General features: G+C 72.7%; 38 protein-coding genes and 1 pseudogene. 20 read left to right on the forward strand and 19 right to left on the reverse strand.

The genetic code is table 11. The features are described 5' to 3' along the window. Nucleotides 1-353 precede the first annotated feature (353 nt). The 3 genes from D0D15_RS19125 to D0D15_RS19135 all read right to left on the reverse strand — a co-directional run bounded on the left by D0D15_RS19125 (nucleotide 354) and on the right by D0D15_RS19135 (nucleotide 5,610). Entirely contained in the window at nucleotides 354-2,669 is a 2,316-nt protein-coding gene (locus D0D15_RS19125) for a hypothetical protein (protein WP_244214972.1), read from the reverse strand. A 150-nt stretch (nucleotides 2,670-2,819) separates the two neighbouring features. Beyond that, nucleotides 2,820-5,168 (reverse strand): acetyl-CoA acetyltransferase, encoded by a 2,349-nt coding sequence (locus D0D15_RS19130; RefSeq protein ID WP_094006671.1) that lies wholly within the window; start codon nucleotides 5,166-5,168, stop codon nucleotides 2,820-2,822. A 34-nt stretch (nucleotides 5,169-5,202) separates the two neighbouring features. Continuing rightward, on the reverse strand, nucleotides 5,203-5,610 hold the full coding sequence (locus D0D15_RS19135) for a VOC family protein (RefSeq protein WP_094006733.1): 408 nt from the start codon (nucleotides 5,608-5,610) through the stop codon (nucleotides 5,203-5,205). Nucleotides 5,611-5,710: 100 nt separating this feature from the next. Here D0D15_RS19135 and D0D15_RS19140 point away from each other — a divergent pair, with 100 nt between their 5' ends. The 3 genes from D0D15_RS19140 to D0D15_RS35985 all read left to right on the forward strand — a co-directional run bounded on the left by D0D15_RS19140 (nucleotide 5,711) and on the right by D0D15_RS35985 (nucleotide 7,409). Beyond that, a complete protein-coding gene (locus D0D15_RS19140; protein WP_233157361.1) occupies nucleotides 5,711-6,424 on the forward strand; it encodes a histone deacetylase in 714 nt (237 codons plus the stop codon). A gap of 178 nt (nucleotides 6,425-6,602) precedes the next feature. Beyond that, on the forward strand, nucleotides 6,603-6,806 hold the full coding sequence (locus D0D15_RS19145) for a hypothetical protein (RefSeq protein ID WP_094006670.1): 204 nt from the start codon (nucleotides 6,603-6,605) through the stop codon (nucleotides 6,804-6,806). A 348-nt stretch (nucleotides 6,807-7,154) separates the two neighbouring features. Continuing rightward, entirely contained in the window at nucleotides 7,155-7,409 is a 255-nt protein-coding gene (locus D0D15_RS35985) for a hypothetical protein (protein WP_143266217.1), read from the forward strand. Between the two features lie 57 nt (nucleotides 7,410-7,466). On the opposite strand, the gene D0D15_RS19150 is transcribed toward D0D15_RS35985, so the two are convergent. Next, the gene (locus tag D0D15_RS19150; protein WP_094006669.1) at nucleotides 7,467-8,339 is read right to left on the reverse strand and encodes a sigma-70 family RNA polymerase sigma factor; all 873 of its coding nucleotides are present in this window, start codon (nucleotides 8,337-8,339) and stop codon (nucleotides 7,467-7,469) included. 19 nt (nucleotides 8,340-8,358) lie between these two features. Beyond that, nucleotides 8,359-10,629, reverse strand: a complete 2,271-nt coding sequence (locus D0D15_RS19155; RefSeq protein WP_115944624.1) for a GAF domain-containing SpoIIE family protein phosphatase — start codon at nucleotides 10,627-10,629, stop codon at nucleotides 8,359-8,361. 143 nt (nucleotides 10,630-10,772) lie between these two features. Here D0D15_RS19155 and D0D15_RS19160 point away from each other — a divergent pair, with 143 nt between their 5' ends. Together D0D15_RS19160 and D0D15_RS19165 are read left to right on the forward strand one after the other, a co-directional pair. Further along, a complete protein-coding gene (locus D0D15_RS19160) occupies nucleotides 10,773-15,293 on the forward strand; it encodes a HAMP domain-containing protein (RefSeq protein ID WP_115944625.1) in 4,521 nt (1,506 codons plus the stop codon). Nucleotides 15,294-15,358: 65 nt separating this feature from the next. Further along, nucleotides 15,359-15,742 (forward strand): STAS domain-containing protein, encoded by a 384-nt coding sequence (locus tag D0D15_RS19165; RefSeq protein WP_094006666.1) that lies wholly within the window; start codon nucleotides 15,359-15,361, stop codon nucleotides 15,740-15,742. A 26-nt stretch (nucleotides 15,743-15,768) separates the two neighbouring features. Here the strand turns inward: D0D15_RS19165 and D0D15_RS19170 are convergent, their stop codons facing one another. Further along, on the reverse strand, nucleotides 15,769-16,689 hold the full coding sequence (locus tag D0D15_RS19170; protein WP_094006665.1) for a LysR family transcriptional regulator: 921 nt from the start codon (nucleotides 16,687-16,689) through the stop codon (nucleotides 15,769-15,771). A 223-nt stretch (nucleotides 16,690-16,912) separates the two neighbouring features. On the opposite strand from D0D15_RS19170, the gene D0D15_RS19175 reads away from it, so the two are divergent. Together D0D15_RS19175 and D0D15_RS19180 are read left to right on the forward strand one after the other, a co-directional pair. Continuing rightward, nucleotides 16,913-18,130, forward strand: coding sequence for a Glu/Leu/Phe/Val dehydrogenase dimerization domain-containing protein (locus tag D0D15_RS19175; protein ID WP_094006664.1), 1,218 nt, complete (start codon nucleotides 16,913-16,915; stop codon nucleotides 18,128-18,130). A gap of 268 nt (nucleotides 18,131-18,398) precedes the next feature. Then, nucleotides 18,399-18,911 carry a nitroreductase family protein gene (locus tag D0D15_RS19180; RefSeq protein ID WP_094006663.1) on the forward strand — a complete coding sequence of 171 codons (513 nt, stop codon included), beginning with the start codon at nucleotides 18,399-18,401 and terminating at the stop codon, nucleotides 18,909-18,911. Here D0D15_RS19180 and D0D15_RS19185 read toward each other — a convergent pair. Next, complete coding sequence (locus D0D15_RS19185) at nucleotides 18,839-19,741, reverse strand: LysR family transcriptional regulator (protein WP_115944626.1); 903 nt, start codon at nucleotides 19,739-19,741, stop codon at nucleotides 18,839-18,841. The two genes, D0D15_RS19180 and D0D15_RS19185, sit on opposite strands and share 73 nt — an antisense overlap. Nucleotides 19,742-19,803: 62 nt before the next feature. Here D0D15_RS19185 and D0D15_RS19190 point away from each other — a divergent pair, with 62 nt between their 5' ends. Next, on the forward strand, nucleotides 19,804-20,592 hold the full coding sequence (locus D0D15_RS19190; RefSeq protein ID WP_094006661.1) for an ABC transporter ATP-binding protein: 789 nt from the start codon (nucleotides 19,804-19,806) through the stop codon (nucleotides 20,590-20,592). A gap of 156 nt (nucleotides 20,593-20,748) precedes the next feature. Here D0D15_RS19190 and D0D15_RS19195 read toward each other — a convergent pair whose 3' ends face one another. From D0D15_RS19195 to trxA, 3 genes are read right to left on the reverse strand one after another with little or no spacing between them, the layout of a single operon-like run. Then, nucleotides 20,749-21,534, reverse strand: a complete 786-nt coding sequence (locus D0D15_RS19195; protein WP_094006660.1) for an SAM-dependent methyltransferase — start codon at nucleotides 21,532-21,534, stop codon at nucleotides 20,749-20,751. A gap of 55 nt (nucleotides 21,535-21,589) precedes the next feature. Beyond that, complete coding sequence (locus D0D15_RS19200) at nucleotides 21,590-22,447, reverse strand: hypothetical protein (RefSeq protein ID WP_094006659.1); 858 nt, start codon at nucleotides 22,445-22,447, stop codon at nucleotides 21,590-21,592. 39 nt (nucleotides 22,448-22,486) lie between these two features. Continuing rightward, a complete protein-coding gene (gene trxA / locus D0D15_RS19205; protein ID WP_094006658.1) occupies nucleotides 22,487-22,855 on the reverse strand; it encodes a thioredoxin in 369 nt (122 codons plus the stop codon). A 123-nt stretch (nucleotides 22,856-22,978) separates the two neighbouring features. On the opposite strand from trxA, the gene D0D15_RS19210 reads away from it, so the two are divergent. From D0D15_RS19210 to D0D15_RS19225, 4 genes are read left to right on the forward strand one after another with little or no spacing between them, the layout of a single operon-like run. Next, nucleotides 22,979-23,728: a 3-hydroxybutyrate dehydrogenase gene (locus tag D0D15_RS19210; protein WP_094006657.1), complete on the forward strand. Its 750-nt coding sequence runs from the start codon at nucleotides 22,979-22,981 to the stop codon at nucleotides 23,726-23,728. 32 nt (nucleotides 23,729-23,760) lie between these two features. Then, nucleotides 23,761-25,092, forward strand: a complete 1,332-nt coding sequence (locus D0D15_RS19215; RefSeq protein ID WP_094006656.1) for an MFS transporter — start codon at nucleotides 23,761-23,763, stop codon at nucleotides 25,090-25,092. Between the two features lie 4 nt (nucleotides 25,093-25,096). After that, a complete protein-coding gene (locus tag D0D15_RS19220; RefSeq protein WP_094006655.1) occupies nucleotides 25,097-26,914 on the forward strand; it encodes a helix-turn-helix domain-containing protein in 1,818 nt (605 codons plus the stop codon). Beyond that, nucleotides 26,914-27,153, forward strand: coding sequence for a hypothetical protein (locus tag D0D15_RS19225; protein WP_094006654.1), 240 nt, complete (start codon nucleotides 26,914-26,916; stop codon nucleotides 27,151-27,153). Before D0D15_RS19220 ends, D0D15_RS19225 begins: the two co-directional genes overlap by 1 nt. A gap of 7 nt (nucleotides 27,154-27,160) precedes the next feature. Here D0D15_RS19225 and D0D15_RS19230 read toward each other — a convergent pair. Beyond that, nucleotides 27,161-27,977, reverse strand: a pseudogene (locus tag D0D15_RS19230) (SCO6745 family protein). 25 nt (nucleotides 27,978-28,002) lie between these two features. Continuing rightward, a complete protein-coding gene (locus D0D15_RS19235) occupies nucleotides 28,003-28,968 on the reverse strand; it encodes an esterase/lipase family protein (protein ID WP_115944627.1) in 966 nt (321 codons plus the stop codon). A gap of 80 nt (nucleotides 28,969-29,048) precedes the next feature. On the opposite strand from D0D15_RS19235, the gene D0D15_RS19240 reads away from it, so the two are divergent. Beyond that, complete coding sequence (locus D0D15_RS19240; RefSeq protein ID WP_233157360.1) at nucleotides 29,049-30,206, forward strand: metal-dependent hydrolase family protein; 1,158 nt, start codon at nucleotides 29,049-29,051, stop codon at nucleotides 30,204-30,206. Nucleotides 30,207-30,230: 24 nt separating this feature from the next. On the opposite strand, the gene sigJ is transcribed toward D0D15_RS19240, so the two are convergent. Then, complete coding sequence (sigJ, locus tag D0D15_RS19245) at nucleotides 30,231-31,115, reverse strand: RNA polymerase sigma factor SigJ (RefSeq protein ID WP_094006651.1); 885 nt, start codon at nucleotides 31,113-31,115, stop codon at nucleotides 30,231-30,233. Nucleotides 31,116-31,203: 88 nt separating this feature from the next. Between sigJ and D0D15_RS19250 the strand changes: the two genes are divergently transcribed. Then, nucleotides 31,204-32,349 carry an NAD(P)/FAD-dependent oxidoreductase gene (locus D0D15_RS19250; protein ID WP_233157359.1) on the forward strand — a complete coding sequence of 382 codons (1,146 nt, stop codon included), beginning with the start codon at nucleotides 31,204-31,206 and terminating at the stop codon, nucleotides 32,347-32,349. Here the strand turns inward: D0D15_RS19250 and D0D15_RS19255 are convergent. Further along, complete coding sequence (locus D0D15_RS19255; RefSeq protein WP_094006650.1) at nucleotides 32,267-32,980, reverse strand: TetR/AcrR family transcriptional regulator; 714 nt, start codon at nucleotides 32,978-32,980, stop codon at nucleotides 32,267-32,269. The genes D0D15_RS19250 and D0D15_RS19255 overlap by 83 nt on opposite strands. Nucleotides 32,981-33,057: 77 nt before the next feature. Between D0D15_RS19255 and D0D15_RS19260 the strand changes: the two genes are divergently transcribed. Further along, a complete protein-coding gene (locus tag D0D15_RS19260) occupies nucleotides 33,058-34,041 on the forward strand; it encodes a zinc-dependent alcohol dehydrogenase family protein (RefSeq protein ID WP_094006649.1) in 984 nt (327 codons plus the stop codon). 56 nt (nucleotides 34,042-34,097) lie between these two features. After that, nucleotides 34,098-34,649 carry a hemerythrin domain-containing protein gene (locus D0D15_RS19265; RefSeq protein ID WP_094006648.1) on the forward strand — a complete coding sequence of 184 codons (552 nt, stop codon included), beginning with the start codon at nucleotides 34,098-34,100 and terminating at the stop codon, nucleotides 34,647-34,649. Nucleotides 34,650-34,693: 44 nt separating this feature from the next. Here D0D15_RS19265 and D0D15_RS19270 read toward each other — a convergent pair whose 3' ends face one another. Genes D0D15_RS19270 through D0D15_RS19280 form a run of 3 tightly spaced genes read right to left on the reverse strand, consistent with a single transcriptional unit; the run spans nucleotide 34,694 to nucleotide 39,790 of the window. Further along, a complete protein-coding gene (locus D0D15_RS19270; RefSeq protein WP_094006647.1) occupies nucleotides 34,694-35,791 on the reverse strand; it encodes a ScyD/ScyE family protein in 1,098 nt (365 codons plus the stop codon). Continuing rightward, a complete protein-coding gene (locus D0D15_RS19275) occupies nucleotides 35,788-36,969 on the reverse strand; it encodes an acyltransferase family protein (RefSeq protein WP_094006731.1) in 1,182 nt (393 codons plus the stop codon). Before D0D15_RS19275 ends, D0D15_RS19270 begins: the two co-directional genes overlap by 4 nt. A gap of 4 nt (nucleotides 36,970-36,973) precedes the next feature. Further along, nucleotides 36,974-39,790, reverse strand: a complete 2,817-nt coding sequence (locus D0D15_RS19280; protein ID WP_233157358.1) for a glycosyltransferase — start codon at nucleotides 39,788-39,790, stop codon at nucleotides 36,974-36,976. A 79-nt stretch (nucleotides 39,791-39,869) separates the two neighbouring features. Here D0D15_RS19280 and D0D15_RS19285 point away from each other — a divergent pair, with 79 nt between their 5' ends. Further along, on the forward strand, nucleotides 39,870-40,481 hold the full coding sequence (locus D0D15_RS19285) for a hypothetical protein (protein WP_094006646.1): 612 nt from the start codon (nucleotides 39,870-39,872) through the stop codon (nucleotides 40,479-40,481). Nucleotides 40,482-40,749: 268 nt separating this feature from the next. Here D0D15_RS19285 and D0D15_RS19295 read toward each other — a convergent pair whose 3' ends face one another. After that, a complete protein-coding gene (locus D0D15_RS19295; protein WP_094006645.1) occupies nucleotides 40,750-41,661 on the reverse strand; it encodes a pseudouridine synthase in 912 nt (303 codons plus the stop codon). Further along, complete coding sequence (locus tag D0D15_RS19300; protein ID WP_162830609.1) at nucleotides 41,658-42,950, reverse strand: MFS transporter; 1,293 nt, start codon at nucleotides 42,948-42,950, stop codon at nucleotides 41,658-41,660. The genes D0D15_RS19295 and D0D15_RS19300 overlap by 4 nt, the downstream gene beginning before the upstream one ends. Nucleotides 42,951-44,061: 1,111 nt before the next feature. Here D0D15_RS19300 and D0D15_RS35990 point away from each other — a divergent pair. From D0D15_RS35990 to D0D15_RS19315, 3 genes are all read left to right on the forward strand, one after another. Beyond that, a complete protein-coding gene (locus D0D15_RS35990; protein WP_244214973.1) occupies nucleotides 44,062-44,709 on the forward strand; it encodes a TetR/AcrR family transcriptional regulator in 648 nt (215 codons plus the stop codon). A gap of 98 nt (nucleotides 44,710-44,807) precedes the next feature. Continuing rightward, nucleotides 44,808-46,865 (forward strand): DNA gyrase/topoisomerase IV subunit B, encoded by a 2,058-nt coding sequence (locus D0D15_RS19310; RefSeq protein ID WP_094006642.1) that lies wholly within the window; start codon nucleotides 44,808-44,810, stop codon nucleotides 46,863-46,865. 23 nt (nucleotides 46,866-46,888) lie between these two features. Then, a partial coding sequence (locus D0D15_RS19315) for a DNA gyrase/topoisomerase IV subunit A (RefSeq protein WP_162830611.1) occupies nucleotides 46,889-49,312 on the forward strand: 2,424 nt, incomplete at its 3' end.

The following is a 49,312-nucleotide window of genomic DNA, read 5'->3' on the forward strand; positions in this document are numbered from 1 at the left end:
GCCACGACCCGTGTTGCGCGGGCCGGCGGGGGGATGGGGGGCGCTGGTTTGTCCGGGCGGCGTGGTGGGCTGTGCCGCCCGGAAGGGGCGGGCTCGGGTGAGTGGGTGCCGCTGCGCGTGTCGCCTGCCCTGCCGGCCGCGGCGCGGGCTCCCGGGCCGAGGCTCCACACCGGGTGCCCGTGCCACACGGCACCGGCGCCGGGCAGGGCGGCCTCGATCAGGCCGATCAGCCGTTCGGCGATCTCGCGCTGGACGGTCCAGCCAGGCCAACTTCGGCATTCGGCAACGCGTCAGGGTGCTGCCTTCCTCTACCGTCAACAACGCCCAATGCTCCCTACAGCTCGCTGTCGGGATCACCCACCGACCGTGGTGGTCTCGCGCCGGGTGCGTCGCGTGGTGATTCGCTGCCAGGCCGTGGTGACCTCCTCGGCCAGGCGGCACGGTGAGGTGTCCATCGGCAGCCGCACCAGGGCCTGCGCCGCGTAGCATTGTCCGTCCACATCGGACACCGTCAGGTCCTCGGGCGCGGGCAGCATCTCCTCCAGCACCAGGCCGTCGACGGCCGGATCCGCCAGCAGGCGGTCGAACACCCGCAGCGTGGCGACGCTGTCCAGGTCGACCGGCCGGGACCGGTGCCCGTGCCGGGCGAACACCCACCGCGGCGCGCCGGTCGCCAGCCGCAGGTTCGCCAGCGCCCGGAGCCGTGCGAACCGGTCCCCGCCCGGCTCCGGCAGCAGGTCGCGGCCGGCGAACACGGTCGCCGGCGCGATCACCAGGTCCGGGTCCAGCAGCAGGCGCGGGGTGCGGGTGCGGCCGGGGAAGGCCGCGCGCGGATCGCCGAACGCGCGCGGCACCGTGAGCCGCCGGACCGGGGACGCGGCGGTGAGCAGCGAGACCACCACGTCCCACGGCGGCGGTGGCCGTCGCGTCGCGTGGTGGACCGGCCACAGCACCCGGCCCGCGCGGTCCTCGGCGATCACCCCGCGCGCGTCGCGGCGCAGCGTGATCTCGCCCAGCGGCAGGTAGCGGCGCATCCCGGCGGGATCGTCCACATAGGTCGCCGGATCGGCGTCGCCGGTCCAGCTCCGCGTGTAGCGTGGGCGGCGCACCGCGTTGGCGTCCCGGCTGCCCTGCGGCGGCACGAGGATCTCGACGGGCTCGGCGCCGCACCGGGCCGCCGTCTCGGTCAGGAACGCGCGGTAGGCGCTCACCTGGGGCACCGCGCCGTGCAGGCCCTGCAACGCGGCGGCGAACCGCGCGTCCACCACGCCCGCCGGGGTGACGCCCTCCAGCACGGCCCGGCCCGCCGGCAGCGGGCGGAGCAGGCAGTCCACCGGCCACGGCGCGGGCCGCGCCGGTGGTGCGCCCAGGTAGTCCAGCACGGCGGGGCCGAGTTCGATCTCGCTTTCGTCGGCGTGCCGGGCCATCCACTCGCACAGCCGCTGGTAGATCGTGCGCGGCCGCGGTTCCGGCCACGCCGAGCCGGGCCGGAACGGCTCGGCGGAGTCCAGCGCCCGCGCGACGATCTCGGACACCGGCCGCGGCTCGGGCCCGACGAGCCCGAGCGCGGGGTGCGACCGGCGGTCACCGAGCACCGCGGCGAGGCGTCCCGCGTGCGCGATCAGCTCGGGCAGCCGCGACGGCACCGGGACGCCGCCGTGCGCGCGGCGGTAGACGTCGGTGGCCCCGGGCCCGGGCTCGGCCGTGACCCGCCAGCGGTGCAGCTGTCCGGTGGGCGCGGACGACACCTGTACGAGCCCCAGCTGCGCCAGGTGCCGCAAGAACTCGCGCAGCACCGGCTTGCGCCGCGCGTCCGGGGAGAGCAGCGTGACCACCTCCCGGGTGCGCATCGCCCGCGAGCCCAGCACCCGGCACAACGCGTCCACCACCGGGGTCCGCCGGACCTCGCCCGGCCCGTCGCGGCCGGCGACGTGCCAGCACAGCCGGTCGCCTTCGGTCCACCGCAGCGGGGTCAGGCTCAGCCACGCCTCCGGCAGCACCGGGGCGGCGGTCAGCCTGCGGCGGTCCTGGTGGATGTTGGTGAGCCGGTGCACCGCGTGGTCGCCGACGGTCAGCGGTCCGGGGCCGGTCCCGGCGAGCGCGACGTGCGCCAGCCAGCCGCGCGAGGTGGTCTCGAACGCGGCCCGGAACAGCAGCCGCAGCAGGTGGTCGGCGCGTTTGCGCAGGGGTTTGCTCGTCCACGGCTCGCCCGCGGCGAGCCGGGCGCGGATGTCCTCGACGACGCCGGGGGCGGTGGCGGTGATCACCCGGGCCGCCGCGGGATCACCGGCGATGAGGTCCCACACCAGGCCGTGGTGCATCCGTTCGGTCTGCTCGACGGCGTCGCGCAGCGCGGCGGTTTCGGCGGCCAGCGCGGCGCCCCATTCGGCGATCCGGGCCAGCGGCCGGAAATCCAGGTCCCCGGGCCGGACGAACTCGCCGCGGTGCAGCCGCCGCCGGACGTCGAGCGCCTGCCGCCGCAGATCCCGCGGCAGGGCCGGGACCAGCTCCTCGCCGATGCGTCCGGCGACCTCCGCGGCGCACACGCGGTAGGCGGTCTCGGCGCGGATCAGGTGACGCATCCGTTCGGTCAGATCGGGCGTGCCGAGCGCGGCGGGCAGCGCCGCGGGCAGGCCCGCGATCCGGACCAGGGCGGGATCAGCCGGCACCGCCACCTCGCCTCCCGAAAGCAATTCCCGAAACGGTTTCCGGAATGCGGAAATCCGTATTCAGTCTGTGCCGGGAGGCGGGTGGCGGAAAGTGCGGGACCGGCTTTTCCCCGGGTCGAACGACCCCTGAACGTGGTGGTACGCCGGGAATCAGCGATTCCGCCAGACCGGCTTCCGTTTCTGCGCGAAGGCCGCCGGTCCCTCGAACGCGTCCTGGCTGACGAGGAGTTCGTCGAGCGCGGGTGAGGGATACCGGACGGCTTCGACGGTGTCCGCGATCGCGTCCGCCTCCGCCATGATCCGCAGCGAAGTCCGCACCGCGGTCGGCGAACCCTCGAGGATCGCGGCGGCCACCTCCCGCGCGACCGTCAGCGCCTGCCCGGCCGGGGCGACCCGGCTGACCAGGCCGTAGGACTCGGCCTCCGCGGCGGACAGGCGCCGTCCGGTGAGGATCACGTCGTTGGCGACCTTCGGCGGCACCGCGCGCGGCAGCCGCACCAGGCCACCCGCGGCGGCGACCAGGCCGACCCGGACCTCGGGCAGGCCGAACTGCGCGCTCTCGTCGGCGACCACGAGGTGGCAGGCGAGGGCGATCTCGCAGCCGCCGCCGAGCGCGAACCCGTTGACCGCCGCGATCACCGGCTTGGGCAGGGACTCGCGGCTGGTCAGCCCGCCGAACCCGGTCTTGGGCACCCACATCGGCTTGCCGCTGGCCGAGTACACCAGGTCGTTGCCCGCGGAGAACGCCTTGTCACCGGCGCCGGTGATGATCGCGACCCACAGGTCCGGGTCGGCGAAGTAGGCGTCGAACACCTCCGCCAGCTCGGCGTTGGCCGGCGGGTGCAGGCTGTTGCGCGAGTCCGGGCGGTTGATGGTGACCTCCAGCAGGTGCCCGTCGCGGCGGACCAGCACGTGCTCGTAGTCGTCGCGGAAACCGGGTGCGCGCGGCGGGAACAGCTCGTCCATCCGCTCGGCCGTCAGCGTCACGCGGTTGCCGAACCCGAACGAGCGCACGTGGATCTTGCCGCCGATCGGTTCGCCCTCCAGCAGGCGGCCGATCGTCTCCTCGTCCTTGGTGGAGGCGAGGAAGCGTCGGCCGTCGTCGAGCCGCCCGACCACCACGGCGGTGCCAGTGGCGTGCTGGACGGTGTAGGTCTCCAGCGTCGCCCAGCCGTCCGGGTGCACCGTGGTCGGCACGGCCGGGCGGGCGTCCAGCTCGGCCTGCAGTTCCGCGCTGCGGCTCGGTCGCCACGGCGCGGGCGTGGTCGAGTAGACACCGGCGGAGTACTTGGACAGCATGCCGCCGTTGGCGCCGACCGAGCCGAACGCGCCCGGCCGCGCGCGCAGGCGCACGACGGTCTCGGCGATCGCGTGGGTCGAGTAGTTGTTGCCCGGGCCGCCGAAGAACGGCAGGCCGCCGGTGACGGTGAGGCCGCGCGGGTCGTCCGGGGCGAGGCCGAGCCCGTCACACACGGCGAACACGGCGATCGGGAAGCAGCTGTAGAGGTCGAGCGTGGCCAGGTCACCGACGCCGATGCCGGCGACCTCCAGCGCGTGCCGCACCGCCAGCACCGCGGCGGGGGAGCCGCTGAGGTCCTCGCGCTCCAGCAGCGGCTGTTCCTCCAGATCGGCGTGGCCGTGCAGGAAGACCCACTTCTCCTCGGGCACCCCGAGCCGGCGCGCGGCGCCCACGGACATCATCAGCACCGCGGCGCCCTGGTTGACCTGCTCGCGGGCGACCAGGAAGCGGGTGTAGGGGTCGGCGATCGGGCGGTTGCGTTCGGACGGCGTCGCCAGCTCGCGCGCGTCGCGCTCGACCGGCGCGGCGGCGTGCGGGTTCGCGGCGGCGACCTTGGTGAACGGCGCGAACAGCTCGCCCATCGCCAGCGCGTACGCCTCGCGGGACAGGCCGAGCCGCGCGCGGCGGGCGTTGTCGAACAGCGCGTACTGGCTGGTCGGCTCGATCAGGCCGTGCGCCAGCATCTGCCGGTTGGCCAGGCCCTTCAGCCCGAACCCGCGGTCCTCCAGGTCGCCGTCGACGTGCTCGGTGAAGTCCGGCTTGTCGTCGGCCTGCTGGAGGTGCCGGACCGTGGAGATGGCCTCCGCGCCCGTGATGAGCGCGACCTCGGCCCCGCCCGCGGCGATCGTCCCGGCCAGCTCGGTGACCAGGTGCTGGGGCGACTGGCCGCCGGTGACCTCCAGGACGGCGCGGGCGGGCGCGGCGCCGATCCGGTTCGCGACCGAGCGCGGGAAGTTGTCCGACCGGCCCAGCGGGGAGTGGGAGATCGGCGTGGAGATCTCGAACTGCCGGATGCCGGCGACGGTGTCGACGGCCTTCGCGACCGCACCCGGGTCGGCGCCGGTGTCGGCGAGGGCGTCCCGGGCCGCCGCGGCCGCGAGTTCGACCGCGGACAGCCCGCGGTAGCCGGGATCGTCGATGCGCTCGGACGCCTGGCCGACGCCGACGAGGACCGGCGTCCGGTGATCGAGAGAGGTCATACCGCACGGTAACCCGGCGGTGGCCTCCCGATCATCAAGTTCCGGCGATGTTGACCATCCACGAGCTGCCGAACCGGTCCACGCAGGCGCCGAACTCGTCGCCCCACATCTGCTTCTCCAGCGGGACGGTGACGGTGCCGCCGTCGGAGAGCTTGTCCCAGTAGCCGCGCAGCTCGGCGGCGTCGTCACCGCTCAGGCTGATCGCCACGTTGGTGCCGGGCTGGTGCTCCGTGCCGGGCGGGGTGTCGGAGGCCATGAGCGTGAAGCCGCGCTCGGTCTCGAGGTGGGCGTGCATGACCTTGTCCGCGTCGGCGCCCTCCATGCCGCCCAGTTCGCCGAAGGTGCTCAGGTTCAGCTCGCCGCCGAAGACCTGCCGGTAGAACTCCATCGCCTCCCGGGCGTCGCCGGCGAAACTGATGTACGGATTGAGCAGCGAAGCCATGTCCGGGTCTCCCTCCATCGCGAGGCGGACCATCCTCGCAGACCTGCGCTGCCTGCGACAACACCCTGCGGGGTAGGAAGAATTTCGCCAGAATCGGGCTGTGGCCGGGTCGGTGTGGTACGTGGGTTACGGGTCGAACCTGCACGCCGGGCGGTTGCGGTACTACCTGGAGGGCGGCACCCCGCCCGGCGGGCGGCGGTCGTGTCCCGGGTGCCGCGACCCGCGTCCGCCGGAACGGGTGGTGGCGCATTCGATGCCCGGCGGGGTGTACTTCGCGACGGAATCCGCGACCTGGGGCGGCGGGCGCGCGTTCTACGACCCGGCGCTGCCGGGGATGGCGGCCGGGCGGGCGTATCTGCTGACGCTGGGGCAGTTTTCCGACCTGGCGGCGCAGGAGATGTACCGGGCGCCCGAGGGTGACCTGGACCTGTCGACGGTGCTGTCCACCGGGCGCGACGTGCTGGGGCCGGGACGGTACGAGACGTTGCTGTACGTGGGCGATCTGGAGGGGTTCCCGGCGCTGACGTTCACGGCCCCGTGGGCGGCCGACGAGGTGCCGTGGAACCCGCCGTCCGCGGTGTACCTGCGGATGCTGGGGGAGGGGTTGCGGGAGGCGCACGGCTGGCCGGTGCCCCGCGTGGCCGAGTACCTGTGCGGCCTGCGCGGGGCAGCGGGCCATTGGCCGGTGGACGAGGTGGTGGAGTTGCTGAGTGAGCCGGAGCCGGCCACGGGACTGGCACCCGGCCGGACTCCTGCTGCAACGGAATCCGGCCGGGCGTCCACAGGCGTCGATGCTCACCCGGGCCCAACCTGAGTTCGAGTCTCCCGCCATGTGTGCACCGCCAGTGGCTGTGCGCAAAGAGCATTCACCTCCGACGCAACGGGGAAGACAACTGCCGCGGGCCACTTCCGGACAGGGCGGGAGCCGGCGAGTGCGTCCACCGAGCTCACCTACCTGCATGGTTGGACCTCGCGTTCAGTGTTGCGGCACTGTGCTCGCCGACCTCGCGGCCCTCTTCGAGGCTGGTGCACTCATGCTGGCGCTGACGCTGCTCGGCGCATCCGTGGAAAAGGCCCTCGTCGCGACCGTTGTGGTCGTCGGTGTCGTCCTGGGGCGCCTCCCCAACGCGGGTACTTGGCAGGATTTCCGCGTCTGGCCGTCGCTCCGCGGGCCGGGGTGGTCGTCGTGGACGTGAAGTCCGCAACGCTCGGCTTTCAGCGCCCGATCGAACTCCTGCGGCTCCAGCAGGCGATGGAACAACTCGCGGAGATTGACAGGTGGGCGCTGGCGTTGGAGCTGGCGGAAGTCCCGGGTGTCGTCGGCAAGCAGACTTGTGACACCTCAAGGTACACCTCGTTGGCCTGGGACCCCTACCGCGACGTCATGAAAACGGCTGGCTGCGCACGTGAGTTTCAACGCTACGTCCGGCGCTGCTGGGAAGTGGCCGGTCGTCGCGCAGAGGCGCTGCCACCGGGGGCGTCAATCGCGATAGGGCGCGAGGCACGCGAAACCGCTGACGAGCGAAGCGGAGTACACGGACTACTTGCGGGCGCTCAAGAAGCTAGCGCACCTGACGCTGCGCGCACTGGCGATCGAGATGCGAGAGGTGGACCGGCGAAGCACTCTCGGTGAGCTGCTCAAGCGTGACACCGTGCCGGAGAGCTACGAGCAAATCAAGGCGCTACTCGTTGTTCTCGAACGGCATGCGACCAACGGGACTCCAGGTCTGGAAGGAGCTGGTCGAGCGGCGAGACAGTGGCTGACCAGCGGGAAGTGGCCGTGGTCTGAAATACGCTGACCGGAGACCTGGCAAAGCGCATGCCAGGTCTCCGGATGCAGCGTCGGAGCTGCTGGCTCAGTAGCTCAGCTCCGCCAGGCGCTCGGGGTCGCTGATGATGTCGATCGCCGCGATGAGGTTGTTCACCACCGTGAACGCGAAGAGCGTCCAGGGCCGGCCGTCGCGCAGGATGAGGCGGCCCGCGACGCCGTTGACCAGCACCGGGATCGCCTGCCCGCCCTCGCCGGACTGCCGGAAGGTGAGCGCCTGACCGGCCACCGCCTCGGCGCCGTGCACCAGGCGGGACGCCCCGGCCGGCAGCGAGGCCGCCTCGGCCCGCAGTACCACGTCCGGGTCCAGCACGCTGACCAGCGCGGCGAAGTTCCCGTCCCGCGCCGCGGCGAAGAACGCGTCCACCACCTCGCGCTGCCGGGTCACGTCCCCGTCCGGCACGGTCGGGCTGCCCTGGATCCGCCGCCGGGCGCGGCTGGCCAGCTGACGGGCCGCCGCGGGCGTCCGGTCCACGATCGGGGCGATCTCGTCGAACGGCAGCGCGAACATGTCGTGCAGCACGAACGCCAGCCGCTCCGCCGGGTCGAGCGTGTCCAGCACGACGAGCAGCGCCAGCCCGACCGAATCGGCGATCAGCGCCTGGTGCTCGGGGTGCGCGCCGTCCTCCGGGGCGATGATCGGGTCCGGCAGGCGCTCCGGGTACTCCTCGCGGCGCGAATTCCGCGAGCGCAGCATGTCCAGGCACACCCGGCCCACCACGGTCGTCAGCCAGCCGCCCAGGTTGCGCACCTCACCGGCGTCGCTGCGGCTCAGCTTCAGCCACGCTTCCTGCACCGCGTCCTCGGCCTCGGTCAGCGAGCCCAGCATCCGGTACGCCACCGCCCGCAGGTGCGCCCGGTGCGCCTCGAACCGTTCGGCCAGCCACTCGTTCTCGGTCATACTCCCCTGACGGATCCTGTCACGCCGATGTGACCGGCTCGGACACCCGGATCACGATCAGGCACGAATCGTCCTCGGTGTCGGAGGACGCCTCGGCCAGGAGCTGGTCGCTGATCCGCTCCACGTCCGTCCCGGCGTGGCACGCGGCGGCGGCCAGCCGGTCCAGGCTGTCGTCCAGCAGCACCCCGCGCCGCTCGATCAGCCCGTCGGTGAACAGGACCAGCGTGTCCGCGGGCCGCAACCGCAGCACGCGCTCCTCGAACCGGGCACCCGGCCGCGCGCCCAGCAGGATCCCGCGCGGCAGCGGCAGCTGCTCGGCCACCCCGTCGCGCACCAGCATCGGCGGCAGGTGCCCGGCGCGCGCCCACGTCAGCGTCCGGCTTTCCGGGTCGTACAGCCCGCACAACGCGGTCCCGGTGACGCCGCGGTTCACCGTGAACGTCGTCGTGTTCAGCCAGCCCAGCAGCTGCCCCGGGCCGGCCCCGGTCACGGCCAGCCCGCGCAGCGCGTTGCGCAACGCGATCATCCCGGTCGCCGCGCCGATCCCGTGCCCGGCCACGTCGCCGATGACGAGCAGGATCCGCCCGTCCGGCAGCACCGTCGCGTCGTACCAGTCGCCGCCGACCTTGTGCTCCTGCGCCGCCGGCCGGTACCGGACCGCGACCTCGAGGCCGTCCATCTCCACCGGCCGCGCCGCCGACGGCAGGATCACCTGCTGCAGCTCCCGCGCGATCCGGTTCTGCTGCTGGGCCTCGTGCTCGGTGTCGGCCAGCCGGTCCCGCGTCGCGCTCAGCGCCACCTGGCTCTGGTACTGCGCCGACAGGTCCTGGTAGATCCCGCGCACCGCGACCAGCTCACCGCCCTCCGACAGCACCGGCTCGCCGTGCGCGCGGATCTGCCGGTGTGTGCCGTCCGGCCGGATCAGCCGGAACACGGTCGCGGCCTCCTGCCGCGCCAGCAGCGTGGTCTGGAACGCCTCCAGGATCGGCAGGTCCTCGGGGTGGACGTAGGTGCACAGCCCGTCCCACGTGACCGGCCCCGCCGACGCGGGCAGCCCGAACAGCTCGAAGGTCTGCTCGGTCCACGCCATCTCGCCGGTGAGCACGCTGTGCTCCCAGCTGCCCAGCCGCGCGATGTGCTGCAGGTTGTGCAGCAGCTGCGCCAGCCGGTGGTCGTCGTGCCCGAGGGTCAGCGCGATCCGCACCCCGTCCAGGAAGCGGGTGATCCGCACGTCCACCATCGCCGGGGTGGCCGCGCCGCCGGTGCGCGCGACCAGCGGGACCGGCCCGAGCTGCGCGGACGCCCCGGTGGTCAGCACCTCCACCGCGCGGTCGGCCAGCCCGTAGGCGCACAGCAGCGGGTACGTCCGGGTGAGCCCGCGCCCGACCAGGTCCGCCGGCCGCCGCCCGTGCGGGTCCGCGAAGTCCTCGCCCACCTGGGCGATCTCGAAGTCGGTCACCTGGCCGGACTCGTCCGTCCGCGGCCGGGCGAACAGGCCGGAGTCCAGCAGGCCCACCGTCGACGGCAGCGCCCCGGCCGGCTGCGTGCTGAGCATGATTTCCCGCCCGCACAACGCGGCCAGCGCGGCCAGGCGCCGTTTCTGCTCCGGCGGGAACTCCCGCAGCGGCGCGGTCCAGACGAACTCCACGACACCGGCGATGCTGCGCGAGGTGGTCACCGGGACCACCGCCCGCGCCCCGCGATGACCGTCCGCCAGCAGCGGCACCGCGGGAGCGAGTTCCACTTCCGGGATCCAGTGCGGCCGCCGTTCCCGCGCCGCCCGTTGCGGCAGGCAGTCCATCAGCACCGGGAGGTGCCGCCAGCGGCTGGCCTCCAGCAGGTTCAGCCCGGTGTGCGCGACGAGCCCCAGCGCGCCGTCCGGCTGCACCTGCCACAACGCGACGGCGACGGCGCCGGCGGTGCGCCGGACCTCCTCCAGCAGGGCGGAACTCTCCGCCTCCCCGCCGGGCAGCCGCGCGAAGTCGGGCGCGGCGCCGGCCACGGCGACCGGGGACCGCGGCGGCCGCACCGCGCCCGCGACCAGGTCCGCGGCCAGCTCCGCCACGGAAGTCCCGGTCAGCACGCCGTGGTCGGCGAGGTGCGTGGCGGCCTCACCGGGGGAGTAGCCGAGCCGTTCGACGAGGATGCCTTCGGCGAGCGGGACGAGCAGCCCGCCGTCCCGTTCCGCCCGCAGCCGCTCGATCTCCTGCTGCTGGCAGTCCACGACGGCGGCCAGCCTCGCGACCCGCGGGTCGAGGCCGGCGGTCTGCGGCGGGTACTGGGCCGTCACCTCGAGCCCCTCGGTCGGTGGGCGGACGGAACGAGTCTAGAGAAGTGGCGCTGGGATACGACCCGCGCTACCAGTAGATTCCTCTTCTGCAGCGATTGTTCGCAAGGGCGATCGGTAAGGCCTCACGAAATCGGAGTGCGCTGATGGCGGAGAGCCGGGCTGCCCAGGCCAAGCGGGACGCGGGCCGAAGCAGCGAGCGTGAGCTGGCCGATCCCCGGTTGCAGCAACTGCTGGCGGGGCTCACCGCGGTGCGGGACGGGGATTTCGGCACCCGGCTGCCGCAGGTCGGCGACGAGCTGATGGACGAGATCGCCGCGGTCTTCAACGGCATGGTCGACCAGTTGTCCGTGTTCACCTCGGAGGTGACCCGGGTGGCGACCGAGGTGGGCACCGAGGGCAAGCTCGGGGGCCAGGCGCGGGTTCCGGGGGTGTCCGGGACCTGGGCGGATCTCACCGATTCGGTGAACGCGATGGCGGGCAACCTGACCGCTCAGGTGCGGGACATCGCGCAGGTGGCGACCGCGGTCGCGAAGGGCGACCTGTCGCAGAAGATCACGGTGGACGTCAAGGGCGAGATCCTGGAGCTGAAGGAAACCATCAACACGATGGTGGACCAGCTGTCCTCGTTCGCCGACGAGGTGACGCGCGTGGCGCGCGAGGTGGGCACCGAAGGGATCCTCGGCGGTCAGGCGGAGGTGCCCGGGGTGTCCGGCACCTGGAAGAACCTCACCACTTCGGTGAACTTCATGGCCGGGAACCTCACCGATCAGGTGCGCAACATCGCTCAGGTGACCACGGCCGTGGCTCGCGGTGACCTGTCGCAGAAGATCATGGTCGACGCGCGTGGCGAGATCCTGGAGCTGAAGAACACCATCAACACGATGGTGGATCAGCTCTCGTCGTTCGCCGACGAGGTGACGCGCGTGGCGCGCGAGGTGGGCACCGACGGCCGGCTTGGCGGTCAGGCGCAGGTGCCCGGTGTCGGCGGAACGTGGCGGGCGCTCACCGATTCGGTGAACTTCATGGCGGGCAACCTCACCGATCAGGTGCGCTCGATCGCGTCCGTGGCCACCGCGGTCGCCGACGGTGACCTGTCGCAGAAGATCACCGTCGACGCGCGTGGCGAGATCCTGGAACTGAAGAACACCATCAACACGATGGTCGACCAGCTCTCCGCGTTCGCCGACGAGGTCACCCGCGTGGCGCGCGAGGTCGGCACCGAGGGCCGTCTCGGCGGTCAGGCGGACGTCAAGGGCGTGTCCGGGACCTGGAAGGCGCTCACCGAATCGGTGAACGTCATGGCCGCCAACCTGACCGACCAGGTGCGCTCGATCGCCGACGTCACCACGTCGGTCGCGAAGGGCGACCTGACGCAGAAGATCCGCGTCGACGCGCGCGGCGAGATCCTGGAGCTGAAGGAGACCATCAACACGATGGTCGACCAGCTGTCGGCGTTCGCGGACGAGGTCACGCGCGTGGCCCGCGAGGTGGGCACGCACGGCAACCTGGGCGGCCAGGCCAACGTCCGCGGCGTGTCCGGCACCTGGAAGGACCTGACCGACAACGTCAACGGCATGGCGTCGAACCTGACCAGCCAGGTGCGCTCGATCGCGCAGGTGGCCAGCTCGGTGGCGCAGGGCGACCTGTCGAAGAAGATCACCGTGGAGGCCAAGGGCGAGGTCGCCGCGCTGGCCGACACGATCAACACGATGGTCGACACGCTGGGCGCGTTCGCCGACGAGGTCACGCGCGTGGCCCGCGAGGTGGGCACGGAGGGCATCCTCGGCGGCCAGGCCCGCGTGCCCAACGTCGCCGGCACGTGGAAGGACCTCACCGACAACGTCAACTCGATGGCGAACAACCTGACCAACCAGGTGCGCAACATCGCCCAGGTGACCACGGCCGTCGCGGACGGCGACCTGACCAAGAAGATCGACGTGGACGCGCGCGGCGAGATCCTGGAGCTGAAGACGACGATCAACACGATGGTCGACACCCTCGGCTCGTTCGCCGCGGAAGTCACCCGTGTGGCCCGTGAGGTGGGCAGCGAGGGACGGCTGGGCGGCCAGGCCGAGGTCGAGGGCGTGTCCGGCACCTGGAAGCGGCTCACCGAGAACGTCAACGAGCTGGCCGGGAACCTCACCCGGCAGGTGCGCGCGATCGCCGAGGTGGCCAGCGCCGTCGCCACCGGCGACCTGACCCGGTCGATCTCGGTCGAGGCGCAGGGCGAGGTCGCCGAGCTCAAGGACAACATCAACTCGATGGTGCGGTCGCTGCGCGAGACCACGCACGCCAACCAGGAACAGGACTGGCTCAAGACCAACCTGGCCCGCATCGCCGGCCTGATGCAGGGCCACCGCGACCTGGCCACGGTCGCCGAGCAGGTGCTGGACGAGCTGGTGCCGCTGGTCGGCGCGCAGCAGGGCACGTTCTTCCTGGCCAGCGGGCAGAACGGCAGCACCAGGCTGCGGCTGATCGCCAGCTACGGCGCGCACTCCACCGAGGAGCTGCGGCACGAGGTCGAGCTGGGGCAGACGCTGATCGGGCAGGCGGCGCGCACCCGGCGGCCGATCGTCGTCGACCAGACCCCGCCGGGGTACGTGCGGATCTCCTCCAGCCTGGGCGAGGCGCCGCCGGTCAACCTGGTCGTGCTGCCGATCCTGTTCGAGGACCGCACCCTCGGGGTGATCGAGCTGGCCTCGTTCGAGCGATTCACGCAGGCGCAGCGTGACCTGCTGGACCAGCTGGGTGAGACGATCGGTGTCAACGTCAACACGATCGTGGCGAGTTCGCGCACCGACTCGCTGCTGGAGGAATCCCAGCGGCTGGCTGCCGAACTGCGGGTGCAGCAGGAGGAACTGCAGCGCTCGAACGCCGAGCTGGCCGAGAAGGCGGCGCTGCTGGCCCGCCAGAACCGCGACATCGAGGTGAAGAACACCGAGATCGAGCAGGCCCGGCGGGAGATCGAGGAGCGCGCCGAACAGCTCGCGCTCGCCTCGAAGTACAAGTCCGAGTTCCTCGCCAACATGTCCCACGAGCTGCGCACGCCGCTGAACAGCCTGCTGATCCTGGCGAAGCTGCTCGCGCAGAACCCCAGCCGCAACCTCACCGCGAAGCAGGTGGAGTACGCCGAGGTGATCCACTCGGCCGGGTCCGACCTGCTGCAGATGATCAACGACATCCTCGACCTGTCCAAAGTGGAGGCCGGGCGGATGGACATCCACCCGGAGCCGTTCGCGCTGAACCAGCTGCTGGACTACGTCGAGGCGACCTTCCAGCCGCTGACCGCGGAGAAGGGGCTGACGTTCGCCGTCACCGCCGATCCGGACGTGCCGCGCGAGCTGGTGACCGACCAGCAGCGGCTGCGGCAGGTGCTGCGGAACCTGCTGTCCAACGCGGTCAAGTTCACCGACCACGGGCGGGTCGAGCTGCGGGTGCGGATGGCCCGCGAGGAGGAGCTGCCGCCCGGTAGGAGGGGCCCGGTGGTCGCGTTCGCGGTCACCGACACCGGGATCGGCATCGCGAAGGAGAACCTGAGCGCGATCTTCGCCGCGTTCCAGCAGGCCGACGGCACCACCAGCCGCCGCTACGGCGGCACCGGGCTCGGGCTGTCGATCAGCAACGAGGTCGTCTACCGGCTCGGCGGCGAGATCCGCGCGGAGAGCGAACTCGGCGAGGGCAGCACGTTCACGCTGTTCCTGCCGCTGGGCAGGCTCCCGGCCGACCGCGTGCCCCCGGCCGCGGCGACCGAGACCGTGCTGGCCGAGCCGGAGCCCGAGACCTCCCGCGAGACGCACGGCAAGCGGCAGGTGCTGGTCGTCGAGTCGGCGGGCACCGGTCTGCTGTCGCTGCTGGCGAGCAGCGCCGCCGCCGACCTCGCCGACACCCACGGCACGGTCACGGTCGCCACCGTGAGCACGGCCGAGCAGGCGACGAACGTGCTGCTCAGCCGCCCGCACCACTGCGTCGTGCTGGACATCAGCCTGCCCGAGGGCGGGGCGTTCGCCGTGCTGGACGCGCTGGCCGACCACCCGGACCTGCGTTCGGTGCCGGTGCTCGCGCACCCGTCCCGCAAGCTGACCCCGGACCAGGAGGCCCTGGTGCAGACCCGCGCGGCGATGCAGCCGCTGGAGCTGCTGCCCTCGCTCGACGAGCTGCGGGAACGGATCGCGCTGCACCTGTCCGCCGACGGGCCCGACGACGTCATCCCGCTGACCCAGCCGCGCTCGCCGTTGCCGTCGCTGTCCCGGTCCGGGAGCGACCGGTCCGTGCACGAGCCGTTGCGCGGGCACAAGGTGCTGATCGTGGAGGACGACCCGCGCAACGTGTTCGCGCTGCGGGGTGCGCTGGAGAGCTACGGGCTGGACGTGCGGCACGCGGTGAACGGGCGCAAGGGCATCGACGCGCTGCTCGCCGAGGACGACATCGAGCTGGTCCTGATGGACGTGATGATGCCGGAGATGGACGGGTACGCGGCCACCGCGGCGATCCGGGAGATCCCGCGGTTCGCCGACATGCCGATCATCGCCGTCACCGCGAAGGCCATGCAGGGCGACCGGGAGAAGGCGCTCGCGTCCGGGGCCAGCGACTACCTGACGAAACCGGTCGACGCGCACGAACTGCTCGAATGCCTGCAGCGGTGGCTGCCGGAGGTGCGTGCCTGACCCGCGGCGGCGTGTCCGGCGAAGGAGGAGTTTCGCCCCGGCGCGCGGCAGTGGAGGATGGGTGCGTGCAGGCACCCGATCCACTGAACCCGGGCGACCCGGCCGGCCACCCCGTCGACGGGGTGGCGGTGGCCGTCGAACGCCGTGGCGAGGCCGTCGTGGTCCAGGTCAGCGGCGAACTCGACCTCCTGACCACACCCCGGCTGGACGACGCGGCGAGCCGGGCCCTGCGTGAGCACCCGGCGTTGCTGGTGCTCGACCTGACCGGCGTGACGTTCCTGGGTTCGGCGGGCATGGCCTCGCTGGTCGCCGTGCGGCAGGCCGCGGGGGACGACCTGCCGATCCGGCTCGCGGCCGCGGACCCGGTGGTGGTGCGCGCGATGGAGGTCGTGGGCCTGGTCGAGGAGTTCCCGCTCTACCCGACGTGCGACGAGGCGCTGGCCGGCTGACGGGCGGGGCAGGCGGGAAAGCCCTTTCACGGTAGCGGCGCGGCCGCCCCCAGCCCCTGCTCGGCGGCCGCCGCGCGGACCGCGTCGATCACCAGCTGCAGCGAGGGCCGCGCGGAAGCCGTGCGGTGCGCGATGGACACCGTGCGCATCGGTGGCTCCGTCAGCGCCACGATGTCCAGCCCGGGCGGCCGCAGCGACAGGCCCAGGTCCGACACCAGCGTCACCCCCAGCCCGGCCGCCACCATCGCCAGCGCGGTCGCCTGCTCGCCGACCTCGTGGTTGATCTTCGGCTCGAACCCGTACCGCTGGCACGCCAGCCGCACCGCGCGGCCGAAGTGCGAGCGCGGCCCGGCCAGGATCCACGGGTGCTCGGCCAGCTCCGTCAGGCTCACCGTGTTCGCCGGCACCGCTCCGCGCGGGACCGCCGCGTGCAGCCGCTCCACCGCGATCACCACCCGCGTCAGCGCCGGGTCCCAGGGCATCGGGTAGTCGGAGTAGTCGATGACGAACGAGAAGTCCAGCGCGCCGTCCCGCACCGCCCCCGCCGTCTCCTCCGGCGCCAGCTCCTTGGTGCGCACCTCGATCCCCGGGTGCTCCTTCGCCAGTGCGGACAACGCGAACGGCAGCAACCCGGACGCCACCGACGCCCACACCCCCGCCGTCAACCGCGCGGTGACGCCCTCCTGGGCCTCCTCCAGCGCCATCGTCGCCCGTTCGACGGACTTGAGGATCTCCTCGGCGTGCTCGGCCAGCACCACGCCCAGCTCGGTCAGCTGGACGCGCCTGCCGAGCCGCTCGAACAGCTTGGCCCCGACGTCCCGTTCCAGCTGCGCGAGCTGCTGCGAGACGGCCGAAGCCGTGTAGTGCAGGGCCGCCGCGGCCGCCGTGACGGTGCCGCGGCGGTGCAGCTCCCGAAGCATCCGCAACCGGTGCAGCGAAAGCTCCATGGGCTCAGGGTAGGTAAGGATCACCTGCTGTGCAGGGAACGTGAACGGAACCGTGCATGATCCCTAACTGGACGTGTGCGGGACCACTGCCGCACCCTGGTGTCAGCGGGAATGGATCTCCCGATTCCACTCGGACCGGCGACCGAAGCCACCACGCGGTGGCGGAGGTGCGCTGTGCTGCGCCCGGAATCGGCGACAGGCTTGGAGGGGACAGTTGACCACGATGCAGGACCCGCGGGGGCTCGCCGGTGAGCGGACCCTCCCGCGCACGCAGGAGCCGATGCTGCGGCTGACCTGGACCGACCCGGTCACCGGCACCCACGGCTACCTCGTGGTGCACACGCTGGTCTCCGGCCTGGCCACGGGCGGCACCCGGATGCGCGCCGGCTGCACGCTGTCCGAGGTCGAGGACCTGGCCCGCGGCATGGCCGCCAAGACCGCGACCTTCGACCTGCCGGTGGGCGGGGCGAAGGGCGGGATCGACTTCGACCCGAAGGACCCGGGGGCCGTCGGGGTGCTGGAGCGGTTCTGCCAGGCGATGCGCCCGTGGCTGGACGCGCACTGGGTGACCGCCGAGGACCTCGGGGTGCCGCAGCACCTCATCGACGAGGTCTTCGAGCGGCTCGGCCTGGAGCAGTCCTACCACGCGGCCATCCGCCGCTCACCCGATCCGGCGCGCACCCTGCGCCGCGTGCACGCCGGGCTGAACGCCCCGGTGCCGGGAGGTTTGCTGCTCGGTGACGTGGTCGGCGGTTACGGCGTCGCGCAGGCGTGCCTGGGCGCGGCGAGCGCGTGGGGCTGGGAGCCGGCCGCGACCACCGTGGCGATCCAGGGCATCGGCACCATGGGCGGCGGCGCGGCCTGGTACCTGCACGAGGCGGGCATGCGGGTGGTCGCGGTCGCCGACGCGGCCGGGACGCTGTACGACCCGGCCGGGCTGGACGTCCCGGCGCTGCTGGAGCTGCGGGACGGGTTCGGCGAGGTGGACCGGTCGCGGCTGCCCGCGCGGATCCGGCAGTTGCCGCGGGACGCGGTGGTCGGGGTCGAGGCGGACATCTTCGTCCCGGCGGCGATCTCCTACGCGCTGACGCCGGACAACGTTCCGGACGTCGCGGCGAAGGTCGTGGTGGAGGCGGCCAACGCGGCGACCACCGCCGAGGCCGAGGCCATGCTCGCCGCACGCGGGATCCCGGTGATCCCGGACTTCGTGGCGAACGCGGGTGCCGCCGCGTGGGCGTGGTGGCTGCTGCTGGGCCAGGTGGGCGCCGACCCGGTCGACTCGTTCCACCGGCTGCGGACCGAGATGCGCTCCAAGGTGGCGCTGTTGCTGGCCGCCTGGCTGGCCGACGGTGTCCCGCCGCGGACGACGGCGGAGGAGCTGGCCGCGGCGAACCGCGCGGCACGCCTGGCTGCCGGGGACGCCGGGGTGGTCATTCCCTGACGTGCCAACGCTGAAGGGCCCTTCGCTGCTTCGCGAAGGGCCCTTCACGCGTGTGCACACAGTTCCGGCCTGGTTCGCCGACGGGGAGGTGAACCAGGACCGGTTTCCACTCGGCGGTTGCGGCCTTCGGAGCCGCCGTCGCGGGACCGTAGGGCCTCGACCTCGTAGTGCCCGGGCACCTCGGGGTCTGTCCCCACAGTGCCCGATTCGCCCGCCCCGGATCCAGGGCCGAAGGTCCCTTTCGCCGGACGCGTGGGACGCTCCCGGCATGGACGATCCGCTCCGCACGCTCGCCGCCATCCGCGCCACCCGCGTGTTCGCCGAGCGTCCCGTGCCGCGGCGCCTCGTGGCGGACCTGGTCGACGCCGCGCGCTGGACCGGATCCGCCCGCAACCGCCAGCCCTGGCGGTTCGTCTCGGTCACCGACCCGGACCTGCGCCGCGCGCTGGCCCGACTCGGGCAGTACGCGCTGCCGCTGGCGACCGCCCCGGTCGCGCTGGTCCTGCTGTCCGACTCCGAAGCCGGCCACGACACCGAGTTCGACCTCGGCCGGGTGTGCCAGACGCTCGTCGTCGCGGCGCACTTCGCCGGTCTCGGCAGTTGCCCGGTCTCGCTGTACCCCGAGATCAACGCCGTCGAAGCCGCCGCGCTCACCGGGCACGGGCACCCGTGGCGCGCGCACCACGCGCTCGCCCTGGGCTGGCCGGGTCAGCGCCCGCGTGGCCGCTCCGCCATCCCGACCGGCCGCAAGGACCTGTCCGACCTGTTCACCGAGCGGTAGTCCGCGGCCACCTCCCCCGCCGCCCGCGCCAGCGCCGCGACCGCGGGGGAGCTGGTGCCCTGCGGCCAGGCGAGGAGCAACCGCGCGGGGGCGGCGTCCACGACCGGGACGGTGACCAGGTTGTGGTCCAGCGTGTCCAGCACCGACCGCGGCAGCAGCGCGATGGCCCGGCCGCGGGAGGTCACGCGCAGCAGCTTCGCCAGATCCGTGACCTCGACGCCACCGAAGTCCGGGTAGCCGGCCCAGCGTCCGACGGGCTCCCCGCGCAGGTCGGACAGCTGCAGGATCGCCCGCTGCGCCAGGCGGTGGTCCGGCGGCAGCAGGGCCGCCCGCGGCTCGGCGCGCAGTTCCGCCGTCTCCAGGCCGGCCGCGTCGTCGAAGGGCGTGTGCAGCAGCGCGAGGTCGGCGCGGCCGTCGCGCAGCAGCGACACGCGGTCCTCGTGCGCGGTGACGAGTTCGACCGGCACCGCGGCCGGATCGCTCTCGTAGCGGCGCAGGATCCGGGGCAGCAGGCCGGCGTCGCCACCGGGTTTGGCGGCCAGGGCGAGGTAGGGCACGCCGCGGCCGGCGCGCTGGGTGCGCCGGGCCGCCGCGGCGACCGCGGCAAGCGCTTTCCGGGCCTCGTCGAGCAGCACCTCGCCGGCCGGGGTGAGTTCCACGCGCCTGCTCGTGCGCTCGAACAGGGTCACCTCCAGCCGCCGTTCCAGCGACCGCACGGCTTTCGACAGAGCCGGCTGGGCCAGTCCCAGCCCTTCCGCCGCGCGGCCGAAGTGCAGCGCCTCCGCGACGGCGACGAAGTAGGCGAGTTCTCGCGTCTCGACCCGATCCATTCCGGAAGGTTATCGGATGTCCGTTTTCCTCAGACGTCTGAGGAGTTGGTAGCGTGCGGGCCATGACGCCCGTGTTGCAGGTGAGCGATGTCGATCTCGTCCGCGACGGCCGGTACCTGCTCCGGTCGATCTCGCTGACGGTCCGCGAGGGCGAGCACTGGGCGCTGCTCGGCGCGAACGGGGCAGGCAAGAGCACGCTGCTCGGGCTGCTCGGGGCGGTCACGCACCCGACGCGCGGAACGGTCGACGTGCTCGGGCACCGGCTGGGGCGGGTGGACATGCGCAGGCTGCGGTCGTTCCTCGGGCACATCAACCCGCGGCACCCGCTGACCTCGCCGTTGACGGTGTTCGAGGTGGTGCTGACCGGGCTGACGAACACGACCGAGCTGGTGCCGCGCTGGCAGCCGACGGGGGCGGAGCGGGAGCGCGCCGAGCGCCTGATCCGGATGCTCGGGCTGAGCGGTCAGCGCGACGCCCGCTGGCCGACGCTGTCCCAGGGCGAGCGCGGCCGGGCGCTGATCGCCCGCGCGCTGATGCCCGCACCGCGGCTGCTGCTGCTCGACGAGCCGGCGACGGGCCTGGACGTGGCGGCGCGCGAGCAGCTGCTGTCCAGTGTGGACGCGCTGCGGCGGGAGCACCCCGCGCTGGCGACCGTGCTGGTCACCCACCACCTGGAGGAGCTGCCCGTGAGCACCACGCACGCGCTCCTGCTGCGGGAGGGCCAGTGCCTGGCGTCCGGCCCGGCGGACGAGGTGGTGACCACGGACCACATCAGCAAGTGCTTCGACCACCCGGTGCGCATCACCCGGACCGAGGGCAGGTGGACCGCCCGCGCCGAGCCGCTGGCGTAGCGGCGCGGGCGACGGGAGTGGGGGACTCGCGGGCAGGAGTGCGGAACTCGCCGACGGGAGTGTGGGACTCGCTGACGCCAGTGTGGGACTCGCGGGCGGGAGTGTGGGACTCGCCGACGGGAGTGTGGGACTCGCGGGGCTGAGCGATCCGGTTTCCTAGAGAACCCGGCCCACGCCGCCGAGCAGGACGGCGCTCGCCTGGTCGTCCGGGGCCGGGCGGTAGCCGCGTGGTGCGTTCCAGTGCGTGGCGAGCACCAGGCCCGGCGGCACCAGCTCGGTCCCGTCGAACAGCGCCAGCACCTCGTCGGGCGAGCGCGTCGTCACGTTCTGCTGCACGTTCGCGTTGTAGGTCTGCGTCACCTCGGACTGGCGCCGGCGGGCCTGCTCGTCCTCGGTGAACGTGATGTGCGTGAGGCCGAGGTAGCTGCCCGGCGCGAGCCGCTCGACGTAGCGCCGCACCAGCGGGGCCACGTCGCCCGGGACGAAGGGCAGCACGGACACCAGCAGCAGCCCCACCGGCTCGGCGAAGTCCAGCGGCGTCGCACGCGCGAAGATGTCCTCCGGCTCCCGCGCGTCGCCGTGCAGGCAGATCGCGTCCGGGTCGTCGGCGAGCAGCTCGTTGCTGACCCGCACGGTGTCCGGGTCCAGGTCGACGTAGACCACGCGGGTGCCGGACGCGTACCCCTGCGCGATCTCGTGCACGTTCCCGGCGGTGGGGTAGCCCGACCCGATGTCCAGGAACTGGCGGATCCCCTGCTGGATCATCCACCGCACGGCCCGCCGCAGGAACTCGCGGTTGTACCGGGCGACCTGCCCGGCCAGTGGGAACACCTTCTGCGCGGCGATCGCCACCTCGGCGTCGCACGGCAGGTGGTGGTGCCCGTTGAGGTACCAGTCGTAGACGCCCGCGGCCGTGGCCTTGGTGCGCTGCTGCGATGTCATCGGCGTTCACCACCGTCCGGTCGCGGCCAGTCTGGCACGCGGGTCAACGGCCCGGCTAGCGTCGACGTTTGCCGAACGACTCCATCTCGGCGACCTGCCGCCGCGCGTCGTCGGCGGCCTTGTCCGCGGCGGTCGCGGCCTTGCGGGCGGCGGTGAGTTCCTTGCGCACCGCGCGCTCTTCACGGGTGGCGTCGTCCAACTGCGCGCGCAGTTCGGCGACCCGCGCCGCCGCCTTCTCCGCCCGGGCGCTCACCTCGTCCAGCGCCTGCTGCGCCTCGTCGCGGGCGGCCTCCGCCTCCGCGGCCTTCACGCGGGCTTCCTCGAGCGCGGCTTGGCGGCGTTCGGCCTCCGGGTCCCGCTTCGACGGCTTCTTCTTCACCGGCGGCGGTGGCGCCGCCTTGCGCTTCGGCGACGCGGCCAGCGCGGCGGCGAGCCAATCCTCCGAAGAGGACGGTGACAACGCCGCGGGAAGCCGCCCCGCCGCCACTTCCGCGGCCGCGTCCGGATCGGACACCGCGGCCTCGAACGTGTCCTCGACCTGACGCATCGCCACGTCGCTGTAGGGCACCCCGGCCTCACCGGCGACGCCGCCCGCGCGTCCGCTCAACCGGCGGATCAGCTCGTTGCGCTGCCGGGACAACGTGCGCAACTCGTCGCCCGCCAGCTTCTGGTGGGCGGTCCGCAGCCGCGCGCCGAGGTCGGCGAGCTGCCCGATCTCGTCCGGGTGCCGGCGGCTGACCTGGTTGACCAGCCACGCGGCGACGGTCGGCTTGCGCAGCTGGTTGATGCGCTTCGCGAGGTCCGGCTGGCGGGCCTTCGCCTCCTTGGCCCGCTCGGTGCGGACCGCGGTGAACTCGTCCCGGGGCAGCGCGTACAGCTCGTCGGCGACCGCGTCGAACCCCCGGGGCGTCATACCCCCATCATCGGCTCGCCGGTGACCACCGGCAAACCGTCATTCGGCCTGCTGCTGCTTCGCGATCTCCGCGCGCACCTGGTCCATGTCGACCTCGCGCAGCTTGCCGATCAGCTCCTCCAGGCTCTGTTCGGGCAGCGCGCCCGGCTCGGCGTAGAGCACCACACCGTCGCGCACCGCCATCAGCGTCGGGATCGACCGGATGCCGAACGCCTGCGCCAGCTCGGTCTGGTCCTCGGTGTCGACCTTGCCGAACACGATGTCGTCGTGCCGGTCGGCCGCACCCTCGAACACGGGCGCGAACATCCGGCACGGCCCGCACCAGGCCGCCCAGAAGTCGACGAGCACCATGCCGTCGGAGTTGACGACCTCTTCGAAGTTGTCCTTGGTCAGCGTTACCGTCGCCATGCGGGGTGCAACACGCACCCGAGGTCACCTATTCCGGGTGGCGCCGCCCACCACAGGCTGCCGGGAACTTGTGGCGATCACGCACATAGGCTTCGCGCTCCCGGCCGCTTACCGTCTGTCGCCATGAGTGGCTACTGGGATGGCCGGGTCGCGCTGGTGACCGGCGCCGGCAGCGGGATCGGACGCGCCTGCGCGCACGCCCTGGCCGGGGCCGGGGCGAAGGTGCACGTGGTGGACATCGACTCCGCGGCGGCCGCGCGCGTCGCCGACGAGACCGGCGGCTGCGCGCACACCGCGGACCTCGCCGACCCCGCCGGCATCGGCACCCTGCCCGCCGACGTCGACATCCTCGTCAACAACGCCGGTTTCCAGCACGTCGCGCCGCTGACCGAGTTCCCGCCCGAGGTGTTCACCCGGATGCACGCGGTCATGGTCACCGCGCCGTTCCTGCTGATCCGCCGGGTGCTGCCCCACATGTACGCGCAGCACTGGGGCCGGATCGTCAACCTTTCCAGCGTGCACGGCCTGCGTGCGAGCGCGTTCAAGTCCGCCTACGTGTCGGCCAAGCACGCGCTCGAAGGACTGTCCAAAGTGGTCGCCCTGGAAGGCGCGCCGCACGGGGTGACCAGCAACTGCGTCAGCCCGGGTTACGTCGACACCCAGCTGGTGCGCGACCAGATCGCCGACCAGGCCGCCGCGCACGGACGCCCGGAGGACGAGGTCCTGGGCGAGGTCCTGCTGCGGCGCGCCGCGATCAAACGGCTCATCGACCCGGCCGAGGTCGCCGACGCCGTGCGCTGGCTGTGCGGCCCCTCGTCCGGGCACATCACCGGGATTTCCCTGCCCCTCGACGGCGGCTGGACCGCCGCCTGACGTTTCCGCCACGGCACAAAGGAGTGTTGCCCATGCCCCGCAGCGAGAACCGCTCGATCGCGAAAGTCGTCGGCGCGAGCCTCATCGGCACGACGATCGAGTGGTACGACTTCTTCCTCTACGGATCGGCCGCGGCACTGGTCTTCAACAAGCTGTTCTTCCCCGGCAGCGATCCGCTGACCGGCACGCTGCTGTCGTTCGCCACCTACGCGATCGGCTTCCTCGCCCGGCCGCTCGGCGGTCTGGTGTTCGGCCACTTCGGCGACCGCGTCGGCCGGAAGAAGCTGCTGGTGTTCAGCCTGCTGCTGATGGGCGGCTCGACGTGCGCGATGGGCCTGCTGCCGACCTACGCGGCGGTCGGCGTGGCCGCGCCGCTGCTGCTCACGGCGTTGCGGCTGGTCCAAGGCTTCGCGCTGGGCGGCGAGTGGGGCGGCGCGGTGCTCATCGTGTCCGAGCACGGCGACGACCGCCGCCGCGGGTTCTGGGCGTCCTGGCCGCAGTGCGGCGCGCCCGGCGGGAACCTGCTGGCCACCGCGGTGCTCGCGATCCTCGCCGCGGTGCAGTCCGACGCCGCGTTCACCTCGTGGGGCTGGCGCATCCCGTTCCTGCTCTCCGGTGTGCTGGTGATCATCGGCCTGTGGATCCGGCTCACCGTCACCGAGTCGCCGGTGTTCCTGGCCGCGCAGGAAAAGGCCCGTCAGCGCGGCGAGCAGCACCGCGCCCCCGCGGTCGAGGTCTTCCGCGGCGCGTGGCGGCGGGTGCTCATCACCATCGGCGCGCGCATGGCCGAGAACGTGTCCTACTACGTGCTGACCGCGTTCATCCTGGTCTACGTCACCGGCCCGCTCGGGCTGAGCAAGTCCACCGGTCTCAACGCGGTGCTCATCGGCTCGGCGATCCACTTCCTGACGATCCCGTTGTGGGGCGCGCTGTCGGACCGGATCGGCCGCCGCCCGGTGTACCTGTTCGGCGCGGTCGCGATGGCCGGCTGGGCGTTCGCGTTCTTCGCGCTGATGGACACCCGCTCGGCCGGGATGATCGTGCTCGCCGCGACGGTCGGCCTGGTGCTGCACGGCGCGATGTACGGCCCGCAGGCGGCGTTCTTCGCCGAGCAGTTCCCGACCCGCGTCCGCTACACCGGCCTGTCCATCGGCGGGCAGCTGTCCTCGATCGCCGCCGGTGCGCTGGCGCCGATCGTCGCGGTCGCGCTGTTCAGGGAGTTCGGCGGCACGCTGGCGGTCTCGCTGTACGTGGTCGCGATGTGCGTGATCACCGTGATCGCGGTGACCAGCGCGAAGGAGACCGCGGGCACCTCCCTGCACGACGAGGAGCCCGCGGCTGCCGCGGAACCGGTCGCGCGATGAGACCATGACGGTCGTGGACGACGACGTGCTCCGGCTGCTCGACCTGCTCGCCGGCGGGGCGAGCAGCGAGCAGCTGGCGCACGCCGGCGCCGCGCACCCCAAGGCCACCGAGCTGGCGCTGCGCATCCACGCCACCCTCACCGCGCACCGCCGCCGCGAGGCCGAGCTGACCGCGTTGTTCGACACGGCCAGCGACCTGGCCCGCCTGCGCGATCCGGACGCCGTGCTGCGGTCGATCGTGCGGCGGGCTCGCACGCTGCTCGGCGCGGACGTCTCCTACTTGAGCCTCAACGACGAAACCGCCGGGCGCACCTACATGCGTGTCACCGACGGATGCGTGTCGCCCCTGTTCAAGGAGGTCATCCTGGGCATGGGCGAAGGGCTCGGCGGACTGGTGGCGCAGAGCGCGCGTCCGTACGCGACGCCGGACTACTTCCGCGACGAGCGGTTCCTGCACACCACGCCGATCGACGACGCGGTCCGGGACGAGGGCCTGGCCGCGATCCTCGGCGTCCCGCTGTCGCTGGGCGGCACGGTGATCGGGGTGCTCTACGCCTCCGACCGCACGCCGCGCGACTTCACCCCGGACGAGGTCGCGTTGCTGTCCTCGCTGGCCGACCACGCGGTGATCGCGCTGGACAACGCCCGGCTGCTGGACGAGATCAGCTCGCACTCCGCGGCGATGCACCGCGCCGAGGAGGCGCACGACCGGCTGATGGACCTGGTCCTGCGCGGCGGCGACGTGCCGGAGGTGGCCGCCGCGGTGGCCGACGTCCTGCACGGCTCGATCGGGCTGTTCGACGCGGCAGGCGAGGAGCTGGCGCACGCCGGAACCGCCCCGCCCGCACCGGATCCGGACGTGGTCGCGGTGTCGCGGAGCACCGGGAGGTCGGTGGCCAGCGCCGGGTCGCTGGTGTGCGCGGTGCAGGCCGGGCCGGAGCTGCTCGGCAGCATCGTCCTGGCCGGGCGGGAGGCGTTGCTCGACGCGGACCGGCGGCTGTTCGAGCGGGCGGCCGTGGTGACCGCGCTGTTGCTGCTGCTGCGCCGGTCGGTCGCCAAGGCCGAGGAGGAGGTGCGCGGTGAGCTGCTGACCGACCTGCTCACCGCGCCGGACCGCAACCCGGGTGCGTTGCTCGCGCGGGCCGAACGGCTGGGCGTGGACCTCACCGAACCGCACGCGGTCCTGGTCGCGCACGCCGAATCGGTGTCGCGCGCCCGGCTGGCGGTGGCCGCGGCCCGGCACGCGACGCTGGCGGGCATCCACGCGGAGGAGGTCGTGCTGCTGGTCCGTGGCGAGCCGGACGCGGTGGCCTCCCGGATCGCGGCGGCGCTGACCGCCACGACGGACACGCCGGTGACGATCGGCGCGGCCGGCCCGGCCCGTGGACCGGCGGCGATCGCGGCGGCGCACGCGGAGGCGATCCGGTGCCTGCGGGCGTTGCTGGCGCTGGGCCGCTCCGGCGAGGGCGCCTCGGCCGCCGGGCTCGGGTTCCTCGGCGTGCTGCTCGGCGACCGCGGCGACCTCACCGGGTTCGTGCGGCGCACGATCGGCCCGGTGCTCGACTACGACGAGCGGCGCGGCACGGACCTGACCGGGACGCTGCGGGCGTACTTCGCCGCCGGTGGCAACCTGACCCGGGCGAAGGAGACGCTGCACGTGCACGTCAACACGGTGGTGCAGCGCCTGGACCGGGTGGCCACCCTGCTCGGCGGCGACTGGCACGAGCCGGGGCGGGCGCTGGAGATCCAGCTGGCGCTGCGGGTGCACACGCTTGACGGGGCGCCGGAGCGGGTAGCCGGGGGCCGACGAAGGGAGGCCTGATGAAGGTGACCGCGGGCGATCTGAAGGCGCTGCTGCGGGCCGGGAACGGCGCGCGGCTGGTCATGCAGGAAGGCAGCCTCGCGGTGCTGCCGGCCGAAGAGCTGCCCCGCCACGAGGGCGCGCTGACCGTCATCGAGCGCGAGGCGCTGCGGCAGCGGGTGGGCGAGGAGCCCGACGACCGCTCGCTCGACGAGCAGGCCGCGATCCTGTCCACCGAGATCGACACCCTCGGTGCTTGACGGCCCGTCACCGCGATCCGGCGGCCACCAGCCTCGCGGTGATCGGTTCGAGTTCGGCGATCAGCTCGTCGAGGTCGGCGAAGGACAGGGCGTCGTACGGCGGGGCGGCGAGTTCGTCGGTGAGGGCCTCGATGCGTTCCTTGGTCTCGCGGCCGGCGTCGGTGAACCGGCCGTCGGCGTCGAGGAGCCCGCGCTCGCGCAAGCCGGCCATGACCGCGGCCAGCCGCGCCTTCGGCAGGTGGTGGATGCGCCCGAACGACTCCGGCGGGTGAATGCCCATGTCCACCGCGCGAAGCACGTGGGCCTCCGTGCCACCGATGCCCGCGCCGAGGAGCGCGGCGATGTGCCCGTCCCCGCGGTGCTCGCGCAGCATGGTCGCGGAATGCCACAGCCGGGCGACCGGATCGCCCGGCACCGGGAGGGTGCGCATCCCGGCGTACATCACCCGGCCCGCGGTCGGCGCGCTCGTCGCGGCCTTGGTGGTCAGGTCGGCGGCGCGCACCAGGCCCGGGGAGCCGGCCGGCTCGTCACCGAGGATCCGCCGCAGGGAGGCCGCGCTGCCCCGCTCCCGCGCAGCGAGAGACGCCTCGGGCGAGGCCGTCTCCCACACGCCCGGGATGTGCCGCGCGGCTTCCCCCTCGGCGAAGCTGTAGAAGGCCGCGTGCACGACCTCCGCCGGCACCCGCCCCAGCGGCGCGGCGCGGCCGGCGAAGTAGCCGTCCCAGTAGGTGCGGTGGCCGAGCGCGGCCATCTCCTGGCGGCACTCCTCGGCGAAGTAGGCAGATCGGCTCCAGGAGCTCGAACGAGCGACGGGCGATGAGCACCACGTCCTCCGTCCTGCCCGCGGTGTCAGCGGGCGTACTCCGCCAGCGGGGGCTCCGCCGGAACGTGCGGGTACAGCGCGACCTGCGTCGCCACCACCGTCGCCATGCGGGCTTCGTGCACGGCGAGGAACGCCGGGTCCACGCCGGGCATCAGCAGGCGCGTGCAGACGTCCGCGGGCAGGCGCGCCGGGTCGGCCGGGCCGTCGTGCGTGAGCGCGTCCACCACCAGCGCGAACGCCACCCCGTCGGTGGTGCCGGTCGTGAGGTGGTCGGCCACGTGCGCGGGGCACACCTCCTGCAGACCGACGTTGCTGATCCGGCCCCGCCCGGTGTGCAGCGACGAGCTGCCGTAGTCGTCGAGGTTCGGCGCGACCACCTCGTCCAGGATCGTGTAGACGTTCGTGTAGTCGATGCCGGCCCAGGTCTCCGCGCCGCTGTTCAGCGCGGTCAGGAACGCCGAACCCGACCGCTGCTGCCAGAACGCGGGCGCGCACCCCGGCAGGCACACCGCGTGCGCCACCACGGTCCCGTGGTTGGACGGCGCCAGCCCGATCACGTCGCCCACCCGCGAGCGCGTGTCCGGCCAGTACTTCAGCGCCCAGCGCGGGATCATGCCGCCCTGGCTGTGCCCCACGATGTCCACGTCCCGCCCGGCGGCGGCGCTGACCGTGCGGATCGCGTGCACCACGTACTCGGCGGCGACCTGGATGTCGGCCATCCCGTTGTCCGGCAAGGCGACCGTGCAGAACGGCCGGCCCAAGGCGGTCAGCGCCGGGGCGTAGTTCCAGGCGAAGACCTCCGGCGTCAGCGTCGTCCCGGCCACCAGCAGGATCGGGTTGTGGCCGGACCCGTCGACATCACCGGTACACCCGACCGCCGCGTCCAGCGTGGCCTCGGGCACCCGCAGCGGCGGGCCGTCCGCGGCGGCGGCGTCGGCGGGCGCCAGGACCGAGCCCACGAGGACCAGCAGGGCGAGCAGCGAGCGCTTCATGACTGTCCTTCCGGCACACTCCGTCGTGTGGACCGAGGCGATCTTGTCACGACCCGGCCGCGGGAGGCGATTCCCCGGTGGTGAACGCCTTCGTGATCCGCGCGGCCCAGGTCTTCGACGGCGAACGCGCGCACCACGACCTGCCGGTGCTCGTCCGCGACGGGATGATCGAACGGGTCGGCGGGCCGGTGCCGGACCTGCCGGTCGTCGGCTCGCCCGGCACGCTGCTGCCCGGGCTGATCGACATGCACACCCACCTCTGTGGCGACGGCGGTTCCGGCGCGCTCGACCGCCTCGCGGGCTACACCGAGGACGAGCTGGACGACGTGATCGAGCGTGCGCTGCGGGTCCAGCTGGCCGCCGGGGTGACCAGCGTGCGGGATCTGGGCGATCGCCGGTACGCGACGCTGCGCTGGCGCGGCCGCCGAGCCCTGCCGACGATCGTCGCGGCGGGGCCGCCGATCACCAGCCGCGGCGGGCACTGCTGGAACATGGGCGGTGAGGCGAGCGGCGCCGACGAACTGCGTGCGGCCGTGGCGGAGCGGGCCGAGCGCGGGGTGGACGTCGTGAAGGTCATGGCCAGCGGCGGCGGCATGACGCCGGGTACCGACATCCTGGCCTGCCAGTTCACGCTCGCCGAGCTGCGGCTGGTCGTCGAGGAGGCCCACGCGGCCGGGCTGCCGGTGACCGCGCACGCGCACGGCACGCCGTCGGTGGAGCAGGCGGTGGCCGCGGGCGTGGACGGGATCGAGCACTGCAGCTGCCTGACACCCGCGGGCATCCGGATGAGCGACGAGCTGGCCGCCGCGATCGCCGCGCGCGGGATCACGGTGTGCCCGACGCTCGGCGCGATCGGCGAGATGACCCCGCCGCCCGCGCTGAAGGAGTTCCTGGAGCGGACGGGCTCGACGATCCGCGACCGGATCGGCCAGGTGGTGCGGATGGCCGAGGCCGGGGTGCGAATCGTGTCCGGCGGCGACTCGGGTATTTCGCCGGGCAAGCCGCACGGCATGCTCGCGGCGTCCGTGGAGTGGCTGGTGGACGGCGGAATCCCGGCGGAGGCAGCGCTGGCGTCGGCGACGTCGCTGGCGGCGGAGGTGGCGGGTTTGGCACGTAAGGGCCGCATCCGGCCGGGTTTCGACGCGGATCTGCTGTTGGTGGACGGCGACCCGTTGAGGGACATCACGACGTTGGCGCGCCCGGCGGGGGTGTGGCTGGCGGGCGCGCGGGTGCGGTGACCGGCGCGTCAAGTCGACCCGTGGTCAACTCCACGCGCGGAGCTTCTCCGGGTTGAGCACCGCCCAGATGCGCCGGATCTTCTCGTCCGCGATCTCGAACGCGTACACCGACACGGTGACGCCGTCCTGCTGGGCGACCAGGCCGGGCCGGCCGTTGACCGTGCGCTCCAGGAGCGTGTGCGCGCGGAACCGCTGCTCCAGGCGGATCAGCGAGCGCAGGATCCGCTCGGCGCCTTCGACCGGGCGCAGGACCGTGCTGACCAGACCGCCGCCGTCGCTGATCGCCGTCACGTCGGGGGCCAGCAGGCCGAGGAGGGCCTCGATGTCCCGGGCTTCCCACGCCTGCTTGAAGTCCTGGACGATCTGCGCCTGCCGGGACACCGGCGTGGCGGGGGCCTGCGCGTCGCGCACGCGGCGGCGGGCCGAGGAGGCCAGCTGGCGGCACGCGGCCGGGGTGCGGCCGACGATCTCGGCGATTTCGGCGAAGGAGTAGCGGAAGACGTCGTGCAGGATGAACGCCACGCGCTCGGCCGGGGTCATCGCATCGAGCACGACGAGGAAGGCCATGCTGACCGACTCGTCGAGCGTGACCCGGTCGGCGGGATCGGCGGGCCGCCACTCGGAACTGTCCGGCACCGGTTCGGGAACCCACTCGCCCACGTAGGTCTCGCGCCGGGCGCGGGCCGAGGACAGCACGTTGAGGCAGAGGCGGCCGGCGACCTTGGTCAGCCACGCGCCGGGGGAGACGATGGCCTCCTGATCCTCGCGGGACATCGCGTACCAGCGCGCGCAGGTCTCCTGGACCACGTCCTCGGCCTCCGCCAGGGACCCCAGGAGCCGGTACGCCAGGTTGATCAGCTGACGCCGCTCGCTCATGATCGCGGTCAGGCCGTCGTCCGGTTCGGTCATGTGTGCTCGGCTCCTCGGTCGCGTCCGTCTCCACCGGTCCGACCGGACAGCGGGGCGGAACGTCAGGCCTGACGTTTCGCGGCGGTGGGTGGTCGGTTCCCGCCTGCGGATGCGCGACGACGTCGACGTGACGCTGGTCAACCCCCGTCCGGCGTTCGTCGACCGCATCCGGCTGCACCAGTTCGTCGCCGGCACCGGCGAGGCCGCGGTGGACTACGACTCGATGCTGGACGACGGCGTCCACCTCGTGGTCGACACCGCCACCCGCATCGACACCGGCGCCCGCACGGTGGAGCTGGCCTCGGGCCGCGAGCTGGACTACGACTACGTGATCTACGCGGTCGGCAGCACCGCGGCGGTGCCGTCGGTGCCGGGCGCGGCCGAGTTCGCCGTCCCGCTCGCCGAACTCGAATCGGCACAGCGGGTGCGCGGCGAGCTGGACCAGCTGCGTGCCGATGCGCCGATCACGGTGGTCGGCGGCGGGCTGACCGGTATCGAGACGGCCGCCGAACTGGCCGAGCGGGGACGCCGGGTCACCCTGGTGTGCGGCGGCACCCTCGCGCCGTCGCTGGGCGCCGGGAGCCGCCGGTACATCGCCAAGTGGCTCGCCCGGCACGGGGTCACCGTGCTGGAGACCGTCGAGGTCGCCGAGGTCCGGCCGGACGCGGTCGCCTACACCGACGGCACGGTGCGCGCGAGCGCGCTGACCGTCTGGACCGCGGGTTTCGCCGTTCCGGAGCTGGCGGCCGCGAGCGGGCTGCGCACCGACGACCTCGGCCGTCTGCTCACCGACGAGACGCTGACCAGCCTCGACGACGACCGGATCGTCGCGGCCGGCGACGCCGCCGCGCCGTCGGGCCTGCCGTTGCGGATGAGCTGCCAGGCCGCCGCGCCGCTCGGGGCGCAGGCCGCCGACACCGTGCTGAGCCGCATCGCCGGGACCGAACCGCCGGTGCTGGACGTCGCGTTGGTGGGGTCGTGCGTCAGCCTCGGTCGGCACGCGGCCGTGCGGCAGTTCGCGCGCAAGGACGACACCGCGCTGAACTTCCAGGTCGGCGGCCGCCTCGGCGCGGCCTACAAGGAGCTGGCCTGCAAGCTCGGGGTGCTGAAGATCCGCCGCGAGGCGCGCAAGCCCGGTTCCCTGCGGTGGATCAAGGGCGGCCGTCGGGTCGCAGGCCCAGCGAGCGCAGCAGCGCCCGCAACTCCGACTCGTACAGCTTCGCCGGGTCGGTGACCTGCGGCCCGAGGTGGCCGTAGACCTCAAGGGAGATGAGGCCGTGCATCCGCCCCCAGGTCCGCAGGGACAGCGCGAGCACGCCGGGCGGCAGGCCGGGGAACTCCTCGCGCATGTGCTGGACCAGGGCGGGGCCGAAGTCCTCCCAGGTGAAGTCGTCGTCCGGGGCCTGGACCGTCGGCCAGGCCCCGGCGACCAGCTCGGTCAGCAGCGCGCACGCCCGGCGTTCCGCGTCCGCCGCGGCGCCGCCTTCCGGGGCGCGGTAGCCGGGCACCGGGTCGCCGTAGATGAGCCGGAAGCCCTCGGGGTTGGCCAGGGCCCACTCGCGCAGGGCGCGGCCCCACGCCAGGATCCGCCCGGCCGGGTCGTCCGCGGGCACGGCGTCGCGCGCGGCCTCGGCGGTGTCGACGAACGAGGTGTAGACGTCGGAGATCAGCGTGGTGATCAGGTCGTCGCGGGTGGGGTAGTAGCCGTAGATCGCGCCGGCCGTCATGCCCATTTCGCGGGCGATCGCGCGCAGTGAGATCGCGTCGGGGCCGCCCTTGGCCATCAGCTCCAGCGCGATCGTCTTGATCTCGCGTGCCGTCTCCGCCCGCAGCCGTTCCCGGCGGCTCGTCGTCGCTTCGCCCACCTTGACACTGTACGGCGTCGGCCTACTATTCGCCGTAGTGTTACTACACAGCGTGTAGTTAAGAAACGGAGTTCAGTATGGCAAGAGCAGTTCTGTTCGACCGGATCGGGGGTCCCGAGGTGCTGCGGATCGAGGACCGGCCGGTGCCCGAGCCCGGCCCGGGCGAGGTGCGCATCCGGGTGGACGCGATCGGACTCAACCGGGCCGAGGCGCTGTTCCGCGCGGGCACCTACTACGAGCAGACGATCCTGCCCGGCTCGCCGATCGGCTACGAGGCGGCCGGTGTGGTCGAAACGGGGGTCGAGGGCTTCCCCGAGGGCACCGAGATCAGCACCATCGCGTCGTTCTCGATGCGGCAGTACGGCGTGTACGGCGACCGGGTCGTGGTGCCCGTGTCGAGCCTGGTCCGCCGCGCGGTGGACGAGGTCACCGGCGCGTCGGTCTGGCTGACCCACCAGACCGCCTACGGCGCGCTGGTCGAGCGCGGCGGCCTGCGGCCCGGGGACACCGTGCTGATCACCGCCGCCTCCAGCGGCGTCGGCATCGCCGCGATCCAGATCGCCAACCACCTCGGCGCGGTGCCGATCGCCGTCACCCGCACCGGCGCCAAGCGTGACCAGCTGCTCGCGGCCGGCGCCGCGCACGTCGTCACGCTCGACTCGACGGACCTGGTCAAGGAGGTGCGGGAGCTGACCGGCGGCGCGGGCGCGACCCTGACCATCGACCCGGTCGGCGGCCCCGGCGTGGTGGACCTGGTCGAGGCCACCGCGGTGGGCGGGCTGCTGGTCGTCTACGGCTGGATGGGCGGTGCACCCACGCCGCTGCCGATGAACTGGGACCGGCAGGTCACCGTGTTCGGCTACGGCAACGGCAGCTACGTCACCCGCAACCCCGAACGGCGGCGCCGGTCGGAGCACTTCATCAACGCCGGCCTGCGCATCGGCACCCTGCGCCCGGCCGTGGACCGCGTGTTCGACGACCTGGCCGACATCGTCGAGGCCCACGCGCACCTCGAATCGAACGCGCAGGTGGGCAAGGTGGTGGTCCGCGTTCGTCACTGAGCGAGTGAACTCCGGCCCCCGCGGGTAGCCCTCCCGGCGAAGCGAAGGAGGTCACCGTGTCGACGGACAAGAAGGACGTCATCGCGTTGCTGGAGGACCAGCACCAGGAGATCCGCCGGTTGTTCGGCGTGGTCGAACGAGCCAAGGGGGACGAACGCAGGGACGCGTTCCGCGAGCTCGTGCGGCTGCTGTCGGTGCACGAGACCGCGGAGGAGGAACTGGTCCACCCCGAGGTGCGGCGCCAGGAGGGCGGCGAACCGATCGTCGAGGCCCGCGTGGGCGAGGAGCACCGCGCCAAGGAACTGCTGTCCACGTTGGACGACATGGGTCCGGACGCGGAGGGCTTCGACACCCTGCTGATCCAGCTCCGGGACGACGTGCTGGCCCACGCCGAGCACGAGGAGCGGCTGGAGTTCCCGCTGCTGCGCCAGGCCTACGACGCCAAGCGGCTGGAAGCGATGGCCGACACGGTGCGGGCGGCCGAGGCGGTGGCCCCGACCCGCCCGCACCCGGGAACGGAAAGCGCCGCGAAGAACATGCTGCTCGGCCCGCCGGCCGCCCTCATGGACCGAGCCCGCGACGCCATCCGCAGCGTGTTGAAGCGGTGAGTCCGGGGGCCGGCCGCCCGTCGCGGGCGGCCGGCCTGCCGGGGTCACAAACCGACCCGCACCACGCTGCCGCTGCCGGGCCCGCTCGGCGGGTTCGGGCACGCGGCGCAGTTCGACACGTACGCCTTGCCGTCGCGCAGCGCCAGGCCACCGGGCATCGTCAGCTCTTGCGTCACGATGTGCTGCGCGCCGTTGCGGCCGACCTGGATCAACGCGCCCGCCGGGTCGCCGCTGAGCAGGCCGTTGTGCGCGATCTCCAGCACGTACAGCTTCCCGTGCGAGAAACCGATGTCGATGATGTTGGTAAAGCCCTCCGCGTACACCTGCGGCGCCTTGCCCGGCGCCACCCGGTACACCCGCGCCGCGCCCTTCGGGAACGGGAAGCCGGTCAGTTCACCGACGTAGAGCGCACCGTCCGGCCCTAGCGCGACCGAGGTCGGCACGGACTGCATCGGGATCTTCGTGCCGGGTGGCAGGCCGAGGAACGGTGGCGCGTCGACCATCCGTTCGGGGAACGTCGCGATGGTCAGGATCCGGCCCTTCTCCGGGACCCAGAGCAGGGAGTTGCCGCCGGCGTCGACCACCACGCGACCGCCGGGCAGGGCGAGGACCGAGTTCGGGTTGCTGTCCGGCTCGCCGCCGTCGGGGTTGGCGGTCGCCTCGTAACCGGCGATGTCGGCGACCGGTTTGCCGTTGCGCAGCAACCACCCCAGGTACTGCTGCCCCTTCGGCGGCAGGTTCGTGCGCACCGCGGGGTCGGCCCCCAGGCCCACGGTGACGTACATGTTGCCCTTGCCCAGGAACGAGACGTCCGACGGGCCGATCGCGCCGGAACCGTCGCGTGCGGCGATCGACGGCAGCCCGGTCAGGACGCGGTTCTGCTGCCCGCGGTGGATCCGGGTCACCGCACCCGACTCGCCGTAGCAGACCTCGTCACCCTCCGGACCCGCCATGCACGGACCGGCGCCCCCGCGGCCGGCTTCCGCGACGTACAGGGCCCCGTCCGGGGAGAACGCGAGCCCGCGCGGGCTGTTCAGGCCTTCGGCCACTGTGGACACCGTGCCGCCGGCCTGCGCGTTCAGCGGTACCAGTGTCACCGCCATCGCGGTGGCGGCCGTCAGCAGGATTCGGGATGTCTTCATACGCCCGTCCTTTCACGACGATGGGCCCCCCTTCCGGAGACGGAATCGCGCGAACGAACGTTACGACGAGATTTCGGTTGAGGGCGCAAGTAAACGCGCAGCCGTTGCGTCGGGATTTCCACGAACAGCCAGGACAACAGCCCGCACGCGTACGCCAGCGGCAGCGCCAGCGCCATCAGCAGGTAGGAGTTGCGCACCCCGGCGAACACGATGAGTTGCTGCACCGGCATCGCCCAGATGTACATACCGTAGCTGCCGTACACCCACTTGTCGTACCGGGCCAGGCGGCGCGGCCAGTGGTGCGCCCACACGATGGCGCCGTACCCGGCGGCGAACGGCAACACGAACCGCGCGGCCGGCTGCAGGACGGGCACGAAGTTGACCACCAGGTACACGGCCACGCCCGCGTACGCGGCGGCCCGCGACAGCGGGATCGTGCCGTGGTAACGGTGCATCACCATGCCGATGACGAACGCGACCCCGAACGCGACCATCGCGCCCACCGGCACCGACAGCAGTGACCCGCCGCGACCCTGGAACGTGTGGGTGGCGCCGAGGAAGGCGTCCAGCACGATGATCCCGGCCAGCAGCGCGAACAGGCCGACGCGGGCACGGCTGAGCAGACCGGTCAGTCCCGCGACGAGGACCAGCGCGTAGCCGGTGGTCTCCATCGGCAGCGTCCACAGTGACCCATTGGCCGACCACGGGTACGGGTTTTCCGCGAACACGCCGGGAAGCAGGTGCTGCAACGGGTACAGCGCCGCGTTGTGCACCACGTAACCCCAGGTCGCCGTGTCCGTCCAGTACTCGGCGGCGTCGAGCACGGTGACCAGTGGGCCGATCACGAACGCGGTGACCATGACGACGACGAGCAGCGGGGGCCAGATCCGCAGCACCCGCTTGGCGACGTAGCGCCACCACGACGCGTCGCGCGTCCAGCTGTCGGTGATCTGGAACCCGCTCATCGCGAAGAAACCCATGAGCGCGAAGTAACCGGGGGACAGGTCCCAGCTCGCCGGCAGGATCGTCAGCCGCTGCGGGTCGACGAGCGGGAACGAGTGCTCGACGACGACCATGCTCGCGCCGATGAGCCGCAGCCACGCGAACCCGGTCTCGGCCTTGGCGTACTTCGCGGGGCGGATCTCCTGCGTGCGCTCCGCGGCGTTGTCGGCCGGCACCACGTCAGCCCAGCAACTCGGTCAGCGCGGCGCGCGCGACGTCCGGCCCGAACTGCGCGGCCACCGCGGCCTGCCCGGCCCGGGACAGCCGGAGCCAGAGCGCGTCATCGGTCAGCAGCGACACGATTCCGGCGGCGATCTCCTCGGCCTTGTCCCCGACGAGGACCTCCGCGCCGTCGCGCAGCCGCATGCCCTCGAACGCCAGCGTCGTGCCGACCACCGGGACGCCCGCGGCCAGGCTCTCGCCGACCTTGCCCTTGACCCCGGCGCCGAACCGCAGCGGCGCGACCGACAACCGGGCGGTGTCGTAGAGCGCGGCGAGGCCGGGGACCCAGCCGCGGAACTTCACGCCGTGGCCGTCCAGCACGCGCAGCTCGTTCGTCGGGTCGTGCCCGACGACGTCCAGCACGGCGTCCGGCACCTGGCGGCGCACCAGCGGCCAGATCTCCCCGGCCAGCCAGTAGGCCGCGTCGCGGTTGGGCGGGTGCTCGAAGCTGCCGACGAACAGCACGCCGGGCCGCCCGTCCGGGCTCGCCTCCGGCCCCGGACTGTGCACATTGGACAGCACGCTGACCGGCGCGCCCGGCGCGAGGCCGGCCAGCAGGTCCCGTTCGGCCTCGGACACCACGAGCGTGCGGTCGCAGGCCCGCACCAGCGCCAGTTCCAGCTCGCGGTAGAGCTTCGCGCGCTGGTGCAGCATCGCCGAGGTCTCCGGCGCGCCGCCCAGCCGCTCGACCAGCTCGGCCTCCCGGGACAGGCGCACGAAGTGCAGGTCGACGGTGTCGAACACGATCCGCGCCTGGGGCGCGCAGATCCGCAGCCGGTCGGCCAGGTGCCAGGCCACGGTCGGCCGGGACAGCAGCGCCAGCCGGATGTGCTTGCCCGCCTCGTGCAGGAACTGCTCCCGCAGGCCGTCGTCGGCGAGCACGGTGATCCCGGCGCGGTGCAGCTGGTCCAGGTAGGCGGGGTCGGACGGCGGGCCCATCGGGCAGAACACCACGCGGTGGCCGAGCGCGACCAGCTCGTCCAGCAGGCACCGCAGCCGCACCGAGCCGGAGTCGCGGTCCGGCGTGGGCACGGTGACGTCGGCGACCAGCACCAGATCGCCGTCGCGCTGGGTCCGTCCCGGCACGCGCTGGCGGGCGATCCACAGCGGGGTGCCCGGATCGGCCTGCCCGCTGAGCGCGTCCACCCACTTCTCCGCGAAGACCCGGTGGTTGATCTCCTGGAACCGCTTGACCCCCTGCGTCACGTCGGTGCCGTGCGAGACGCCCTCGTGGTGGACGACGACCGCGTCCGGCACCACCACGGTGCGGTATCCCGCGGCGCGGACGGCGAAGGCCAGGTCGGTGTCCTCGTAGTAGGCGGGGGAGTAGCGCTCGTCGAACCCGCCGAGGCGTTCCCACAGGTCCCGGCGCACCAGGATCGCCGCGCCGGAGCAGTAGTCGACGTCGCGAACGGCCTGGTAGCGCAGGTCGTCGGGGTTGTCGCCGTGGCCGTAGTTGGCGGCGCTGCCGCCGGCGAACACGATGCCGCCGCACTCCTGCAGCCTGCCGTCCGGGTAGACCAGTTTCGCCCCGGCCAGGCCGATCCGCTCGTCGCCGCGGACGACCTCGGTGAGCGCGTCCAGCCAGCCGGGCCGGACCTCGGTGTCGTTGTTGAGCAGCACCAGCAGCTCACCGCGGGCCTGCGCGGCGCCGAGGTTCACCGCGCGCAGGAACCCCAGGTTCTCCGGGGTGCGCACGAGCCGGACGCCGGGGCACGCGGCGAGCTGCTCGGCCGAATCGTCGGGCGAGGCGTCGTCGACCACCACGACCTCGAACGGGACGCGCGTGCCGCTGTCCTCGATCGCCTGCAGGCAGCGGCGGGTGTAGCTCCACTGGCCGTGCACCGGGACGACGATGCTGACCAGCGGGTCGTCGCTGGTCGACACCGTGACCGGGCCTTCGGTGGCGCGCCGCCGCGGCCGGTACCGCTCGATGACCTTGCGGTACTTGGGGCCGCCGTCGTCGCTGGTGAGCCGCTCGATCTCGGCGCGCAGCGGTGCGGCGGCACGCTCGGCGGCGGCGCCGAGCAACGTGAGCTGCGGGTCGAGCATCGTCGCGGCGGCCGGCACCTCAACCGGGTTGTCGGAGGCGATGCCGACGAGGTAGGTGTGGGGCGCGCCGGTGCCGACCGACCAGCTGTCCTCGCCCGTGCGGCGTAGCTGCTGGGACAGCACCGGGCCGTGCTCGCGGTCGCCGGTCAGCACCGAGCCGACCGCCACGTTCTGCCGCAGCACCGTCACGTGCCGGAACGACGCGCCGAGCAGCGCGCGGAACTGCGGTTCGGTCAACTCCTTGACGTGGAAGGGGTTCTCGTTGCCGTGCTCGTGCGTGTAGACCAGCACGTCCGGGGTGCTGGTGAAGAAGACGCCGCCGGGGGCGAGCCGGGCGCGCACCAGTGCCATCAGCTCGTCCTGCTCCGCGACGTGTTCGAGCGCCTCGAAACAGGTGATGACGTCGAACCGCCCGGCGTCGGCGAGCAGGTCTGGGTCGGTCATCGAACCGGTGGTGAACCGCAGGTTGGGCCGGCCGCCGTAGCGCGCGCGGGCGTGTTCCACGGTGGCTTCGTCGATGTCGACGCCCACCACCTCGGCGGCGTGGGTGGCCAGGAGCGCGCTGCCGTACCCCTCGCCGCTGGCGAGGTCGAGCACGCGGCGGCCGAAGGCGTAGCGGGCGGCGAGGGCGTAGCGGTGGTAGTGCTCGTAGATCACCTGGATGTCGTCGGTCCAGGGCACGCAGCGCTCACCGGTCCAGTCGATCCCCCGAGGTCCCGCCATGAGCCGGAAGGCTACCGGTACTGCGGCCGTGGGTGATACTGATGCCCGGTAACCTGCGGCGGGGAGGGAATTACTGACGGTGTCCAGTGACGTCCGCCGGCAGCGCCGGGAGCTGACGCTCGGGATCGCGATCATCGTGGTGCTGATGCTCGGTCTCGCCGTGTCCGCCACTGGTTACCTCCTCACCCGCAACGCCGGCCCCGCCGACGCGCCGGACGCGAAACCGGCGCCCGCGCACAGCGCGCTGGCCCTCGTCGAACCGCCCGGCACGCCCGGGCCGAGCGGGCCGTTCGCGCTCGCCGCGCTGCGCAGCACGGTGTCGCTGCCGCAGCCGATGGTCGACGTGCTGACCACGGCCGGGATGCGTGACGGGGTGCGCAAGACGGCCGTGCGGGCCGAGGTGACGATCGGGTTGTACGCGCTGGTGACCGGCGACCCGCGGGCCGCGGTGCGGGCCTACGGCGCGGGGGTGGAGCTGCAGGGGCTGGTCGCGGACCGCGATCTGTCGCTGGAGGGCGTCACGGTGTACGGGACGCCGGTCGGCGCGCCGCTGGCCCGCTTCGGCGCGGCGTACGTGCTCTACGACCGCGTGGTGGTCGTCGAAACGGCCGGCCCCGGCGACGCGGCGCACGACGTGTTCCGCGCGACGCTGGACCGGCAGATCGAGCTGGCCCCGCCGAGCGAGCGGTGAGAACGGCCCGCACGACGCGGGGCTCGCCCTGCTCCGTTGTCATCGCGCCGACCGCGTCGACGTAGGCGTTGCCCGCGTCGTCCCGCAGGTGGGCGGGAAGCAGGTAGCCGGCGACGAGCTCGCTGCCCGGCGCGAGCCGTCCCAGGGCGGTCAGGGTGGCGTCGAGCCGGTCTCGGGCGAGATCGACCGGGAGGTACGTCGCGGCCGCGGCGGTGCGCGGAACAGTCAGTTCCGGAAGGCCCGTGCGATCACGGTCCGGTGTGGACGGTCAATCCCAGGCGCTCAACCGGAGTGAGCTTTCGAAGCGGTGCTTGGCGCCGGTCAGCGGATCGGTGAACGCGAGCACCTTCGCCAGCAGCTGCAGCGGGCGGCGGAAGTCGCCGGGCGGCACCTCCCGCACCTCCGGGTAGAGCGGATCGCCCAGGATCGGGATGCCCAGGGAGTTCAGGTGCACCCGCAGCTGGTGCGTGCGGCCGGTCTCCGGCACCAGCCGGTAGCGGCCCAGCCCGTCGCGGTGTCCGAGCAGCTCCACGTGCGTCCGCGCGTTCACCGGGCCGGGCAGCTCCCGCGCGGTCAGCACGCCGCGCTTCTTCACGATCCGGCTCTCCACCGTGCGCGGCAGCACCAGGTCCGGGTCGTACCGCGCGATGGCCTCGTATTCCTTGTGCACCAGGCGATCCCGGAACAGGTTCTGGTACGCGCTGCGGTGCGCCGCGGTCTTGACGAACATCAGCACGCCCGCCGTCAGCCGGTCCAGCCGGTGCGCGGGGGAGAGGTCCGGCAGGTCCCGCGTGTGCCGCAGGCGCACCAGCGCGGTCTCCCGCACGTGCCCGCCACGCGGGGTGGTCGCCAGGAAGTGCGGCTTGTCGACCACCAGCAGCACGTCGTCCTCGTGCAGCACGGTCAGCTCGAACGGCACCGGCACCTCGTCGCCGCGGTCGCGGTGGAACCACAGGAACGTGCTGGGGGTGAACGGTGTCCGGGCGTCGATCGGCCCGTCGACGCCGACGATCGCGCCCTCGGTGAGCATCGCGTCGATCACCGCCGGGTCCAGCTTGGTCAGCTTCCGCACCAGGTAGTCGCGGATGGTGTCCCACGGGCCGTCCGGCGGGGTCCGGATGCGTGCCGCGTTCACCCCGTCACGCGGCGGCAACGGGGACGGGGGCGGCTTGCGTCTCATCGGTCAGCACTGTAGCGAGGGGCGACCGCGCGGGCCGCCACCACCGCCAGTGCGGCGACCAGCGCGAACAGCACGAAGCCGGTCGGATAGGCCAGCGCCGCGGCCAGTTGCGCCCCGACCGCGCCCCCGGCCGTCCGCGCGATCGTGTTCACCCCGGTCGCCATGCCGGTGTGCCGCGGCTCGACGGCGTCCACCACGAGGTTCCCCAGCGCCGCGAAACACAGCCCGTATCCCGCGCCCACCAGCACGTTCGCCACGTACACCGACCACAGCGCGTCGTGCACGCAGGCCAGCAGCGCCAGCGCCGCCACCGCCAGCCCGGCGCCGAGCCGCACGGCCGTCCGCCCGCCGAGCCGCGGCGCGAGCGGGGTCGCGACCAGCATCACGACCGCCATCGGCACCAGGACCAGGCCGGCCGCGGTCGCCGACTTCCCGAACACCGCCGGGTCCTGCACGAGCCGGGGCAGCATCGTGACCGCGCCGAACATGGCCGCCGCGATGACCGCCGTGACGCCGTTCACCGTCGCCACCGTGCGACGGCGCAGCAGCCGCACCGCCACCAGCGGCTGGGCGATCCGCAGTTCCGCCACGGTGAACGCGGCGAACAACGCGAGCGCCGCGGCGGCCAGCGGCACCACGACGGCCAGAGGCCAGACGCGGGACTCGCTGATCGCCAGCAGCAGGCATGCCAGCGCGCCGGCCAGCAGGACCGCGCCGGTGACGTCCATGCGCCCGCCGCCCGTCGCGGCGTCCCGCGGCGTCAGCGCGCCCAGCACCACCGCGACCAGGGCGAGCGCGAGCAGCGGCCAGAACAGCCACGCTGTGCCCCACGCGTCCCGCACCGGGCCGGCGACCACCATCCCGGCCGAGCCGCCGAGGCCGAACATCGCCGACAGCGCCGCGATGGTCTGCGGCCGCCGCGGCTGCTCGACGGTCTGCCGGACCAGGCCGAACGCGACCGGGAACACCCCGGCCGACACCCCCGAGACCGCGCGCCCGGCGAGCAGCAGCGGGAACGAGCGGCTCACCGCGCAGACGACCGTCCCGGCGGCGAAGACACCGAGGCAGGTCAGCAGCACCCGCCGGTACCCGAACAGGTCGCCGAGCCTGCCCGCGACCGGATTGGCCACCGCGGCCGCGAGCATGAACGCGGTGAGCGCCCAGGTGACGGCGCTCGCCGGGACGTGGTTCTCCCGGGCGATCGCGGGCAACACCGCGATGACGATGGTCTGGGCCGTGCTCGCCACGAAGGCGGCCAGCAGCACGGCGGGCAGCACGAAACGCCGCATGTGACAGGTCCTCCCCAGTGTCCACAATGGTCTTGAGTGGACGAGTTGGGGCACTCGTGTGGCACAGCTACCGCTGGCCCACTCGGGTGGCCGCCACTGGTCCACGCATGCGCCCATGACTGGCCCACTCGTCCGCTCACGAGAGGCCCTTTCGGGCTGCCATGAGATGCCCGCTCGCATGGCCACGGCAGGCCCACTCGCGCGGCCACGAGCGGTCCACTCGTGCGGCACCGCTACCACTGGCCCACTCACGCCGCCACCACTGGCCCACTCGTGCACCCACGAACCGCCCACTCGTCCGCGCACGACAGGACCTCTCGGGCCGCCATGACATGCTCTCTCGCACGGCCACCACTGGCCCTCTCGCGCGGCCATGACTGGTCCACTCGCGCGGCACGGCCACCACTGGCCCTCTCGCGCGGCCATGACTGGTCCACTCGCGCGGCACGGCCACCACTGGCCCTCGCGCGCGGCCATGACTGGTCCACTCGCGCGGCACGGCCACCACTGGCCCTCGCGCACGGCCATGACCGATCCACTCGCACGGCCACCACTGGCCCACTCACGCGACCACCACTGGTCCACTCATGCACCGATGACTGGCCCACTCGTCTGCCCACGACAGCCTCTCTCGGGCCGCGTTGAGATGCCCGCCCGCGCGGCCATGGCAGGCCCTTTCGGGCTGCCATGAGATGCCCGCTCGCATGGCCACCACTGGCCCTCTCGCACGGCCATGACTGGTCCACTCGCGCGGCACACGCACCACTGGCCCACTCGCGCCGCCACCACTGGCCCACTCACGCGACCACCACCGGCCCACTCATGCCCCCACGAACCGGCCCGCTCGTCCGCTCACGACAGGCCCTTTCGGGCTGCCATGAGATGCCCACTCACACGGCCACCACTGGCCCTCTCGCGCGGCCATGACTGGTCCACTCGCGCGGCACACCCACCACTGGCCCACTCACGCCGCCACCACTGGCCCTCTCGCACGGCCACGAGCGGCCCACACGCACCGCCACCACACGTCCACTCGCTCGGCCACCAACCGTACCCACTTGCGGACACTGTCCGCAAGCACGTTCCGCGCGCGGCGCAGTACGGTGCGGGCGTGTCCAGCGAACGTCGAGCGTGGGGAAGCCTGGAGCGGGAGCAGATCGTCGTGGCGGCGGTCGCCCTCGCCCGCCGCGAGGGGCTCGGCGCGCTGACCATCCGGCGCCTCGCCGCCGAGGTGGGCGCGTCCCGCATGGCGCTCTACCGCCATGTGCCCGACAAGGAGGCGCTGCTCGGCCTGGTCGCCGACGCCATCGCCGCCGACCACGTCCGCCCCGCGGAAGCCGGCGACGGCCCGTGGCCGGACCGGCTGCGTGCGCTCGCTCACGGCATGCGCCGCGAACTGCGCGCCTACCCCGGCTTCGCCGAACTGATCATGACCCGCAGCAACCACGGCCCCGGCGGGCTGCGGCTGGCCGAGACCATCGCGGAGATCCTCGCCGCCGCCGGCCTCGACGAACCCGCCCAGGCGCGCTTCTACCTGGTCTTCCTGGACGTCGTGCTGGGCCGCGCGCACCGCGAGGTGCACGGCGACCCCACGACGCCGGAACGCAACGCCCGCATCTTCGAAGCAGCACAGGCCGGCTCGGCAGCGCCTACACTGAAAGCACTGGTACCGCACCTGCGCGCCGCCACCGCCGACGAGGTCTTCGACACCGAGCTCGACATGCTCGTCGGCGCGATCCACGCCGCACGGCGGCAGTAGGCCACAATCCCCGGGATTGTCGGTGCCCTCCGTTACCCTGCACAAGCGCGGCGCCGAGGTGCCGCCCCACCCCAATCGCTACTGGGAGAGAAGAACCTGTGACTGCTTCTGCTGAGCCTCTCTACGGGGCCGACGACCTTACCCACCTGGAAGGCCTGGAAGCGGTCCGGAAGCGCCCCGGCATGTACATCGGGTCGACCGACAGCCGCGGCATCAACCACCTGTTCACCGAGATCGTCGACAACTCGACCGACGAGGGTGTCGCAGGTCACGCCACGAAGGTCGTCGTCACGCTGCACGCCGACGGCAGCGTCCAGGTCGACGACGACGGCCGCGGCATCCCGACCGGTGTGCACGCCAAGTCCGGTCTGTCCGGCGTCGAGCTGGTGCTCACCCGGCTGCACGCGGGCGGCAAGTTCGGCGGTTCCGGCTACAAGACCTCGGGTGGCCTGCACGGTGTCGGCGCCTCGGCGGTCAACGCGCTGTCGCACCGCTTCGACGTGACGGTCCGCAACGGCGGCAAGGTGCACGAGATGTCGTTCGCGCACGGCACGCCGGGCGTCTTCGACGGGCCGGGCCCGAAGGCGAAGTTCACGCCGCAGCCCGGGTTGCGCATCACGGGCAAGATGAAGCGCGGCGAGCGCACCGGCACGTCGATCCGCTACTGGCACGACGCGCGGTACTTCGAAAAGGGCGCGGAGCTCGACGTCGAGCAGGTGCGCACGAAGCTGTGCAACACGGCGTTCCTCGTGCCGGGCGTGACGTACGTGCTGCGCACCGCCACCGAGGGGTCGATCAGCGAGGAGACCTTCCACTTCCCCCACGGCCTGGCCGACATGGTGGAGTTCCTCGCGCCGTCGGACGAGAAACCGGTGTCCGGCACGCTGATCATCCGGGGCGAGGGCGCGTACAAGGAGAACGCGGCCGATGCCAACGGCGTCATGCGGTCCAATGTGGAGCGTCACGCCGAGGTCGAGATCGCGCTGCGGTGGGGCACCGGGTACGAGCGCACGGTCGAGTGCTTCACCAACACGATCCGCAACGTGCACGGCGGCACGCACCGCCGCGGCTTCGACCGCGGCGCCACGAAGTCGTTGCAGGAAGCCATTTCCCGCACCCGCGGCCTGCTCAAGGCCAAGGAGGACCTGCCCACGCTCGACGACGTGCTCGAGGGCATGACGGCGGTCATCCACGTGCGCATCCCGGAGCCGCAGTTCACCTCGCAGACCAAGGACGAGCTGTCCACGTCCGGCATCACGCGCGTGGTGCAGGGTGTCGTCGAGCGGCACCTCAAGGAGTGGACCGAGAACCGCAAGACCAAGGCCGAGGCCAAGGTTGTGCTGCAGAAGATCGTCGACGCCGCGCGCGTGCGGCTGACGCAGAAGCAGCAGAAGGACGCGGCGCGCCGCAAGACCGCGCTGGAGGGCGCGGCGATGCCGCCGAAGCTCGTCGACTGCCGCACCACCGGCATCTCGCGCAGCGAGCTGTTCCTCGTCGAGGGTGACAGCGCGCTCGGATCGGCCCGGATGGCGCGGGTGTCGGAGTACCAGGCGCTGCTGCCGTTGCGCGGCAAGATCCTCAACGTGCAGAAGGCCTCGCTCGGTGACACGTTGAAGAACGCCGAGATCGCCTCGATCGTGCAGGTGCTCGGCGCCGGCACCGGGCGCACCTTCGACCTGTCCGCGATGCGCTACGGCCGGGTCATCCTGATGGCCGACGCCGACGTCGACGGCTCGCACATCCGCACGCTGCTGATCACGTTGTTCGCCAAGTACATGCGCCCGGTGATCGAGGACGGCAGGTTGTTCGCCGCGATGCCGCCGCTGCACAAGATCGTCACGAAGGGCCGCAACCCGGAGACCATCTTCACCTTCACCCAGCGCGAGATGGAGCAGAAGGTCGCCGAGCTGGAGGCCGCCGGCAAGCAGATCGTCAAGCCGGTCCCGCGGTTCAAGGGCCTGGGCGAGATGGACGCCGACGAGCTGTGGGAGACCACGATGAACCCGGCGACCCGCTCGGTGCGGCGCATCACCCTGGACGACGCCGAGGCCGCGGAGGCCGCGCTCGAACTGCTGATGGGGGAGAAGGTCGAACCCCGCCGCAACTGGCTCGTCGAATCCGCCGCCCGCGTGGACCGCGAAGCGATCGACGTCTGAGTTTTCCCGAGGAGACAACAGCAATGGCACGCCGATCCAAAACCGCCGTGACCCGGGTCGATCCGGCCGCGTTCGACCAGGCGGGCGCGCAGGTCTTCGAGAACCCGGTCAAGACCGAGATCGAGGACTCCTACCTGGAGTACGCCTACTCGGTCATCCACTCCCGGGCGCTGCCCGACGCGCGGGACGGCCTGAAGCCGGTGCACCGCCGGATCCTGTTCGCCATGAACGAGGCCGGCTACCGGCCCAGCCACGCGTACGTGAAGTCCTCGCGCGTGGTCGGCGACGTGATGGGCCGCTACCACCCGCACGGCGACACGGCGATCTACGACGCGATGGTCCGCCTGGCGCAGGACTTCTCGATGAACGCGCCGCTCATCGACGGGCACGGCAACTTCGGTTCGCCGGACGACGGCCCGGCCGCGTCCCGGTACACCGAGGCCCGCATGTCGCCCGAGGCGATGCTGCTCGTCGGTGAGCTGGGTGAGGAGACGGTCGACTTCCGGCCGAACTACGACGGTTCGCTGATGGAGCCGTCGGTGCTGCCCGCCGCGTACCCGAACCTGCTGGTCAACGGCACGTCGGGCATCGCGGTCGGGATGGCGACCAACATGATCCCGCACAACATGGGCGAGGTCATCGCGGCCGCGCGGTGGTTGATCAACCACCCGGCCGCGACGCTGGACAAGCTGATGGAGTTCGTGCCGGGCCCCGACCTGCCGACCGGCGGGATGCTGCTGGGCCTGGACGAGGTGCGCAAGGCGTACGAGACCGGCCGCGGCGTGGTCCGCATGCGCGCCAAGGTCGAGATCGGCCCGCTGCCCGGCAGCCGCGGCCGCCAGGCGATCACGGTCACCGAGCTGCCCTACGGCGTCGGGCCGGAGAAGGTGATCGAGAAGATCACCGAGGAGGTCAACAAGTCCAAGCGGCTCACCGGGATCGCCGACGTCAAGGACCTCACCGACCGCGAGAACGGCACGCGGCTGGTCATCGAGTGCAAGGTGGGCGTCAACCCGCAGCCGCTGCTGGCCGACCTGTACCGGCTCACGCCGCTGGAGCAGTCGTTCGGCATCAACAACCTCGTGCTCGTCGACGGCCAGCCGCAGACGCTGGGGCTCAAGCAGCTGCTCGAGGTGTTCCTGGACCACCGCTACGAGGTGGTCACGCGGCGCACGAAGTACCGCCGCCGCAAGCGCGAGGAACGGCTGCACCTGGTCGAGGGTCTGCTGATCGCGCTGCTGGACATCGACAAGGTGATCCGGCTGATCCGCAACAGCGACGACGCCGCGCAGGCCAAGGACGGCCTGATGAAGCGGTTCAAGCTGTCCGAGATCCAGGCCACCTACATCCTGGACACGCCGCTGCGCCGGCTCACCAAGTACGACAAGCTCGAACTCGAGGACGAGCAGGAGAAGCTACGCGCCGAGATCGCCGAGCTGACCAGGATCCTCGAGGACGACAAGGAACTGAAGAAGGTCGTCTCGGCCGAGCTGGCCAAGATCGCCAGGGACTTCAAGACCGAGCGGCGCACCGCGCTGATCGACGGTGACCTCAAGGAGGTGCTGGCCGCGTCGAAGCCGGCCGGTCCGCTGGAGGTCGCCGACGACCCGTGCCAGGTGATCCTGTCCGCCACCGGGCTGGTGGCGCGCACGGCGGCGGAGTCGGAGGAGGCGCCGGAGGGCCGCCGCCGCAACGGCCGGGTGAAGCACGACGCGGTCGCGGCGATGGTGCACTCGACGGCGCGCGGCCAGGTCCTGCTGGTCACCAGCCGGGGCCGCGCCTTCAAGACGGACGTGCTGCCGTTGCCGGTGCTGCCGGAGCAGAGCGGCACGGTGTCGCTGCGCGGTGGGATGGCCGCGCGCGAGCTGGTGCCGCTGGACAAGGGCGAGAAGGTCATCGGGATCGCGCCGCTGGGTGAGCAGGCCGCCGGGTCGCCGGGGCTCGCGCTCGGCACGCGGCAGGGCGTGGTGAAGGTGGTGGCGCCGGACTGGCCGGTGCGCTCGGACGAGTTCGAGATCATCGGGTTGAAGGACGGCGACGAGGTGGTCGGCGCGGTGTGGCTGGCCGACGGCGAGGAGACGTTCGCGTTCCTGTCCTCGGACGCGTCGCTGCTGCGGTTCCCGGCTTCGCTGGTGCGGCCGCAGGGGTTGAAGGGCGGCGGCATGGCGGGCATCAAGCTCGCCGGTGACGCCGAGGTGGTGTTCTTCGGGGCGATCCGGACGGACGACGCGGAGCACGGCGACCCGATGGTGGTGACGGCCACGGGGGCGAGCGTGAAGATGACGCCGTTCGCCGAGTACCCGGCGAAGGGCCGCGCGACCGGCGGTGTGCGGGCGCACCGCTTCCTGAAGGGGGAGACGCGGCTGACGGTCGGCTGGGTCGGCCCACGCCCAGCCGCGGCGTCGAAGACCGGCGACCCGGTGGAACTCCCGGAGCCCACCCCCCGC

The sequence above is a fragment of the Amycolatopsis thermalba genome (genome assembly GCF_003385215.1).
Lineage (GTDB): Bacteria > Actinomycetota > Actinomycetes > Mycobacteriales > Pseudonocardiaceae > Amycolatopsis_E > Amycolatopsis_E thermalba.

Excerpts from the sequence above, each read along its gene's own strand:
- D0D15_RS19300 (WP_162830609.1), bottom strand. The coding sequence starts at position 42,950 with ATGCGGCGTTTCGTGCTGCCCGCCGTGCTGCTGGCCGCCTTCGTGGCG.
- D0D15_RS19260 (WP_094006649.1), top strand. The coding sequence starts at position 33,058 with ATGGCAAGAGCAGTTCTGTTCGACCGGATCGGGGGTCCCGAGGTGCTG.
- D0D15_RS19160 (WP_115944625.1), top strand. The coding sequence starts at position 10,773 with ATGGCGGAGAGCCGGGCTGCCCAGGCCAAGCGGGACGCGGGCCGAAGC.
- D0D15_RS19150 (WP_094006669.1), bottom strand. The coding sequence starts at position 8,339 with ATGACCGAGAACGAGTGGCTGGCCGAACGGTTCGAGGCGCACCGGGCG.
- D0D15_RS19170 (WP_094006665.1), bottom strand. The coding sequence starts at position 16,689 with ATGGAGCTTTCGCTGCACCGGTTGCGGATGCTTCGGGAGCTGCACCGC.
- D0D15_RS19220 (WP_094006655.1), top strand. The coding sequence starts at position 25,097 with ATGACGGTCGTGGACGACGACGTGCTCCGGCTGCTCGACCTGCTCGCC.
- trxA (WP_094006658.1), bottom strand. The coding sequence starts at position 22,855 with ATGGCGACGGTAACGCTGACCAAGGACAACTTCGAAGAGGTCGTCAAC.
- D0D15_RS19295 (WP_094006645.1), bottom strand. The coding sequence starts at position 41,661 with ATGAGACGCAAGCCGCCCCCGTCCCCGTTGCCGCCGCGTGACGGGGTG.
- D0D15_RS19135 (WP_094006733.1), bottom strand. The coding sequence starts at position 5,610 with ATGGCTTCGCTGCTCAATCCGTACATCAGTTTCGCCGGCGACGCCCGG.
- D0D15_RS19175 (WP_094006664.1), top strand. The coding sequence starts at position 16,913 with ATGCAGGACCCGCGGGGGCTCGCCGGTGAGCGGACCCTCCCGCGCACG.
- D0D15_RS19270 (WP_094006647.1), bottom strand. The coding sequence starts at position 35,791 with ATGAAGACATCCCGAATCCTGCTGACGGCCGCCACCGCGATGGCGGTG.
- D0D15_RS19280 (WP_233157358.1), bottom strand. The coding sequence starts at position 39,790 with ATGGCGGGACCTCGGGGGATCGACTGGACCGGTGAGCGCTGCGTGCCC.
- D0D15_RS19130 (WP_094006671.1), bottom strand. The coding sequence starts at position 5,168 with ATGACCTCTCTCGATCACCGGACGCCGGTCCTCGTCGGCGTCGGCCAG.
- D0D15_RS19215 (WP_094006656.1), top strand. The coding sequence starts at position 23,761 with ATGCCCCGCAGCGAGAACCGCTCGATCGCGAAAGTCGTCGGCGCGAGC.
- D0D15_RS19190 (WP_094006661.1), top strand. The coding sequence starts at position 19,804 with ATGACGCCCGTGTTGCAGGTGAGCGATGTCGATCTCGTCCGCGACGGC.
- D0D15_RS19210 (WP_094006657.1), top strand. The coding sequence starts at position 22,979 with ATGAGTGGCTACTGGGATGGCCGGGTCGCGCTGGTGACCGGCGCCGGC.
- D0D15_RS19235 (WP_115944627.1), bottom strand. The coding sequence starts at position 28,968 with ATGAAGCGCTCGCTGCTCGCCCTGCTGGTCCTCGTGGGCTCGGTCCTG.
- D0D15_RS19200 (WP_094006659.1), bottom strand. The coding sequence starts at position 22,447 with ATGACGCCCCGGGGGTTCGACGCGGTCGCCGACGAGCTGTACGCGCTG.
- D0D15_RS19195 (WP_094006660.1), bottom strand. The coding sequence starts at position 21,534 with ATGACATCGCAGCAGCGCACCAAGGCCACGGCCGCGGGCGTCTACGAC.
- D0D15_RS19185 (WP_115944626.1), bottom strand. The coding sequence starts at position 19,741 with ATGGATCGGGTCGAGACGCGAGAACTCGCCTACTTCGTCGCCGTCGCG.
- sigJ (WP_094006651.1), bottom strand. The coding sequence starts at position 31,115 with ATGACCGAACCGGACGACGGCCTGACCGCGATCATGAGCGAGCGGCGT.
- D0D15_RS19225 (WP_094006654.1), top strand. The coding sequence starts at position 26,914 with ATGAAGGTGACCGCGGGCGATCTGAAGGCGCTGCTGCGGGCCGGGAAC.
- D0D15_RS19180 (WP_094006663.1), top strand. The coding sequence starts at position 18,399 with ATGGACGATCCGCTCCGCACGCTCGCCGCCATCCGCGCCACCCGCGTG.